This window comes from Actinoallomurus acaciae (assembly GCF_042429965.1).
Lineage (GTDB): Bacteria > Actinomycetota > Actinomycetes > Streptosporangiales > Streptosporangiaceae > Actinoallomurus > Actinoallomurus acaciae.
Genome location: NZ_JBHLZP010000012.1, coordinates 1 through 42,233, shown reverse-complemented (window position 1 = coordinate 42,233; position 42,233 = coordinate 1). Strand labels below are relative to the sequence as shown.

Here is a 42,233-nt window from a genome sequence, read left to right as displayed (position 1 = left end):
GCGCCGATCCGGCCTTCGGCCCACGCGACCGTGGCGGGCTCCCCGGCGACGCCGTCGGGACGCACGCCGTACGCGCGCCAGAGCTGGGTGATCGCGACGTGGTGGGCGAACCGGTAGGCGAGGCGCAGGTACGCCGGGGGCGCCGCGAGCAGGTCCGGCGTCTGCCCCGTCATGCGGGCCAGGTGCTCCGCGCATGCCGCGAGCCCGCGGCGGTAGGCGGGCGAGGCGCCGAACCTCGCGCGGGAGGCCTCCGGGGGCAGCTCGGTTCCGTACCAGAAGGTGACGTCCCGCCGGTCCTCGTCCTCGACGTGACCGCTTCGCGCCGACGCCGGGGGGTCATCGCCGGCGGCGACCTGTTCCAGCGCCCGCACCAGATCCGCCGGTGTGCCCCCCACGACCGCGAGGCGGTGTCCGAGGAAGGACCGGTGGAACGTCGCCGTACCGGCGATCTCCGCCAGTTCCTCCGGCGCCGAACCGAGGCGCTCGGCGAGACGTCCCGCGGCGGCGCGCAGCGCGGGGGCACTGTTCGCGGTCACCGGAAGGACGACGAAGGGCTCGCCGGGCTCTTCCTCGCGCGGAGGCGGAGCGGCGGCCTGTTCGACGAGAACGTGGGCGTTGCTGCCGGTGAACCCGAACGAGCTGACCCCCGCCCGGGACGGGGAGCCGGAGTCCGGCCAGGGACGATTGCCGGTCACCAGGGCGACGGGAAGCCGGGACCAGTCGATGCGCGCCGAGGGCCGGTCGACCACGTGGCGGGGGATCTCGCGCCGGTGCATCGCCAGGACGACCTTGAGCAGCCCGACCAGGCCGGATGCCGCCGAGAGGTGCCCCACATTGGGCTTCGCCGAGCCGATCAGCAGCGGCCGGTCGCCGTCTCTGCCAGGCCCGTACGCCCGCGCCAGCGCGCCCACCTCGATCGGGTCGCCGAGCGGCGTGCCCGTGCCGTGGGTCTCGACATAGTCGACGTCGGCCGGGCTCCACCCGGCGCCCTTCAGCGCCGTCTCGCACAGCGCGGTCTGGGCGGAGGCGCTCGGCACCGTGAAGCCGCCGCTGGCCCCGTCCTGGTTGACCGCGCTGGCACGGATGACGGCGTAGACGCGATCGTCGTCGCGCCGTGCGGCGGCCAGGCGCTTGAGCACGAGGACCACCGCGCCTTCGCCGTAGCCGTACCCGTCGGCGGCGTCGTCGAAGGTCTTGCAGCGCCCGTCGGCCGCCAGCGCGCCGCTCCCGGCCATCGCGGCCATCATCGTCGGCGCGACGATCGCGTGCGCACCCCCGACGACGGCGACGTCGCACTCGTCGGCGCGCAGCCCCTGGCAGGCGAGGTGCACCGCGGTCAGCGCCGATGAGCAGGCCGTGTCCACGACGACGCCGGGGCCGTTCAGGCCGAGAAAGTACGACAGCCTGCCCGCCGAGGCCGCGAAGGAGGTCCCGGTCCCGTAGTACAGGTCGATGGTCTCCAGGTCGGAGGCCAGGAGGTGCTGGTAGTCGGCCGCCTCGAGCCCGACGTAGACGCCCACCTGGCGTCCGTGGAGCGAACGCGGCCGGCATCCCGCGTCCTCGAGGGCGTCCCAGGCGACCTCGAGGAGCATCCGCTGCTGCGGGTCGACCGATCGCGCCTCGCGAGGCGCGATCCGGAAGAACTCGGCGTCGAAGCCGGTGATGTCGTCCAGGTAGCAGTGCCGCACGGGGACGTCCTCGGCCAGGTCGGTCCACACGGGGTCCTCGCGCCGCCGGTCCGGCGGCAGGTCGCCCAGCGCGTCCCGGCCCTCGGTCAGGAGTGTCCAGAACGCGTCGGGCGAGGGCGCGCCGGGCAGGCGGCATCCGATCCCGATCACCGCGATGGCGTCGTCGTCCTCGCTCGGCCGGGCCGGTTCCTCCGCCAGAGCGCGGGGCTCGTCGTCCGGCTCGCCGGAGGCGGTCTCGGCGTGCGCCGCCTCCGCGAGGAACTCCGCGAGTGCCGTGATCGTGGGGTGCTCGAAGATCACGGACGCGTCGAGCTCGACGGCGAACTCCTCCTGGAGCCGGCGCCGCAGCGAGACGGCGGTCAGCGAGTCGAGGCCCTGCTCGAACAACCCGCGTCCGCGCACCATCCGGAAGTCGCCGGGCAGGGCGAGCACGTCGCGTACGGCCGCCTCGATCCGCCCTGCCATGTCGGCGCCGGTTCGCCCGGCGGCCTCCCGGACGGCCGGAACGAGGCCTCGGTCCGGCTCGTCCCGGCTCTGCTCCTGAACCGCGGGGGAGGTGGAGACCACCGGCTCACCGGGCTCGTGCGAGCCGCGTCCCACGCCGGGCAGCCAGTACCTGCCGCCGCCCCAGGACGGGGCGGGAAGCGTGTGATGGCGGGACGGCCGGCCGGTGACCTTCGGCCAGTCGACCGTCACCCCGGCCACGTGGAGCTGGGCGACGGCCCGGTGCAGGGCGGTCGCCCCCGGCTGGTCGCGTCGCAGGGTGGCGATCGCGGTGCCGTCGCGGCCGCGGCCGCGCAGGGCATCGGTGAGGGGCGGGACGAGAACCGGATGGGGGCCGATCTCGATGAGCAGGTGGCCGCGCCCGGTCAGCAGCCGGTCGACGGCCGGCCACAGGCGTACGGGATCGGTGATGTTCCGCGCCCAGTACGCGGCGTCCGGCGTGTGCGTGTCGCCGTCCAGGTCGACGCTCGACGCGAACCGTACGCTCGCCGGAGCCGGGTCCAGCCCCTGGAGCGCCGCTTCGAGCAGCGGGCCGCAGTGCGCCACGACCGGGCTGTGCGTCGCCACGTCGATCGGCACCCGGCGGCACCGGAGGCCGCGCTCCTCCAAGACGCGCGCCGCGTCGGCGGCCTCCTGCGGGGGACCCGCGATGACGGTCGACCTCGGGCCGTTGAGACCGGAGACGATGACCGGAGTGCCGATCTCCCGCAGCACCGCGTCGACCACGTCCGGGGCGTCCTGGACCGCGTACATGCGGCCGGTTCCGTGAGTCTCGTGCAGCACCTCCGCGCGCCGCACCACGACGCGGACGGCCTGGGCCAGGGACAGGCAGCCCGCGGCATGGGCCGCGGCGACCTCGCCGAGGCTGTGGCCGACGACCGCGTGCGGAGTGATCCCCCGGGCGGCCAGCCACCGGGTGATCGCGACCTGCACCGCGAAGATCGCGGGCTGGAGACGGTCGGTCCTCTCCAGGCGGCGGTCGTCACGGGAGGAGCGAAGCTCGTCGAGGAGCGACCAGGACGCCTCGGCGCCGATCAGGGCGTGGCACTCGTCGAGCGCGTTCCTGACGTCGGCGTCGCGGTCGTACAGGTCGAGGGCCATGCCCGGCCACTGGCCCCCCTGCCCCGCGTAGACGAAGGCCGGTGGGGGCACCGCACCCGGATCGAGCACCGCTCCGGTGTAGGCGCCGTCGGCCGGGTTCGCCGGGTCGGTGAGGGCGGCCGTGAGCCCGGCCGGCCCGTCCGCGACCACGGCGAGGCGGAAGGCCTCCACCGTGCTCCGCGTGGCCGCCGACGCCACCAGTTCACCCAGCCGGTCTCCCGCCTCGTCCACCAGGCCGCGCATCCGGGCGGCCTGCTCGCCCAGCTTCTCCTCGCGCGCCGATGAGACGAGGAGGACGTGGGGCCCCTCCACCGGCGCCGGGGCGCGATCCGGTTCCGGCGCCTCCACCACCGCGTGGACCAGGGTCCCGCTGGCACCGAACGAGCTCACCCCGGCGCGCAGGGCGCGGCCGTCGGCGCGCAGCGAGGTCCCCTCGGCGGAGACGGTGACCCCGCGCCAGTCCACGCCGGGTGTGGGCGAGGAGAAGCCGGGCTGGGGAGGGACGTCGCCGGAACGGATCACGCAGATCGCCTTGAGCAGCCCCGCCACGCCTGCGGCGGCGTCGGTGTGCCCGAAGACCGCCTTGATGGACCCGACGGGGACGGGCGACCGGCGGTGCGCGCCGTAGACCGTTCCCAGCGTGTCCAGCTCGGTCTGGTCACCGAGCGGCGTACCGGTTCCGTGGGCCTCGACGTAGTCCACGTCCGCCGGAGCGACGCCGGCCCGCTCCAGGGCGGTCAGCAGCAGTTCCTCCTGAGCCAGGGCGTTGGGGGCGGTGATCCCGATGCTGGCTCCGTCGTGGGCGACGGCCGACCCCCGGATGACCGCGTACACGCGGTCGCCCTCGGCCACGGCGTCGCACAGGCGTTTCAGCGTGACGAAGCCGCAGCCCTCGCCCCGGACGAGGCCGTCGGCGGCCGCGTCGAACGGACGGCAGCGGCCGGTCCTCGAGACCGCGCCGATGCTGCTCATGAACACGCTGTAGTCCGGGCCGAGCAGCAGGCTCACGCCTCCGGCCACCGCCGTGGCGCACTCGCCCGCGCGAAGGGCCTGGCAGGCCAGGTGGACCGCCAGCAGCGAGGACGAGCAGGCCGAGTTCACGGTGGAGGCCGGCCCGCGCAGATCGAAGGCGTAGGAGACCCGCCCCGCCGCGAAACTGGGCTCGACCCCGCTCGCGTAGTGCGGGCCGATGCCCGCGATGCCGAGGGTGCGCGCGTGGATGAGCTGATAGTCGTTGGCGAGTGTTCCCACATAGACCGCGGTGCGGGAACCTCGCCAGGCGTCGCGTGGCCGCCCGGAGTCGCTCATCGCCTCCCAGGCGACCTCCATGAGCATCCGATGCTGGGGGTCGAGGAACTCCGCCTCACGCGGCGGGATGCCGAAGTAGCCGGAGTCGAAACGATCCACGTCCTGGAGGAACGCCCCCCTGTGGTTGGCCACGGTGCCCGGCCGGCCGCGGGCCGGGTCGTGCAGCTCGGGACCCCACCGGTCGGCCGGGACCGCGGCGATGCAGGTACGGCCGGCCGCGAGCAGTTCTCCGAGCGAGCGGAGGTCGTTCGCCCCGCCGGGAAAGCGGCACCCCACGCCGACAACAGCGATGGGCTCATCTGTCATGCCGTCACCTCAATCACGAGGGCCGGGGTGCCATACCCGACGTGAGTGCAAGGCGGTCGATCTTGCCGTTGGCCGTCCGGGGCAGCGTGTCCACGACCCGGATGTCATCGGGGATCAGGTAGGGAGGCAGCCGCTCGGCGCAGTGCCGGCGCAGCTCCAGGGCGTCCAGCCGGCGGCCCCCCGCACTGTCGGCCGGAGGGGAGGCCGGGACGGTGAAGGCGGTCAGCCGGGCGTCTATCCCGGCGCCGACGACCACCGCGCACGCCTCCGCGACGCGGGGGTGAGCGGTCAGCGCGGTCTCGACGTCACCGGGCTCGACCCGGTGCCCGCGCACCTTCACCATGTGATCGCGGCGGCCCACGTAGTCGAAGGAGCCGTCATCCAGGACGCGGACGATGTCCCCGGTCCGGTACGGCCCCCGCTGGGGTTCCCGCCCCCAGTAGCCGAGCATGACGGTCGGGCCGTCGACGATGAGCTCGCCCTCCTCTCCGGCACGCGCCGGCCGGCCGTCATCGCGGCACGCCCACACCCGGTTGCCGCACGCGGGCAGGCCGATGGGCACGGGCAGGTCCCGGGTCAGGTCGGCCGGGAGGGTCTCGTGGTAGGTGCAGACGTTCGTCTCGGTGGGGCCGTAGAGGTTGAGCAGGCGGGCATCGGTCCAGCCGGCCAGCTTGCGCACCTGGCCGACCGGGAACGGCTCGCCCGCGAACAGGATCGCGCGCAGGGCGGGCGGCGCGGGCCGGCCGAGCAGCTCGCCGTAGCGCATCATGAGGATGAGCGCGGACGGCACCGAGTACCAGACGGTGATCTGTTCCTCGTACAGGAACTCGGCGAGCTGCACCGGCGCGTACGCCAGCTCGGCCGGGATCAGGTGGACGGCCGCGCCGACGGAGAAGGCCGCGTAGAGGTCGAGAACCGACAGGTCGAAGGTGTGGGCGGCGTGGTTGGCGAACCGGTCGCCGGGCCGTGCGGCCAGCAGGGCCACCGCCCAGTCCACGAAGGCCCGGGCGCCACGATGGCTGACGCAGACGCCCTTCGGCGTGCCCGTCGACCCCGAGGTGTAGAGGATGTAGGCGAGATCGTCCGGATCCGTCGCCGCGAAGATCGGCTGGGCCGGGCCGTCCGCCGGCGCGCTCAGGTCCAGGCAGCGGGTCTCGGGGCCGAGCTCGGTCGTGATGAGCGGGAGCCTGGTGTCCGTGGTCAGGACGGCGCGAGCGTCGCAGTCGCGTGCCATGGCCGCCACCCGGCTCACCGGAGCGTTCCCGTCGGCGGGCACGTACGCGCCGCCGACGCAGAGCACGGCCTGCATGGCGGCCACCGAGGCGCACGACTTGTCCGACCAGATCAGCACCCGGTCGCCGGGGCCGACACCGGCCAGCCGCAGCCGGTGCGCGACGGCGTTCGCCCGTGCGCTGAGCCGCCCATAGGTGAGCTCACCGTCCGGCCCCGACACGGCGCGCCGGTCGGGCGTGACCGCCGCGGCGTCGGCGACGAGCTGATGCAGCCTCATAGCCCCATCTCCATGGCGGCCAGTTCGTACTGGATCTCCGTCGTGCCGGAGAAGAGGGTGCTCGGCACACAGTCGCGAAGCTGCTGTTCGGCGCCGCCCGAGAGATAGCCGGCGGCGCCGAAGATCTGGACCGAGTCCAGCGAGTTCGCCACCGACGCCTCCGACACGGCCGCCTTGGCGAGCCCGACCGTCATCTCGTCCGCGTGGCCCTCGTCGACCGCCCAGCACGCGCGGTAGAGCAGAAGCCGGGCCCCTTCCAGCCGCTGCCTCATGCGCACGATGCGATGGGAGATCGCCTGGAACCCGCCGATGCTCCGTCCGAACTGGCGGCGTTTCTTCGCTCTTTCCACGCAGAGTTCGAGCTGCCGGTCCATCAGTCCCACGTAGGCGCCGAAGAGACAGGCGCGCTCCCACATCATCGAGTGCTGGAAAATCGCGCTTCCCTGTCCATCCACCCCTAGCCGGTATTCATCCGGTACGCGGCAGCCCTGAAACCGCACCCAGCTCGCCTGGCAACCGTGCAGGCCCATCTTCTGGTACGTTGCGCCCGCCGTTATTCCCGGCAGATCGGCCGGGACGGCGAAGGCGGAAATGCCCAGATAACCGGCAGCGGGGTCCGAGACCCCATAGGTCACGATCACGTCGGCGACGGGGCCGTTGCTCACGAACGACTTCTCGCCGTCCAGGATGTAGGCGTCGCCCTCCTTGCGGGCGGTCATCGCCATGTGCGTGACGTCGGACCCGGCCTCCTCCTCGGTGATCGCGTTCGCCGCGATGGCCGAACCGGAGGCGAGCCGGCCGAGCAGCGGGGCGCGAACGGGCTCGGCGGCGAAATCCCGTATGGGCACGCAGCAGGCGAGCAGGTGCGCGGCGACACCGAACACCAGGCCCGTGTCGGGACAGGCACGGCCGAAGGCCTCAAGGCACAGGGCGGTGTCCAGCGCCCCCAGGTCCCGGCCGCCGTACTCCGCCGGAAGGCAGAGTCCGGTCAGCCCGATCTCGGCCGCGACGGCCCAGCGGGATCGGACGGAACCGGGGTCGGTGACACCGGAAAGTCCCTCACCCACCGCGGAGATTATCTTGGCGGAGCGTTCCTGCTGTTCCTTCGTTATTATGAAGTCCATTTATTTCCAGCTGAATTCGCAGATCAGACGCGGCCCAGTGGCTCCATACATTACTGGGTGCCGACCGGAAGTCCACCCCCTAAAAGGCCTGGTCGACCCTTGTCGAGAAGAATAGGGGATGTCGATCCGGATTGCTGGAGGTACGATACGTCAGCGCCCCGGCCCGGCAATATCGTCAACAAATCGGTTGCGTTGCCTTTGCGATGATCCGGAGTAATCATTTTATGAGCTATGCGGAGATCGGCAAATTGGCTCGGATGGCCAGTGAGGTGTTCGAACTCGAGTGGCCGCTTCCTCCCCGTGAGGCGGCGGGCGACATGCGTCACATCTGGAACGCCGCCGCGGAGCGCGGCTGGCTGAACTGCGCCGGCGACGACGCGCTCGAGACGGTGCTGGCGGTCGTCCGGGCGGCCGGCCGGGCCGCGTGCCCGCTGCCGGTCATGGACGGTTTCGCGGCGGGGCGGCCGCTGGAGCACCGGCCCGACCTGGTCGACGACATCGCCGACGGCACCATCCGCGTGGTGCTGACGACCGCGGGAGTCGGTCCGGGCGGGACCGTGCACGGCGCCGAGGCGGCCGGGGCGGCCACCCACGTACTGGCCGTCCCTCCCGCCGGCGGGGACCTGACCCTGCACCGGATCACCACGGCGAAGCCGGCCGAGGGGCTCGCGGTTCCGGCCTGGTCCGATCTTGTCGCCGGGCCCGCACTGGCGAGCATCGAGATCGGGCCCGAACAGGCGGACGAGGCCGTGGTCCTGCTCCGGCTCGGGCTCGCGGCACGCGCGCTCGCCGCGGCCGAACGGACCCACGAACTGGCGATCAGGCACGCCAGGAAACGCCGTCAGTTCGGGAAGGCCATCGGGTCCTTCGGCGCCGTGCAACAGCGCACCGCCCGTTGCCACATCGACGCCGTCGCGGCCGGGCAGCTGCTCGGCGAGGTGCCGTCCCGCCGCGGGCGGCGCGACTGGCGGCTCACGGCGGAGCTCGCCACCGCCTACATCGCCACGGTCGCCACCCGGATCCAGCTCGGCGCCCACCACACCCTGGCCGCCAGCGGGTATTTCGAGGAGAGCCCCGCCCCGTGGCTCTTCCGCCGGGTCCACGCGGACGTCGCGTCGCTGCACGGGATCTCCCGTGCCTGCGGAAGCGTCGCCGACGTACTGGTCGAGAGCGGCGCCGCCCTCCCCGACATCGCGATGGGGGAGACCGCCGACCGTTTCCGGGCGCGGCTCACCGCGTTCCTCGACGGCTTGGCATGCCCGCCGCGGTCCCGGCCCGGCGCGGACGATCCCGCGATCGTCGCCGCCGTGGCCGCGGAAGGGCTGTTCGCCATGACCTGGCCCGCCGGGGACGGCGGACGCGACGCGACGCCGGCCGAGCAGCTCGTGCTGCACGAGGAGGTCATCTACCGGCGGCTCCCCATCGCCCGGGTGATGGGAGCGGTCATCGCGGTCGGCACGCCACTGGCCGCGCACGGCAGCGCGGAGCAGAAGGCCAGGTTCCTGCCGCTGGTCGGGCAGGGAAGGCTGAAGGCGTGCGTCGGCTACAGCGAGCCCGAGGCCGGCTCCGACCTCGGCTCGCTGCGGACGACCGCGGTTCGTCTCGGCGATCGCTGGATCATCAACGGCCAGAAGCTCTGGATCACCGACGCGCACGATGCGGAGTTCGCCTGGCTGGCCGCGCGCACCGACCCGGAGGCGTCCCCGCCGCACGCGGGCATCACCGTCTTCATCGTGCCCATGGACAGCCCCGGGATCACCGTACGGGAGTACCGGGCCCTGTCCGGGGCGGTCGGCTGCGGCGTCTTCTACGACAACGTCCAGGTGCCCGACACGGCGCGGGTCGGGGCGGTCGACGGCGGCTGGGAGGTGATCGTGGAGGGCCTGGCCGGAGAGCGGGCGGCGATGGCGGGTCTGGCCGCTTCGCTGCACCGCCAGCTCGACGATCTGCTCGCGGTGCTGCGCGACCCGGCCACCGGGACGGCAGGTCCCCGTGGTTCGGCGACGCGCGCCGTGCTGGAGCGGCTCGCCGCCGACGTCCAGGCCGCGCGGCAACTCGTCGCCGCCCTCGGGACGGCCAAGGGCCACGAGGCCCGGATGCGCGCCGCGATGGCGGAGGTCATGGTCAGCGAGCTGTGCGAGGACTTCGGCGAGGCCGCGTTGCGGATCCTCGGCCCGGACGCCGCGCTTTCGGGCCCGGTCGAGCAGGCGCTGCGAGCGGCTCCCGGCCATGTCATCGGGGGCGGCACCAACGACATCCAGCGCGGCACGATCGCCCGTGGTCTGGGGCTCCCGTGGTGAGGTGACGGCCACCCCCGCTCCCGGCGGCCCGCCCGCAGGTCAGGTCTTGAGGAGGGCGCGGACCAGCGCCGCCACGAACCTCTCCCGGGCCTGATGCAGGAAGAAGTGGCCTCCGGGGAAGGCCTGGACCGTACAGCCCACGCTGGAGTGCGCGTGCCAGGCCCGCAGGCCGTCCGGTGACGCGGCCGGGTCCTGCTCGCCGCCGAACACCGAGATCGGCAGGTCGAGCGGCGGCTCGGGCCGGTACTCGTACGCCTCGACGAACGACAGGTCCGCGCGAAGCGTCCGGACGAACGGCGCGAAGGCCGCCGTCCCGCCCCGGGCCTCGCCGGGAGCTCCGTTGAGCGCGGCGACCAGCGCGGCGAGTTCCGCGTCGGTGGCGTCCCGGACCGAGGTCCCCTCGGGCAGGCCGAGGACCGACACGGACGGTGCCGCGAGATGCGGAGCGGGGCGGCTGGAGACGGCGAGCCGCGCCGGCTCGGGCAGCCCGCGGCGGCGGATCTCCCGGCAGGCCTCGAAGGCCACCAGGGCACCGCCGCTGTGCCCGAACCACCCGTACGGCACGTCCAGGAGCGGCGTCAGGTCATCCACCAGCTCCGGCACCAGATCCTCCAGACTGGAGAACGCCGGCTCGCGGAACCGCGCCTCCCGGCCGGGCAGGCGCAGGGAGACCAGTTCGACGTCGCCCGGAAGCAGCGGATCCCACGGCCGGTAGACCGCCGCCCCGGCGCCCGAGTGCGGCACGCAGAAAAGGCGCATCCGCGGCCTGGACGGCTTCCGCCACCGCACGGCCCAGCTCCCCGGCCCCGCGCCGGTCACCGCGGCCGTCACGCCGGTCGGACCTGGTCGCGCAGTGCCGTCGCCAGCATCTCCACGGTCGGATGGTCGAAGAGCACGCCGAGTCCCTCATCCCCGTTGTCGACGCCCAGCTCGTCACGGATCTGGGTGAGGATCCGCACGGCGTGCAGCGAATCGCCGCCCAGCTCGAAGAAGTCGTCCTGTATCCCGATGTCGGTGCGCTCCAGGGACGTGCACCAGATCTCGTGCAGGGTGCGCTCCAGCTCATCGCGCGGCTGGAGGCTCTCCCCGGTCCGTTCCGCGTCCCAGGGCGACGGCAGCGCCGAGGGGTCGACCTTGCCGTTCGCGCTCACCGGCACCTTGTCGATGAACAGGTAGTGGTGGGGCACCATGTACTCGGGAAGCAGCTCGGCCAGCCCGTCGCGCAGCTGATCCGGGTCCGGCCGCGGTCCGCCCGGTTCCGGCACCAGACAGGCGGAGAGCTGCCGGCGGCCGGTGGCCGGGTTGGCCGGTGCGGTGACGATCGCGTCACCGACGCCCGGCCGGCGGCGAAGGGCCTCGGCGATCTCTTCCAGCTCGACGCGGAATCCGTTGATCTTGACCTGGAAGTCCCGGCGCCCGAGGAACTCGATGTCGCCCCCGGGCAGGTAACGGCCGTGGTCGCCGGTCCGGTAGAGCCGTTCGCCCGTGTCAGGGTGCACGATGAACCGTTCGGCGGTCTGGCCGGCGTCGGCCCAGTAACCGAGGGCGACGCCTGCCCCGCCGATGTAGATCTCGCCGGTCACCCAGACCGGGCACGGGGTCAGGGCCTCGTCGTACACGTGGAGCGTCTGGCCGCTCAGCGGTTTCCCGTACGGTATGCGCACCCACTCCGGAGGCACCTCGCCGATCGGGTGGCACACCGACCAGATCGACGCCTCCGTCGCACCGCCCAGGCTGAACACCGCGGCGTCCGGGGCCAGGGCGCGGATGGCGTCGGGAAGCGACACCGGAATCCAGTCGCCGCTGAGCATCGCGACCCGTAGCCCGGCCGGCCGGTCCGCGCCGAGCCGGCGGCGTTCGTCCACCCACATCTGCATCAGCGCCGGGACGGAGTTCCAGACGGTCACCTCGTGCCGGCTCACCAGGTCGTCCCAGTGAGCCGGGTCGTGTTCGCGCGACGGGGCGGGCATGACGATGGCCGCACCGGCCGCGAGCGCCCCGAAGACGTCGTAGACGGACAGGTCGAAGCTGAGTTTGGAGAGCGCGAGCACGCGGTCACCGGGGCCGATCCCGAACCGGGCGTTGATGTCCACGATGGTGTTCACCGCGCTGCGGTGATCGATCATCACGCCCTTGGGGGTGCCGGTCGAGCCCGAGGTGAAGATGACGTACGCCAGGTCATCCGGGCGGGGGCCGGCGTCCAGGGGCCGTTCCGCCGCGTCGGCGATGTCGGCGTCGGCGAAGGTGAGGACCGTCGTGCCGGCCGGCCACGCCAGCGCGTCGCGCATCCGCGGCGAGGTGACGACGACCGAGGCCCGGCATCGTTCGAGCAGGCTCCATCGCCGCGCCTCGGGCCAGTCGGGGTCGATCGGCAGGTAGGCGGCGCCCGACCTCGCGACGCCGAGCACGGCGGCGACCTGGTCACAGCCCTTGTCCATGACGACGCCCACCAGCGATCCGGCGTGCACCTCGTCTCCGGTGAGCCTGCGCGCGAGCCCCTGGGCCCGTGCGACGAGCTCCGAGTACCGGAGCGTCCCGTCCTCGGCGATCACCGCGACCGCGTCGGGCTGTGAGCGGGCCGTCGCCTCGACCAGCTCGCAGAGCGTGCCCTCCGGCGGCGCGGTCTCGGTCGCGTTCGCGGCGTCCCGTTCCCGGGCCTGCCGGCTCGGCAGCGGGAGCGGCGTACGGGCCGCGTCCCAGCGGCCGTCGTCCTCGCCGAGCCCGCGCAGGAGCCCCTGATAGGAGGCGAACATGTCGTCGACCATCCCGGCCGGGAAGAGCGCGTCGACCACGTCCCAGTTCAAGATCAGCTCCCGGCGGTCCTCCAGCGCCTGATGGTCGATCCAGACCTGCGGGGTCTGGCTCACGCTGTGGGTGACCCGGCCGAAGAACCCGACGTCCCCGTCGGGGGTGTCCGCGGACTGCACCCCGAACAGGCTGGTGAAGATCACCGGGATCGCGGCACGCGGATTCCCGCCGAGCGTCCTGGCGCGGTCCCGCAGGACCCGGACACCGTTGTAGGACTGGTGTTCCATGTCCTTCAGAAGCTGCTCCTGGATCCGGACGGCGCGAACGGCGAACGGCTCGTCCCCGGCCGCGCGGACGGACAGGAGAAGGACGGCGGTGAAGTCGCCGATCACCCGGTCGATCTGCGGATGCATGGCCGGGCGGTCGAACAGCGTCAGGTTGAGCGTGAAATCGCGATTCCCCGACCAGCGCAGGAGCACGTCGGCGTAGGCGGTCATCACGACCGCCGACGGGGTGAGCCCGCGCTGCCGCGCCGATTTCTTGATCGCCTCCCAGCGGTCACCGTCCAGCCGGGCGTGATGCCGGGCGAACGTCGGGTGGCCGACGCGGTCCGGCTGGACCGCCAGCGGAAGCTCCGGCGCGGGCGGGATCTCGGGCAGACGGCCCTTCCAGTACTCCCGGGCCCGCCGGTACTCGTCACCGGATCGGCTCGCCTCCCGGGCCAGCACGAAGTCGCGGTAGGACAGGGCCAGCGGCTCGGGCGCCCAGTCGGGGTCCTCATAGCAGCGCCGCCACTCGCTGAAGAAGATGTTGAAGCTCAGCCCGTCCATGATCAGCATGTCCAGGCCCAGGTGCAGCCGCAGGCGTCCGTCGCCGAGCCGCGAAGCGCGGATGTCGAACAGCGGCCAGCGGTCCGCCGGCAGCACCTGCTGCTCCATCTCCGCCCTGATCAGCGCGATCCGCGCGTCTTCATCCTGCCCGCGCAGGTCGGCGACCGGGATCTCGTAGGGCGGCACGTCGGACAGCACGCGCTGCCGGCCGTCCGGCCCGATGACGGCGCGCAGCATGTCGTGCCGGTCGATGACCTTCCGCAGGCTCTCGCTCAGCCGCCCGGTGTCCAGGCCGGAGCTCTCCAGCTCCAGGTACAGGTAGGTGGAGACGCCGCCCAGTTCGATGGCCGGGCCGCGGCCCACCCAGTAGGCATGCTGGATGTCGGTCAGCGGAAACGCCTCGTGGCGTGCTCCCGGGTCCGGAGTGATCGCCGCCTCGCGCCTCGCGGTGCCGACGTGGCGCAGGAGGCTGATCAGTTCCTCACGACGCTCGGTCAGCTCCGAGCGCAGCCGTGGCGTGAGCGACCCCGCGGAGGCGACGACCTCGATACGGTCCCCGTCCAGCCGTAGCCTGACACCGCGGCTCCGCAGCTCGGCCAGCAGATCCTGCACCATCGGGACAACCTTCCTGATATTCGGTCAGATACTCAGGACCTCGACGTCGCCTTCGGCGCCGGTCTCGCCGGTCGCCAGGAGGTCGCGCACGGCCAGCTGCGCACAGACGAGGTCCGCGAGTTCCTCCGGGGTGCTCGTCCCCAGCAGCATGGTGAGCGGGATGTCGGCGGCGTACTCCCTGGCGAGCGCGTTGCGAAGCCGGACGGCCTGTAGCGAGCCCATGCCGATCCCGTTCAGCCGCGTGCCGGCCGCGACGTCCGCGGCGCCGAATGACTCCAGCAGCCCGAGGAGGTCGCGGAGCACGCTCTGCCGGGCCGCGCCGGGGTCGTCGGCGAGCAGCGCGGAGAGCTCACGCATCCGTGGCCACGAGGTGCCGCCGAGCGTCTGGGGAGTGGCGGGCTCCAGGCGGAGACCGTGCAGGAGAACCAGCGGCTCGCCGTTCTGCGACCGCAGTTCCAGATCGATCCGGTCGTCGGCGTGCCGGCGGGCGTGACACCAGACCTCGCCCCGCGGCCGCCCGTGGACGCTCAGCCGTTCGACCGAACCGGCCATCCAGAGCCCGTCGCCGTGCAGAACGGCCGCGGCGCGCAGGCACGCGTCCAAGGCGACGGGGTCCGCGACGTACGGCGAATCCGCCTCCGCGGCGACGAGGGCGAGGACCTCGTCCCCGCGCCGCCACAGCCGAGTGAGCGCGCGGACGTCGCCTCCGCAGTCCAGGCCCGCCCGGCTCAACCCCTCGTACAGGGCGCCGGCGTCCAGCTCTTCCATCCCCTCCGGCGTCACGACCCGTACGGCGGGCGGCGCACCGGGCTCGTCGGCGTCCGCGCTCGCCACCTCGGTCCACGACCCGTCCGACGGCGAGAAGCACCGCAGATCACGGACGCCCGTCACCGTCCGCACGTCCGCCGGAAGCTCGGGGAGCCGGTGGACGCGGAGGTTCCGCAGCGCCACGGCCGGGCCCGTCGTCTCGGACCACGCGGCGAACGCCCACTCGATCACGGCGCCCGCGGGCAGCACCGGCACGCCGAACAGCCGGTGCCCGTCCCCGTACCAGGGGTTCAGGCGGTGCTCATACCGGTGACCGGCCTCCGCCGGCAGATCGGCCGCCGACCCGAGCAGCGGGTGGACCACCGGCCGCGCGGCGTCCAGCCAGTGGCGCCGGCGCTGGAAGGGATACGTCGGCAGCGGTACCACCCTGGCCCGTACGCCGGCGAAGGCCGCCGTCCAGTCCACGGTGTGCCCGTGTTCGTAAGCGCGGGCGAGCGCCGTCAGGAACGCGACCGGCTCGGGCCGCCCTTCCTGGAGGACGCACGCGTCGACCGGGCCGTCCATGGCCGAGTCCGGGCCGAGGCCCAGCCGGAACATCCCGGAGCCCGGGAGATCGCCGGGCTGGGGAAGGGGCCCCGGACCGGCGACCTCCGCGCAGAATCGCGGCGCGGCGTCGCCGACGACGTGGTCGGGGATCACGCCGAACGACTCCAGGAGCCGGTACGCCGCGGTCTCGAACGCGAGCGGCGGCAGGTCGCCACGCTCGTCGCGCAGTCCGTCCAGGGCGGCGGCGAAAGCCGGGAAGGCGGAGCAGAGCTCCTCCCCGCCGGACACCGGCCGCGCCGGGAGCACGAACGCCATCTCCGCCCGCTTCGCCGGCGCGCGCACGCCCTGGTCGCGGGAGAGCTCGCTCAGCGCCGTGCGGAAGTCCTCGGGGCGCTCGCCGATGATCACGGCGCGGTAGCGCATCGGCGTGCGGCCGCGGGCCAGCGAGAGGCCGACGTCCGCCGGCTCGGCGCCACCGACCTCGGCGAGCCGGGTCGCCTGCGCGCGAAGCGCGGCCGGGTCCGCCGCCGAGATGGGCCATGGCACGACGCCCGGCGGCCGCGCGGCCTCGTCGGCCCCGCCGTCCTCATCGGGCGGCTCTTCGAGGATGACATGTGCGTTCGCGCCGGTGAAACCGAAGGCCGACACTCCCACCCGGCGCGGCGAGTCGCTCCGCGGCCAGTCGGCACCCTCGGTCAGCAGCCGGACCTGCCCGCCCGCCCAGTCGATCTCCGGCATGGGCTCGTCGGCGTGCAGGGTCCTCGGCAGGCGCTCATGCGTGAGCGCGAGTACCGACTTGATCACCGCGGCGACTCCGGCGGCGGCCTGGGTGTGGCCGATGTTCGACTTGACCGAGCCCAGCCACAGCGGGGCGTTCCGGCCCTGCCCGTACACCGAGGCCAGCGCCTCGGCCTCGATCTGGTCGCCGAGCGGGCTGCCGGTACCGTGCGCCTCCACCGCGTCGACCTGGTCCGGAGTCAGCTGGGCGTCCGCCAGCGCCAGGCCGATCACGCGTTCCTGCGCCGGGCCGCTGGGCGCCGTGAGGCCGCTGGTGACTCCGGCCTGACCCACCGCCGAGCCCCGTACGACGGCCAGCACGGGATGTCCCTCACGCCGGGCGTCCGAGAGCCTTTCGAGCAGCAGCATCCCGGCACCCTCGGCCAGGCCCATGCCGTCCGCCGCCGCCGAGAACGGCTTGCACCGGCCGTCGCCGGCGAGCTCCTGCCGGCGCTCGTAGTGGGCGAAGGCGGCAGGGGTCGCCATGAAGGTGACGCCGCCCGCCAGCGCCATCGCGCAGTCGCCCGTCCGCAGCGCGCGGCATGCCAGGTCCAGGGCGACGAGCGACGACGAGCAGGCCGTGTCGATCGTGACGGCGGGGCCTTCCAGGCCGAGGACGTAGGCGATCCGGCCCGATGCCGCGCTGCCCGCGGCTCCGGTGGCCAGGTAGTCCGCCTGCTCGTCACGGACGTCGGCGTTGAACCCGTAGTCCGAGCCCGTCATGCCCGCGTACACGCCGACTCTGCCGCCCCGTACGCGGGACACGTCGATCCCGGCGGCCTCGAAGGCCTCCCACGCGGTCTCGAGCAGCAGCCGATGCTGCGGGTCGAGGGCGGAGGCCTCCTGCGGGTCGAGGCCGAAGAACGCGGCGTCGAACCGGTCGCCATCGTGGAGAAAGCCCCCCGCTCGCCGTCGCCGGGGCCCGAGACCGTTCTCGGTGTCCCACCCGCGGTCGCGCGGGAACCCCGAGACGGCGTCGCCGTCCGAATCGACGAGACGCCACAATTTTTCGGGTGAATCGACCTGCCCGGGAAAGCGGCAACTCATGCCGACGATTACCACGGGGTCGTTGGTGGCCTTATTTTCCCCATGGCGATAGCGATATAGTTCGCTGGTCACTTTAAGGAGGTATTGGCGTAGCTTTTCTTCGTTCGCCATATGCTGTGTACCTCATGGCCATCCCGGCAATGGCAGCCGCATTACGGAGAATCGCAGGACATATGCAGGTTACGTTTACGGCCGAAGCAAGCTGACCCCTATCCGTCCCCTAAATTTCTTTTCTGCGGCCTACGGGTGCCGGTCGGTGTGCCGATCGGGAAGCTAGGGGTTGGTCATCTCCGATTCACGGTGCAACGATTCGGGCATGAGCGAGCCGAGCCGAGCCGGAAGAGCACAGAGCCTGGCGAACCGGCCGGCCCCGGACGGTAATGCATGGATTCGTTGTTTTCATCCTGCGCCGCATGCTCAGACGCGATTGCTCTGCTTCCCTCATGCCGGAGGTTCGGCGAGTTCCTTCTACTGGCTGTCCTCGGCGCTTCGCCCGGACGTGGAGGTGTGGGCGGTCCAGTACCCGGGACGCCAGGACCGGCTGCGGGAGCCGCTCGTCGACGACATCGGGCGGCTGGCCGACGGGCTGTTCGCAGCGCTGCTGGAGTACCTTCCCCCGGCTCCCGCGTTCTTCGGCCACAGCATGGGCGCGACCGTGGCCTTCGAGGTGGCCCTGAGAGCGGAACGGCGGCTGGGAACGCCGATTCCCCGGCTCATCGCCTCCGGGCGGAGGGCTCCCTCGCGGCGACGGGACGAGAACGTGCACAGGCGGAGCGACGAAGGACTGATCGCGGAGGTCCAAGAGCTCAGTGGCACTCATTCCGAACTCCTGAATGACGAGGAGGCGCGGCGCACGTACCTGCCGGTCATACGCAATGACTATCGCGCGATCGAGACTTATGCGCCGCCGAGAGAACAGACCCTGAGCTGTCCCATCACTGCATTCGTGGGCGCCGACGATCCCCGTGTCACCCTCGATGAGGCCGAGGCATGGGATCGGCACACCGATGCCGGCTTCCGGATGCGCGTCTTCCCTGGAGGGCATTTCTACCTGACCGAAAGACCGGCCGAGACCGTCACCAGCCTCCGGGAAGCCCTCGGATCGGCTACCTCACCTCTGCGGAGTGAAATATGAAGTTCGGAATTTCATGGATGCCCGACTGCGGTCCGGAGGTTCGCTCCGCCACCGCGTACTTCGACGACGTGATGCGCCTGTCGGTGCTGGCCGAGGAACTCGGTTTCGACTACATCAAGATGACCGAGCACTATCTGCACGCCGCCGGCGGCTACTGCCCGAGCCCGCTGGCCCTGCTCGCCGCCGTCGGTGCGAAGACCCAGCGGATCCGGCTCATGACCGGAGGCATCCAGGCGTCCTTCCATCACCCGATCCAACTCGCGGCCCAGACCGCGCAGGTCGACGCGATGACCCACGGGCGCCTCGACGTCGGACTCGCCCGGGCGTTCCTGCCGTACGAGTTCGAGGCCTTCGGCGTCGACATGCACAAGAGCCGCGATCGCTTCCGCGCCACGGTCGACACCGTCGTACGCCTGTGGACGGAGAAGGGTGTCACCGCGGACACGCCGTACTTCAGCTTCAAGGACGCGACCTCGTTCCCGGAGCCGTTCCAGCAGCCGCATCCGCCCGTGTGGATCTGCGCCCTCATGTCCGAGAGCAGCTTCCGCTGGGCCGGCGAACAGGGCTTCAACCTGCTGATGACGGCCTCTCCGCGGCCCGAGGTCATCGACATCGCCGCCAAGCACGTCAACATGTACCGGGAAGTCTTTGACAAGCACCACGGATCCTCCGGGCGGCAGCCGGAGGTCGCGCTCAGCCTTCCTCTGATGGCGGGGGAGACCGACGCCGAGGCGCTGGAGCTCGCCCGCCCGAAACTGCAGCGTTACCTCGAGGTGTGGGGCGACGCCGCCAAGTCCCTCGCCGAGGTCAGCTCCCCCGACTACGCGGGCTACCAGGGCGTGGTGAAGGGCTTCGACGCGGAGATCGACCAGGTCGCGAAGCAGACCGTCCTCGGCGGCCCGGAGACGATCGCCGCCCGCGTGGAGGACCTGCGCGACGGACTCGGGGTGGACACGATCCTGTGGATCGTGGACGGCGGCAGCCCCGACTACGCGGACATGGAACGCACCGTCCGGCTGTTCACCGACAAGGTCCTGCCGAAGCTGAGCGACTGAAGCGCGGTAACACCGACGAAGCTCCTTGCCGCTAAGCGGCAAGGAGCTTCGTCGCGGTTGCCCGCAACCGCGCCACCGGAGTGTCACCCCGCGTCACCCCGACACCGCTGGGGAAGCAGGACGACCTTGCCGTCCGGGCGGGCGTCGGCGAACCGGTCGAGCGGGAAGGTCGCGTCGACGGGTACCCGCAACCGCCCCTGCGCCGGCAGGGGTACCACCGACGCCCGTACGGTGGCGGCGAGCAGTGCCTTTTCGGCGTGTGAGCGCCCGCGGACGGTCGTGCCGATCACCTGGGCCCGCGCGAGCATGAGGTCGAGCATCCGCAGCGGCGCCGTGGTGCCGGCCTGGACCCCGACGAGGAGGACCTTCCCCCGGTCGCGGAGCAGGGCGACCCGCTGGAGGCAGTCCCCGCCGCCGACCAGTTCCACGATCACGTCGTACGGCGCGTGCGCGGCCTCCCGGCCGGGGGGCACGACGTCCGCCCGGGCGGCCGGGGCGAGTGCCTTCACCCGGGCGTGGAGTTCGGGTCGTCGTACGCTCGCGGTCACATGCGCCCCGGAGAGCGCGGCGACCTGCACCATGGCCGTGCCCACTCCGCCCGCCGCGCCGCTGACCAGCACCCGGTCACCGGCGTGCACCCCGGCCTGGGCGATGAGGGCGTCCCAGGCGGTACCGAACGCCTGCGGGAAACCGGCGGCCTCCTCCCGGGGAAGGCCCTCGGGCACCGGCAGCAGGAGATCGGCGGGTGCCGCGATCCGCTCGGCGTGGCCTCCGCCGCCGATCAGTGCCATCACCCGGTCCCCGCGCACAACCCCCGTGACACCGCTGCCGACCTGCTCGACCTCGCCCGCGACCTCCAGTCCGGGCACATCGGCCGGCCATCCCGGCGGCGCCGGATAGTCCCCCCGTGCCTGTTGCAGGTCGGCGGCGCCGAGTCCCGCCGCCGCACCCGGTCCCGCGACCGGCTCTGGACGTTCCTCCAGCCGGAAGGCCCCTCGGGGACCGATCACCACGGCTCGTACGATCGGCAGCGTGCGCCCGCGGTCCCGCATGCCCCCATCGGGGGCGGCGTGAACCGCGGTGGCCGCACCGGACGCGGGACGGCGCCCGCCGCCGGGCGGTGGGACGCCCGGCGGCGCGGCGGTCTTCCAGGGGTCAGAACATCGCGGCGACCGATGTGGACTTCAGGTTGCCGAGGTAGTCGTGCCACAGGTGCGTGGGGTCGGCCTCCACCGCCGCCACGTACTCCTTCATGGCCGTGAGCGCCTCGGGTTCGTCGGTGTCGTACACGTCGCCCTGAAGCATCCGGATGACGTCCGTGCGATAGGCGGGGTCGTGGATGAACGCGGTGAACAGCACGTTCAGCCGGTAGTACATGGAGATGAAGTCGTACCAGATCTGAACACCGCGTCGCAGCGTGCCGGCATAGTTCTCAAAGCTCGCCGCGCGGTAGTCACCGGTCGCGTGTGCCGCGATGATGTCCTTGGCGGCCAGGCGGGCGCTGTTCATCGCGACGCTGACCCCGCTGGAGAAGATCGGGTCCACGAACCTCGCGGCATCGCCGATCAGGACCAGGGAATCGCCGATGATCTGGCGCATTCCGTAGCTGTAGTCGCCTTCCACCTTGAACGGCCGCAGCTGCTTGGAGCTCCTCAGCGCGTCCCCGAGCTCGGAGCGGGTATCCACCGACTCCCAGAAGAACTTCTCCAGATCGTCCTTTGCCGCCTTGAAGCGCTGCTTCTGGGAGACCACTCCGACCGAAGTGATCGACTCGGTGATGGGGATCTGCCAGACCCAGGTGTCCTCGAGAGGAAGGTAGTGGACGAAGATGTAGTCCGCGTCCCCCGGCTTGGTCGCCAGCGCCTTCCTGTCCAGCCCGTCGAACCAGGTGTGCACCGCGTACTGGTTGAAGACCGGGTCGGGCACCTTCACCCTGAGCTGGTTGCCGACCATGGTCTGGCGTCCGCTCGCGTCGGCGACCATGCGCACCGCCACGTCTTTGCGGTCTCCGCCGGCCTTCGTCTGCAGGACGGGACGCGCCCGATCGCTGAAGTCGACCCGGTTGACCCGCGTGCCCTCGAACACCGTGGCACCGAGTTCACGGGCGTGGTCGAGCAGCATCCGGTCGAACCGGCCGCGATCGACATGCCAGGCGTAGTCGCGGTCCACCCCGGACTGCTCGCGCTCGTCGTAGGCGATCTGCGCGAACTCCAGCGTGTGGTTGTTGATCTCGAAATCGACGTTGGCCGCCCGGGTCTCGATCGAGGTCCAGGCCGCGCCGTACTTGCGCGGGAAACCCGCTTCCTCGATCTTGTCTATGATCCCGATGTCGTGCATGACCGGGATCACCGCGGGCACCAGGGACTCGCCCACGTGCTCACGCGGGAAGACCTCGCTCTCGAAGACGGCGACCGAGATGCCGGCCTTCGCGAGATAGCAGGCCAGGGACGCGCCCGCTGGACCACCGCCGATGATTCCTACCTCGAAGTTGTATTCGCCGGACATGCCGCCGTCCCTTCCTTGGCCGGGAGTTTCTTCACGCCTTGGTCTCGCCGAGCGAACCAACGAGGTCGGCGATGCGATTAATGTCCTGGAAGTTCTGGCGTATCATCTGCCCCGGCGGCACGCGGATGTCGAACTGATTGCGGATGTACCCGACCAGCCGCGCGGTGCCCACAGAATTGAGAATGCCCCATTCGAGGAGGGGCGTCTCGGCGGTGAGCTCGACCGACTCATCGTTGAGCATATGCTCCTGGATGTACTGGGTGAGGTCTTTCACCACGACCTCACGGTCGGTGACGCGCATGGTTCTCCTTCACGGATCTGTCCCGGACGCGAGACATGGGAGCCTCATATAGGCCTGTTGGCTGGCTAAGGTTCGGCCGATCACTACCCGGGTCTGCTTCCGTAAATTCGACCGTTCTTCCGAAGGAAGTCTGGTCTGAACCTAACCCGTAATGAACGACCCCCCAACCCCTAGTCGACCCGGATCGTCGCCGGGTCGATTCCGGTCAATTCTTTAGGGGCATTCACGGCCGGGCTGATCCGCCTGCGACGGGGGATCGCCGGCGCGGCCGCACGGGCGTCGCCTCGTCCGGAAAATAGTGGAGGTCTCCTCCAGTCGGTGGTAGCCTCCCTTTGAAAGCTACCCCGTCGAACGACGCCCGAGTCTCCTGGGAGGAGACCTCTATGTACGGTGCGGGTTTACGAAAATGGTGGGCTCTGGCCGCCGTCAACCTGTGCGTCCTGGTGGTGACCCTGGACGGCACCATCCTGTCGGTGGCCCTGCCCGAGCTGGCGAAGGCGCTTTCCGCGACAGAGTCGGACCTGCAGTGGTTCCTGTCCGGTTACCTGCTGACCCTCGCGGCCGGCGTGCTTCCGGCCGGCCTGGCCGGAGACCGGTGGGGCAGGAAGAAGGTGATGCTGGTGTCACTGGCGGCCTTCGGGGTCGGGTCAGTGGTGTGCGCCTACGCACCCTCACCTGGCGTCTTCCTGGCCGCGCGGCTGCTCCTGGGGTTCGCGGGCTCCGGCATCACGGTCATGGCGATGTCGGCGCTGACCGTTCTGTTCAACGACCGTGAGCGGGCCGCGGCGGTGGGCATCTACGAGATCGCCAACTTCCTGGCGCTGCCGGTCGGGCCGATCCTCGGCGGCTGGATGCTGACGCACCTGTGGTGGGGCTGGGTCTTCCTGATCAACGTCCCGGTCGTCGCCGTCGGGCTGATCGTCGGCATCATCCTGGTGCCGGAGTCGCGCGCCAGCCGGCGTCCCGACCTCGACCTCAACGGGACGATCTCGTCGGTCGTCGGGCTCGTGGTGCTGACCTACGGTCTGATCGAGGCGGGTGACCGCGGCTGGACCGCGCCCATCACGCTGACGGCGACGGTGGGCGGCCTCGCGATACTGGCCGGATTCTTCTTCTGGGAGCGCCGGCTCGGCAACCGCGGCGGTCAGCCGATGGTCGATGCCGCTCTGTTCAAGTCCAGGGCATTCTCCTGGGGAGCCATCCTGAGCGGGATGGCAGGCTTGTGCATCGCGGGACTGCTGTTCAGCATGCCGCAGTACTTCCAGGCGGTACAGGGCGCCGACGCCATGGGGTCGGGCCTGAAGATGCTTCCCTTCGTCGTCGGTCTCATCATCGGTGCCCTGCCCGCCAGCCCGCTCGCGAAGGCGATCGGCGCCAGGGCCACCATCGCGATCGGCTTCGTGCTGGCCGGCGTGGGCGCCGGGATCGGCGCCGTGACCAGCGCCGTCTCGGACACCACGTTCGTCGCGATCTGGATGGCGATCCTGTGCGCGGGCGTCGGGCTGGCCCTGACCGCGACGACGTCGGTCGCCCTGTCCGAGCTGTCCGTCGAGCGCAGCGGGATCGGCTCCGCGGTGGTCCAGACGTTCCAGAAGACCTGCGCTCCACTGGGCAGCGCCATCATGGGCAGCGTCCTCGCCGCGTCGTACCAGGCGCATCTCGGCCATGCCGGGCTCCCCGCGGACGTCGCTCCGGAGATCCGCCACAGCGTCTTCAACGGACTGGCCATCGCCGCCCGGCTCGGTTCGGTCTCGCTCGTGCGCAAGATCCGGGAAGCCTTCGCGTACGGCCTGGACATCTCGCTGCTGGCCACGGCCGGAATCGCGCTCGCCGGTCTCATCCTGACGCTGGTGTTCGTGTCCGGGACCAAGGCCGCCGGGCACGCCGGGGCGGCGGTGGCAGAAGGTTCTCATGCGGGCAGGGGCTAACGCGGACGGTTCGGGCCTCCGCGAGCGGAAGAAGGCGCGGACTCGCGCCGCCATCCAGTCCAATGCCCTGCGGCTGTTCCGCGAACAGGGCTACGACGCGACGACGATCGACCAGATCATCGAAGCCGCGGAGGTCTCCGAGAGCACCTTCTTCCGTTACTTTCCCGCCAAAGAAGACCTGGTGCTCCAGGACGACTACCCGGCGATCGTGGAGATGTATCGGGAGCAACCGGCGGACATGCCGCCGGTGCAGGCCATGCGCGCCGGCTTCGCGACCCTGTTCGGCGGCATGACGGCCGAACAGCGTGCCGAGCAGCAGGACCGGGTCGCGCTCTGCATCGGCGTCCCCGCGCTGCGAGCGGCGATGCTCGACCAGTTCTCACAGACCCTGCAGCTCTTCGCCAACGCCATCGCCGCTCGCGCCGGGCGCAGTTCCGACGACTTCAAGGTCCGCACCATCGCTGGCGCGGTGCTCGGGATCATGATGGCGGTCCTGGCCGAAATGGCGGAGAACCCCGAGGCCGACCTGGCCGCCCTGATCGACCGGGGTTTCGTGAATCTCGAATCCGGCCTGGAACTGTGAATGTGAACGAGCGGCCGGAGTCGCCGGGGTGCCGTACGACGCCCCGATTAGGGGGCACGCGCGGAAGTTAGGGGGCGGGAACCACCGCGTGCCGTGATTCGCTTGAGAATGGTGAACCGGACCAAAGACCAGGGCCTCAACCAAAACGAGGCCCGTTCTGGAGTGGAGCCTATGTCGGAAGTAAGCATAGAACTCGTAGGGTCACAGCCGGCTCCCGAGCAGATGCATGATCTGGACTTCCTGCTCGGTTCGATCTCGTGCGTCCTCAACACCGGTACGAAGATGACCGGGGAGATCCGGCCGGTCCTCGGAGGAAGCTATTACGAGTTCCAGCTGACCGTGAACCGCGAGAACGGTCAACAGGTCAATGGAAAGTTCGTCCTGGGCTGGAATGCCGCCGACGAGGTGTTCAGCAGCTACTACTACGACGACGCGGGTATGCAGGGTTCCTCCACCTCGCCCGGCTGGTTCGACGGCCGGCTGACCTTTGAGGGCCGGTACACGCTGGGGGAGGAGCACGCCGATCTCCGGACGGTCTTCAAACGGATCGATGAGGACCACTTCATCGTCGAGGAGCTGATCCTGCAGGACGGCGAGTGGAAGCTGCTCGACACCCAGGACACCCACCGGACGCCGCTGCAGTGAGCCCGGGCGCGGGCCCGGCGGAGCGCGATTCGCTTCGAACCCGTCCGTAGGAGGACCGCGATGCCGTTGGACCGCATACTCCGGCACCTGATCACGTGGCAGAGCGCCGACGGCCCTCCGGCCTCGGCGCGCGCGTTGTCCGTCGAGCAGGCCCGCGAACGGTACCTGGCGAACGCGATCCGTCCTCACCGGGAGGACGGCGGCCCCGGCACGGCCGTGACCGCCGTCGACCGGACGATCGGCAGTACGGACGGGTCGTCGTTCCGCGTCAGGGTGTACAGCCCGGACTCGGATGAGAACCGGGTGGTCACCTACCTGCACGGCGGCGGGTGGGTGCTGGGTGACGTCGACAGCCACGACCAGGTCTGTCGCGTCCTTGCGGCGTCGCTGGGCGCGGTGGTCGTCTCCGCCGACTATCGACGGGCGCCGGAGTTCCCCTACCCCGCCCCGCTGCGCGATGCGATCGCCGCGGCCCGCTGGACGGCCCGGTCCTTCCCGGGCCGCGACCATGTGATCGGCGGCGACAGCGCCGGCGCCAGCCTGGCGCTCGGCGTCGCGTTCGACGCACGCGACACCGGCGACATCGCGTTCGCCGCGCAGCTTCTGGTGTACCCGGCCGTGGACCCGAGCCTGATCATCGCCTCGGCCTGCGAGCACGCCGAGGGGTATCTGCTGAGCGTCGATGACATGGCCTGGAACTACGAGCAGTACGTCCCCGATCCGCGGCGGCGCGGCGAACCCGCCGTCGACCTGCTGAACGCGAACCTCAAGGACCTGCCGCCGACGGTGCTCGCCACGGCCGAGTTCGACCCGCTCCACGACGAGGGTGTGGAACTGGGGGAGCGGCTGTGCGCCTCAGGCGTATCCGTTCGCCATGTTCCCGGGCCGGGTCTCGTCCACGGCTACTTCCTGATGCAGGACATCGTGCCGGCGGCGGCCGCGTGCGCCCGGCAGGCCGTCCAGGAGCTGGACGCGGTTCTGCGGTCGGCGCGGAGCGAGCCCCGCTGAAGCCGCCGTCGGCGCTCGTGGCCGAAAAGCCTGGCATCCCCGAGCGCCGACGCTTCCACGCGAGCGATTTCGCCGCGCTACGTTCGGTCCCTGCGCGCCCCGGTGTCCGCTCGCCGGTCCGTCCCGTCCTGAGACGGGCGAGGCCGGTCGGGGGACGGTCCGGCGCGGAGCTCATGGGGAAGGGCGAATGTGATCGACTCGGTGGTGGTGCGGACGGACTCGACCCGGTCCCAGCCGCGTGCCGCGAGGAAGTCGAGGACCTCGTGGACGAGGGTCTCGGGGGCGGAGGCGCCGGAGGACAGACCGATGGTCTCGATGCCCTCGAGCCAGGCCTCGTCGATCCGCGCGGCGTCCTCGATCAGGTGAGCCCGGCGGGCGCCCGCGTCGCGCGCGACCTCGACCAGGCGGCGGGAGTTGGAGGAGTTGGCCGAGCCGACGATCAGGACGAGGTCGGCGTCGGCGGCGATGTGCTTGACGACCTCCTGCCGGTTCTGGGTGGCGTAGCAGATGTCCGCGCTCGGCGGCCCCTGGAGGTCGGGGAAGCGCGTGGCGAGCACGTCGACGGTCTCGGTGGTCTCGTCCACGGACAAGGTGGTCTGGGACAGCCACGCGAGCCTTCCCCCGTCGGGCACGGTGATCTGGGCGGCGTGCTCGGGCCCGTCGACCAGGGTGATGCGCCCGGGGGCGTGGCCCATGGTGCCGATGACCTCTTCGTGGCCCTCGTGCCCGATCAGGAGGATGTGGTAGTCCTCGGTCGCGTAGCGGTGCGCCTCCTTGTGGACCTTGGTGACCAGCGGGCAGGTGGCGTCGATGGTCCGTAGTCCGCGTGCCTGGGCCTCGGCGCGCACGGTCGGGGCGACGCCATGGGCGGAGTACATCAGGATCGCGCCCTCGGGAGCCTGCGCGGCCTCGTCGACGAACACCGCGCCCTTGGCCTCGAGGTCGCGTACGACGTGGGCGTTGTGGACGATCTCATGCCGTACGTAGACCGGCGCGCCGTAGAGTTCGAGCGCCTTCTCCACCGCGGCCACCGCCCGCTCGACCCCGGCGCAGAAGCCGCGGGGGGCGGCGAGCAGCACACGTTTCCCCTCGCCGCTCACGAGCGCCTCCAGGCGGCCGCGTGCGCGATGGTCCGGAGCGCGTGGTCGGCGGGGGCGGGCAGGGCGGCCGCCGTGAGTGCGTCCAGGGCCTCACGGTAGCGTTCCCCGATCATCCGCTCGACGCCCTCGGCGGCGCCGGTCGCGGTCATGATCTCCCGCGCGCGCTCGGCGTCGGTCTCCCCGATCGCCTGGTTGCCGAGGGTCGCGCGCAGGTCGGCCTCCTGGCGCTCGTCGGCGGCGGCCAGGGCGAGCGCGACCAGGACGGTGTACTTGCCCTCGCGCAGGTCGTCGAGGCGTGACTTGCCGGTCTCGCCCGGGTCGCCGAAGATCCCGAGGAGGTCGTCGCGCAGTTGGAACGCCTCGCCGAGCGGGATCGCGAAGGCGCTGAGGTCATCGAGCAGGCGCTTGTCGGCGCCGGCGAGCGTCGCGCCGAGCTGCAGGGGCCGCTCGACCGTGTATTTCGCGGTCTTGTACCTGATGACGGTGAGCGGCAGGTCGGTGCGCGCCTCCAGGCGTGCGCTGCCGGTGAGGTCCAGGTACTGCCCGTACATGACCTCCGTGCGCATCTCATCGATCAGCGAGAGCGCGGCGGCGAGGCGGTCCGGGTCCAGGCCGACGGCGTGCAGCAGTTCGTCGGACCAGGTCAGCGCGAGGTCGCCGATGAGGATCGCGGCACCGATGCCCAGCTGCTCCACTTCGGCGCGGGGGTGGGTGCGGGTGAACTCGGTGGCCATGCACCGGTGGACGGTGGGCTGGCCGCGGCGGGTGTCCGAGCGGTCCATGACGTCGTCGTGGATGAGGGCGAAGGCGTGGAACATCTCGAGTGCGGCTCCCGCCGACACCAGCCCGGCCGGCTCGGGCCCGCCTCCGGCGGCATGCCAGCCGCACGCGCACAGCAGCGGCCTGATCCGCTTGCCGCCGGCGGCGAAGAACGACCGGAGCTCCTCGACCGCGCGCGTGGGAAAGGCCTGTGACCGTGCGGCACGGCCCTTCCCGGCGAGGAACGCCTCGAGGCGCGCCTCCACCTGGACCCGGTACGAGTCGAGGTCGAGCTCCGTGGGTGAGGCGAGGGTCCCGGTCACGAGTTCTCCTCCGGGGTCGGTGCGTTGTCGGACTCGGTGATGCGCAGCGCTTCTTCGAGGAGCCGTTCGACGATCTGGTTCTCGGGGACGGTGGCCACGACCTGGCCGCGTACGAAGATCTGGCCTTTGCCGTTGCCGGAGGACACGCCGAGGTCCGCCTCGCGCGATTCGCCGGGACCGTTGACGACGCAGCCCATCACCGCCACGCGCAGCGGGTGGGGGAACCCGTCGAACGCCGCCTCGACCCTCTTGGCGAGGGTGTGGATGTCGACCTGAAGCCGCCCGCACCCGGGGCAGGAGACGATCTCGAGGCGGCGTGCGCGCAGCCCGAGCGAGGCGAGAATGTGGACGCCGGCCTTGACCTGCTCGACCGGTGGTTCGGACAGGGAGACGCGGATGGTGTCGCCGATCCCCTCCGCCAGGAGGATCCCCATCGCGGTGGCGGATTTGATCGACCCCTGGAAGGCGGGCCCGGCCTCGGTCACCCCGAGATGCAGGGGGTAGTCGCAGGCGCGGGCGAGGATCCGGTTGGCCTGGATCATCACGAGGGGGTCGTGGTGCTTGACGGCGATCTTCAGGTCGGTGAAGCCGTGCTCCTCGAACAGCGAGCACTCCCACAGCGCCGATTCGGCCAGGGCGTCGGGAGTGGGGCCGCCGTGCTTGGCCAGCAGCCGTGGGTCGAGGGAGCCGGCGTTGACCCCGATGCGGATCGGAACGCCCGCCGCGCCCGCCTCCTGGGAGATCCGCTGGACCTGGTCGTCGAAGCGCTTGATGTTCCCGGGGTTGACCCGTACGGCCGCGCATCCGGCGTCGATGGCGGCGAACACGTACCGGGGCTGGAAGTGGATGTCGGCGATCACCGGGATCGGGGAGCGCGCGACGATCCGGGGAAGCGCGTCGGCGTCGTCCTGGGAGGGCACCGCGATCCGTACGATGTCGCACCCGGCGGCGGTGACCGCGGCGATCTGCTGCAGAGTGGCGTCGACGTCGGCGGTGACGGTGGTGGTCATCGTCTGCACGCTGATCGGCGCGCCGCCGCCCACGGGCACACCTCCCACGTCGAGCCGCTTGCTGGTCCGGCGCGGGCGCAGCACCCCGCCTTGCGGGGGCAGGGCCGGGGTGGGCAAGTCGATGAGGGTCATCGCATCCTCTCGGCAGGTTGAGCGAGTGACGACGGAGTCGTACGGGAGAGCGCGTCGATCGAGGCGCGCACGATGCCGGCGGCATCGAGTCCGTGCGCCGCGAGCAGCTCGCCGCGTCCGCCGTGCTCGAGGAACTCCCGCGGCAGCCCGAGCACCCGCACCGGGGTCGACAGGCCGGCGTCGGAGCAGGCGAGGGCGAGCGCGGCGCCGAACCCTCCGGCGCGGCACCCGTCCTCGACCGTCACCACCAGGTCGTGGTCCCGGACGAGTTCGAGCACGGCCGAGGGAACCGGCAGGACCCAGCGGGGGTCGGCGACCGTCGCACCGATTCCTCGCGCTTCGAGCTGCCGCGCGGCTTCGACGGCGCTCGTGGCCAACGGGCCGCAGGCGAGCAACAGCACATCGCGCCGGCCCGTCTCGGAGCGGTGGAGGACATCGATCCCGTCGATGCCCTCAAGCCGGGGGGTCTGCGCTCCCGCCGTCCCCTTCGGGAACCGGATCACGCACGGTCCCGTCCCCGTGGCCGCCTCGCGCAGCAGTGCTCTGAGCTGCGCGGGGTCGCGCGGGGCGGCCACCCTCAGCCCGGGGATCTGGGCGAGGAATCCCAGGTCCCACATGCCGTGGTGACTCGCCCCGTCCGGCCCGGTGACCCCGGCGCGGTCGAGCACGATCGTCACCGGCAGACGATGCAGGGCGACGTCCATGAGCACCTGGTCCAGCGCCCGGTTCAAGAAGGTGGCGTAGAGCGCGATCACGGGCCGGCGCCCGGCCATCGCCATTCCGGCCGCGGTGCAGACCGCCTGCGCCTCGGCGATCCCGACGTCGAAGAACCGCCCGGGGAAACGCTCGGCGAAGGCGGCCAGACCCGTCGGCGCGCGCATCGCGGCACTCAGGCACACGATGTCGGCGAACTCCGCGCCCAGCTCGGCGATCTCCCGCCCGAACACCTCCGTCCAGGAAAGACCCGAAGGAGCGTGGGGCCGGCCGGTCACGGGATCGAGCACCCCGATCCCGTGCATCCGATCCGCCGGGTCCGTCTCCGCCGGCGCCCACCCGCGGCCCTTGTCGGTGACCGCGTGCACCACCGCGACCCGGCCGAGGTCGCGCGCCTGACGCAGCGCCGCCTCCACCGCCGCGATGTCGTGTCCGTCCACCGGGCCGAGGTAGGCGAGCCCCAGCTGCTCGAACACGTTCGGCCCGCCGGTCGTGGAACCGCGGCGGCCGGAGCGCAGTTCGGCCAGGTGCCGGGCGAGCCCGCCGATCGTCGGGTCGTAGGAGCGGGCGTTGTCGTTGAGGACGACCACCACCGGCAGCTCGGGACGCTCGGCCAGATTGTTCAGCCCCTCCCACGCGAGGCCCCCGGTCAGCGCCCCGTCCCCGGTCACCGCCACCACGCACTTCCCCGCGCGGCGCTCATCGAGCCCGAACCCGGCGGCCAGCCCGTGCGCGTAGGAGAGCGCCGTCGAGGCGTGGGAGTTCTCCACCCAGTCGTGCACGGACTCCGCCCGCGACGGGTAGCCGGACAGGCCCTGGCGCTGGCGCAGGCTCCCGAACTCCTTCGCCCGCCCGGTAAGGATCTTGTGGACGTACGCCTGGTGCCCGGTGTCGAACACGATCGCGTCCTGCGGGGAGTCGAACACCCGGTGCAGCGCGATCGACAGCTCCACCACGCCCAGGTTCACTCCCAGATGCCCCCCGGTCGCGCACACCCGCTCCACCAGCAGGGCCCGGATCTCGCCGGCGAGGCCGTGAAGTTCGCCGTCGTCCATCGCGAGCAGCGCCGCGCGGTCGACGACGGGTGCGGGCTCCGGCCCGTACGCCGCCTGGCGCAGCGTGCCGGCGTCCGGTCTCGCCGCCAGGGCATTGAGTGCGACCTGCTCAGCCACAGGCATCCTCCTGCCTTCATTAACGACGATTCGTCTGAGCCCTCGCCGATTAAAAATGCGGTTTTTACGTGTACTGCATTCATTTGTGCTGCCGGTGAGCCGAGCGGCAAGGCCCGTGTGCGGATGGATTTGTCGCGCTTCAGGGTCCATGTCGCGCCTCCCGTCCTCCCCGCCACCGGACTTCCACCCGCGCGAGGACATCGCGGCAGCGCGACACATTTTGAAAGCGCGACATGTTGGGTGTACCCGGCCTCTGTCGGGGGAGACCGCGATCTGCGGTAATCGGAGTCATGTCGGAGCGATATGTCATGGGTACGGCCCCGCGGAGCCTGCCACTAGCAGGTCACGCAATACCACTACTATTCCGGCCGCTTGAATTCCTGAGAACGCTCCCATCATCCGGTGACATCGTGATACTCCGGGCCGGTCCCAGCAAGGTCTACGTTCCGTGCCATCCCGACCTGTTCCGGCAGGTGCTCAAAGAGGCCTGGGTCTATGACAAAGGCGGTCTGACCTACGATCGTGGCCGCGAGTTCTTCGGCAACGGCCTGGCCAGTTCCCGCTGGAACGACCATCGAGAGCAGCGCCGGTTGATGCAGCCGTCGTTCGACCACAAGCACATCAGCCGCTACGTCGAACTCATGGCCCACGAAGTGGACGCCCTGACGAGTACCTGGCGATCAGGGGACGTCATCGACGTCGGCAAGACGATGGGGGCCCTCGCGCTCCGTGTCACGACGAGAGTCCTGTTCTCGGTGCCGGCCGATGACCAGTGGGTCGCGCAGGTCGAGCGATGGCTCCCGATCCTTCTGGACGGCGTCTACTGGCGTGTGCTCCTCCCGGCGCCCCTCGTGTCACTCGCTCCCACGAGGGTGAACCGGCTGTACCCCCGTGCGATCGCCGAGATGCGGAAGATCACCGAAGAGTTCATCAACGCGCGGCGGCGGGACGAGAACCAGGACGACAGTCTGTTGTCCACTCTGCTGAACGCGCGCAATGAGACGACCGGAGCTCCGCTTCAGACTCAGGAGATCTTCGATCAGGTCCTGACCCTTTTGATCGCCGGCATGGAGACCACGGCGAATTCGCTGGCGTTCATCTTCCATTTGCTCGGCAGGCATCCCGAGGCCGCCGCCAGGCTTCGGGACGAGGTCGACGGATCGCTCGCCAGTCGAGTGCCTCGCTTCGAGGACTTCGCCGGACTGGCGTTCACCAGGCAAGTGGTCATGGAGACCCTTCGCCTGTACCCGCCGGCATGGATGTTCAGTCGCGCCACCACCGAGGCCTGCGAGCTCGGCGGTCATGAGTTTCCCGAGGAAACGGCGTTTCTGCTCAGTCCATACATGCTGCACCACAATCCGGACCTGTTTCCCAGTCCCGATGCCTTCGACCCGGACCGCTGGCGTCCCGGCGGAATGAGCGAAGAGGCGCGTAAGGCGCATCTTCCCTTCAGCTTCGGCCCCAGAAAGTGCATCGGCGACCAGTTCGCGCTCACCGAGATGATGCTGGCCGTCGCGACGATCGTGGCCCGCTGGCACCTGAGCCCGCTCGACGATCGGCCGCTGCGGCCCGTCGCCCGGGGCACTCTGGGGCCGGGTCGCCTCCGGATGAGGCTGCAGGAACGCCGGCAGGAACCGGTACGGGCCGCGACGGCCGCGGATCACCGAGGCCGAGAGGCGGGCCGATCATGAGCGTGACCACCTTCACCGACGTGCGGCAGCCGGCTCAGGAGCTCATCGATGAGATGGCCGCCGACCCCGGCGGTCTCGTGACGCCGTCGATCTATGAGACCGCGCAGCTGGTCGCATCCGCACCGTGGCTGGACGGTCATCGAGGGCGCGTGGACTTCCTGCTGGCTCAACAGCATCAGGACGGGACCTGGGGTGGGCCGGAGCTCTACCGGCTGCTGCCCACGCTCAGCGCCGTCGACGCCCTGCTGTCGGTCGCGGAGGCCGATGGGACGCGGCGGGCCGGCCGGGCCGCCGCATCCGGGTTGGCCGCGCTGAACCAGCGGTTCTCCCGGGAGGCCGAGCTGCCGGACACCATCGCCGTGGAGTTCCTCGCGCCTCTGCTGATCGAACGGATCAACCGGCGACTGGCCCGGGCGGACGGCCGGTGGTCAGCCGGACCGGCCGGGATGCCCGGCCGGCTGGACCTCGTGGCCGATACGCGTCCCCTGAGTCAGATGCGCGAGTACCTCCGCGGTCACTCCGCCATCCCGGAGAAGACCTGGCACTCGCTGGAGGCCCTCGGTGCCCCGGCCGTCCGGTCGTCCACCGTCATTCCGGTGGGCGGGGCGGTGGGCAATTCCCCCGCGGCGACGGTCGCCTGGCTCGGCGACCCGCCCCACACGGATGCCGCACGGGCAAGCCTGGACTACCTGCGCCAAGCCCAGGCGCGGCACGGAGGACCGGTCGCGGGGAGCACCGTGATCACCTACTTCGAACAGGCCTGGGTGGTGTCGGCGCTGTCCGGCGCCGGCCTGCGCGTGGAGGTCCCCGCCCAGGTCACGGACTGCCTGCGGGCCTCTCTGCAGGAGACGGGCGCGCCGGCCGGCCCCGGGATCCCCGCCGACTCCGACGACACCGGCGCCGTCCTGCACGCCCTCGATCTCGCGGGTATGCCGGAGTCGGCCGACTGCCTGTGGGGATACGACACCGGCCGCTACTTCCAGTGCTTCCCGGGAGAACGGACCCCTTCCACCTCGACCAACGCGCATGTCCTCATCGCCCTGGCGGACCGTCTCGGGCAGGACGACCCGCGCTGTGGCCAGGCCGCGGAGCGCGTCGGACGCTGGCTCATCGAGCAGCAGCACGCCGACGGTCACTGGATGGACAAGTGGCACGCTTCTCCGTACTACGCGACCATCTGCTGCGCGGCGGCCCTGGCCCGCCTGGACGGGCCGTGGGCGTCCGCGGCCGTGGACGACGCCGTCCGCTGGGTGCTGGACACGCAGCGCGCCGACGGATCGTGGGGACGGTGGACGGGCACCGGCGAGGAGACCGCCTACGCCGTGCAGATCCTCAATCACGGCGCGCCCTCCGGCCCGGAGGCCGTCGAGGCCATCCTCCGCGGCAGGACATTCCTGACCGGCCAGATCGAGGACGACGCCGATGACCTGCCGCTGTGGCACGACAAGGACTTGTACGCGCCGCCCAGGGTCATCCGCGCCGAGATTCTCGCCGCCCTGGCCGTGACGCGTCACCTGGCCGCGGTTCACGATCGGGCGCTGTCGTGACGCAGACCCTCACCGAGCACCCGTATCCCTCCGCCGCGCAATGCGCACCGGTCGGTCTGCTGGCGCTGGAGATCCTGGGTGATCTGCGGGCCTGGGCCGCGGAACACCCGCAGCTCTTCCGGACCGTGCCCACGGAGGCCCTGGCGATCTCCGCCGCGGCGATCGGCCCGTGGCGCAGCGCGGCTGAGCTCCAGCTGACGGCCCGCATGTACATGTGGGCCACCGCCCTGGACGACCATTGCGAGGAGAACGTACAGAGCCTCGCCGAACTCGACGACCTGTTCGACCGCTGCAATGCGATCTTCCAGGGCGGCCGACGAGACGACAGCCACCCCCTGCTGACCGTGTTGTCCGGCTGGCAGTCCGAGCTGGCCCGCCATCCCCGCTACCCGCCGCTGGCCGGTCTGTGGGCCGACGGATGCGCCGAGACCCTGCGCGGTCAGCGGTACGACTGGACCGCCGGCCGAGCCCGAGACGGCGGGGACGGCCCGTCCGACCCCGAGGAGTACCTGAGCCACGCCGCCAGCGTCTCCGCATGGATGTGCCACTTCCCGAGCTGGGTCACCAGCGATCGTGGCGATCTGCTGGACAACCTGGCCGTCCTCGACGGCGCCCTGAGGGAGATCCAGGTCGCCATCCGCCTCGCCAACGACCTGGCCACCTTCTCGTGGGAACGAACCCGGCCCGGCGAGAACAACATTCTGATGTACGACACCTCGCCCCAGTGGGTGCGCGGCGAGCTCGCCCGGCGTTCCGCGACGGCACGACGGATGCTGGACCCGCCGGCCACCTCCGGCTTCCCGCCTGCCGCCGAACTCCTCCGCCTGCTCGACTGGTCGGTCACCTTCTACGGCCGCGCCGACCTCCGCGGATGGGGATCGGACGCAGGGCCTCGGCGTTCGCCGCGGACATCTGGCTGATCACGACTCAGCGGGTGGCGGGAGCCGGCTGGATCCGGCCGGCGATGCCCTGGATGAAGGTGTCCAGCCCGTACGCGAACCGTTGCGTCGGATCGGTGCTCGTCAGGGAGTCGATGGCCTCCGCGTACTGCGGCGACACGTCGGTTGCGAGGTGGGCCTTGCGGCTCTGCCATTCATCGCCGGACGACGGATGCACCTGGGTCTGTTCCTCGATGGTGTGGCCGAGCACGTAGTAGCCGAGGGCGAAGGCGAGCGCCCCGGCCTCGGCCGGGGCCAGGCCCGCTCCGCAGAAGATGGTCACCGCGAGGTCGCCGAGGGCGATGGTGGCACCGGTGGCGTGCGTGGAGGCCACCAGGCGTGCGCCGTCGCGATGCGCGAGCAGGGCCGTCCGGAACCGGGCGCCCAGGATGGAGACCTGGTCGTGCCAGGGGGCGTCGGGCAACGGGTCCCCGATGCCCTCGAGGATCTTCTCGGCCATCGCGTCGAGCAAGGCTGCCTTGTTCGGAAAATGCCGGTAGAGGGCGCCGCCCTGCACGTTGAGGGCAGCGCCGAGCTTGCGCATCGTCAGGCCGTCGAGCCCTTCGGCGTCAAGGAATTTCAAGGCACCTTCGACCACGTCTGCTTTTCGCAGCAGCATCCATCGCTCCAGCGTTGACAACCTTCTCACCGCATCATAGCGTGAACCACGTTCACTGTGAACGCCGTTTACCGTGAACGCCGTTTACAAGGAGGCTCCATGTCCGAGACCCGAGCCGCGCCGAGTGCCCCGGCGGTCCTTCGGCCGAATCTGCCGCTCGGCGTCGTGGTGGCGATGTCCTGCCTGGCGTTCTTCATGGTCGTGCTCGACACCACCATCGTCACCCTGGCCCTGCCGCAGATGCGGACCGGGCTGGGCCTGTCGGACAACCAGCAGCAGTGGGTCATCAGCGGCTACCTGATCACCCTCGGCGGCTTCCTGCTGCTGGCCGCCAGGGCCGGCGACCTCTTCGGCCACAAACGGATGTTCCTCTTCGGCGCGTTCGTCTTCACCGTCGCCAGCCTGGTCGGCGGCCTGGCCACCGGCCCGGCCATGCTGCTCGCGGCCCGGTTGGTCCAGGGTCTCGGCGCGGCCGCGCTGCAGCCCACCAGCCTGAGCCTCATCACCGCCAGCCACCCCGATGAGGGTCGGCGACGTCGTGCCCTCGCGCTCTGGAGCGCCATGGGCGGGGCGGCCGGCACGTTCGGAGTCATCATCGGCGGCGTTCTCACCACCGAGCTGAGCTGGCGGTGGGTGCTGTTCATCAATGTCCCCTTCGGCGCCGCGCTGTTCGTCGCCGCGCTCCTGACGCTGCTCCCGGCCCCCGCCAGTACCGAGCCGATCCGCCTCGACCTGCCCGGTGCCCTCAGCGCCACCCTCGGGATCGGGGCGCTCAGCTACGGCCTCTCGCAGGCGTCCTCCGACGGGTGGCGGTCGTGGAGCGTCGTGATCGCCCTTGCCGTCGCCGTGGTCCTCATCGCCGGGCTCGTGGTGGTCGAGGCCACCAGTTCCCGGCCCCTCATCCCGCCGGCCCTGTTCCGCCTGGGCGGCCTGCGGATCGGGAACCTGGTCATGCTTTTGATGGGGGTGACCATGAACGCGATGTTCTTCTTCGTCGCCCTGTACCTCCAGCAGGCCATCGGCTACAGCGCCCTGCGCGCCGGCATGGCCATGGTGCCCGTGACCGTCGTCCTCGTCATCGCCGGCATCGCCGCCCGCGGGCTCATCCCCGTACTCGGCCCCCGCCTCACGCTCGTCATCGGCGGGCTCATCACCGCCGGCGGCCTGGTCTGGCTGTCCAGAGTGCCCACCCACCCCCCGGTGTACGTGGTGCACTTCCTCGGCCCCACCCTGGTCATCGGGATCGGCCTGAGCCTCATGCTCCTCACCGTCACCCTCACCGGCACCACCGGCGTCGACCCCGCGAACGCCGGCGCCGCCGCCGGGCTGCTCAACACCTCCCGCCACATCGGCGGAGCCATCGGCCTCGCCGTACTCACCACCGTCGTCGCCACCGTGACCAGCCACGCCCTCCACCACTCCACCCGCCTCGGCGCCGTTGTCCACGGCTACCGCGTCGCGTTCCTCGTCTGCGCGGGCGTCATGCTCGTCGCCGCCCTGGCCTCCCTGGCCCTGCCCGCCGCGGCGCCCCAGACCGACGAGAAGGCCACCGAGAAGAGGGCCAAGGCGGATGCCACCTGATCCGAGGCACGGGACGCCGCATCCGTACTGACCAGCGGCGGGGTCGGCCCGGTAGGCGCCCTCGCCCCGTATCGCCGCGCAACGGCCGGCCTGCGAGCCGCTGCGCGGCGATACCGCGTCGCGGCACGGTCCACCGGGTGCGGCGCGCTCCCACTCGGGCCGCCGCGCCAAGTGATCCGAAGGCCCGGACACGGCGGGGATCCGCACCGCGGCCGTCCGCCCGCGGGGTCCACGGCTCGTTGGCGGGGATCGCCAAGGCGGTGCTGCGGGCCGTCCTGGACGGGGAGATGACCGAACATTTGGGCTGTGAGAAGGGCGAATGTCCGGCTTAGCCGGGCGGCGATCACCGTGACGGCCGCTCGTCTAAGGACGGTGCTGGCCGAGGTCGGTGCGGTTCCGCTGCGGGTCCCGTGGGATCGGGTGCCCAGGCACGGCCGCCGTGTCGGGGGCTTCGATGCGGCCATTGTCAGTCTTGATGCCAAAGGGGCTGACCGCCGGAGGGATCCGGGTGCATCTGGTGGAGATCGATGACGTGGAGGTCTCCCGTGATCTGATCTCGCGGGTGACCGGCCGGGTCGGGCGAGGAACTGGCGGCATGGCAGTCCCGCCCCCTCGACGCGGTTTACCCGGTTGTGCTGATCGACGCCCCGCACGTGAAGAACGGTCAGGTCACCAACCGCCCGATCTACATCGCCGTGGGCATCAAGTGTCACGGCGAACGCGACGTCCTCGGCCCGTGGGTGGGCACCGGCGGTGAAGGGGCGTGCTGGCCGAGTTGAAGAACCGCGGAATCAACGATGTGTGCATCGCCTGCTGCGACGGCCTCAAAGGGCTACCGGAGGCGATCAACCAGATCTGGCCCCAGGCCACCGCCGGCAATGCGTGGTGCACCTGGTGCGGGCCTCGCTGCGCTATACCGCCAAAGGTCACTGGAGCCAGATCACCGAACACCTGCGCGAGATACACCGCTCCCACCGTCGATGCCGCTGAGGGACGGTTCGCCGACTTCGAGGCGGCCTGGGGACAGAAGTATCCGGCGATCATCCGGCTATGGCGTTCGGCCTGGGAGCGGTTCACCCCGTTCTTGGCGTTCCCGCCGCAGATCCGAAAGGTCATCTACACCACCAACGCCATCGAGAGCCGACCAAGCCACACTCAAGGCGCTCCACCCGGTCATCCCCAGCCCGCACAAGAACCGGACCAACGGCGACCGCATCACCCTCCACTAGAAGAAGTGATCACCGGCCCGCCCACAAAGATCCGGACAGTCCCGACAGGCGGTCCGGGAAAAGGCTCAGGCCCTGCCACGTCCGGACGTGGCAGGGCCTGAGGCCGGAGGTCATGCGGACTCGTCGGCCTTCGTGACGAGGTAGTTGCCGAGCACCAGGTAGTCGATCTCGGTGCCCAGGAAGCAGTTCAGCGCGTCGGCCGGGGTGCAGACGATCGGCTCGCCGGCCACGTTGAAGGAGGTGTTGATCAGGCAGGGCACGTCGGTCAGCGCGGTGAACTTGCGCAGCAGCGCCGCCAGCAGCGGCGTGTCCTGATCGTTGATCGTCTGGATCCTGGACGTGCCGTCGACGTGGGTCGCGCCCGGGATGATGTCGTGGAACTCCGGCCGTACCGGGAAGACGAACGTCATGTACGGCGAACGGGTCTTGCGGCCCATTTCAAAGACCTTCGGCGCATCCGGTTCGAGCACGAGCGGCGCGAACGGCCGGAACGGCTCGCGGTGCTTGACCCTGGTGTTGATGACGTCCTTGATGTCCGGGAACTTCGGGTTCGCAAGGATGCTGCGGTGGCCCAGCGCTCGCGGACCATGCTCGATCCGGCCCTGGTGCCAGCCGATGATGACCTTCTCGGTGAGCAGCTTGGCCACCTGATCGACGATCTCGTCCTCGCTCAGCCGGGTCCAGTTCACCCGGTCGGCGAACTCCCGCAGGGTCCGCTCGGTCGTCTCGGCGTCGTACTCCGGCCCGAGGTACGGGGTGACCGGCTCCGGGGTCTTCACCTTGCCGACGTTGTCCGGGTGATTGGCCCAGGCGTACGCGGCGGCGCCGATGACGATTCCCGTGTCGCTGGCGGCGAAACTGACCTCCATGTCGGTGAACCGCGACCCCTCGAACAGCTGGGTGTTGTTGAGGCAGTTCAGCGCCACGCCGCCCTCGAACAGCAAGTGGTCCAGATCGGTCTTGGCCTCCAGCGCGCGGAGCTGGTGGTTCGTGACGACGCCCAGCATCTCCTGCGCAGCGGCGGCTATGCCGGCCTTGTACTCGACGGTGTCCTGCAGCGGACCGAAGTGCTGCTCGAGCAGGGGATCGACGTAGCGGGTGTTGTGCAGATCCGCGGGCGGCAGGTGGAGGGTGTAGCGCCCGTTGTCGTGCAGTTCGACGACGTGTTCCAGGAACGGGTTCGGCGAGGGCGGCTCGGCGAACCCGGCCAGCCCCATGACCTTGTACTCGTCCATGTTCGGTACGAAGCCAAGGAATCGCGTGATCGAGTTGAACAGGATCCCGATCGAGTCGTTTCCGGTGATGGTCGACTCTTCGAAAATGCGGATCTTGCCGTCGCGGAACTCTCCCATCATCGAGGAGAAGATCTCAGCGCGGCCGTCACTGATGAGGAACGCGGTGTCCTCCATGCCCGACACGTAGTAGCCGGTCGTCGCGTGGGCGAGGTGGTGGGGCACGAACACCACCTTGTCCGGGTCGGGGCTGAAGCCGGTGCGCGCGGCGAAGTCGGCGAGAACGGCCTCGTGGCTGAGGGCCCCGGTGAACAGCGCACCCATGCGCCGGAGGAAGTCGATCTTCTGAGCGGGCTCGCCGGGCATGGCCGCGACGCCGCCCAGCGTCATGTCGAAGACCTCGCCGGAGAAGTTCCAGGGGACCGCGATGAGGTCGATGTCGGAGAATTGAATTCCCGCGTGCTCCAAGACCCAATTCACCGAATTGAAGGGGAAGTCGGAGGTCTTCTTTATCCGGTTCAGCCGCTCTTCCTCGACCGCGGCGACCAGCTTGCCGTCCACCAGCAGGGATGCGCCCGCGTCGTGGCCGATGATGTAGTGCTTGTCGATGCCGACCAGGCCAAAATGCTCGGCGAAAATATCGGCAATGCGGGTGAAACCGTTGCATCCCAGGACGATCACCAGGCGTCTCCTTATCTATCGCGCTGCGGCATGCACTGTCCCCCGCTGCATTTCGATCCGCGTCGGATATCGCTTCGGAGCTGACCGTCGACGTAGCGAGATATTCGGGGGCTCTCACGGATTTATGGCACCGTTAAATGGCTGACGACCCTTCCTGGTCAGATTACTTGTATAGATCAGTCCGGACAATGTGAAGAATGCACTATCGTTGATGAATTTCTTACAAGTCCGCTGGTCCGCACCTGCCGGCCGGCAACGGACAGCGGCCCCAGACCGGCCAGCGCCTCGAGCACCTGTGGCATCAGGTCCGGGGGAGCCGACCGGGTCGGGACCACGCCGATCGCGTTCACGTCGCCCAGCCACCCGGCGGCGATGTCGCCCGCGGCCGCCAGCCGGCGGACGCTCCGGCAGCCCGCGGCGGCTTCGGCCTGCATGTGAGCGGCGTCCGGATCGTCGACGGCGCCGAGGACCAGGGTGAGGTCGCTCGCCGCGGCGACCAGGCGGACGGTCGCGGCCCGGTCGCCGGCGGCATGACAGAGCGCGTCGAAATGCTGCCCGCGCACCCGGGGGAAACGGGCCCGCAGGGCAGAGATCATCGCAGCCGCGTCCTCCACCGGGATCCCGGTCTGCACCACGAGCGAAAGCCTGTCCGGGTCGATCCCGGTCCGCCGAGGGTCGGGCACCTGCGCGGCATCCCGCATCGGCAGCACCGACTCCGGCGCCTGGGAGACCGACACCTTCTCCGCCGGGGAGCCGGGGGTCCCGGTGATCAGCACCACCGTGTCACCGCGGTCCGCGTAGGCCCGTACGTCGCGGTGCGCCAGGGCGGCCAGCGGACAGGTCGCGTCCACCACCGTGAGCCCGCGCGCGGCGGCCTCCGCCCGTACCGGCAGCGGCACCCCGTGCGCCGGGAACACCACGACCGACGTGTCCGGCACCGCGTCCAGATCGTCGATGATCGTGACACCGGCCGCGGTGAGCCTCGCGAGCCGGTCCACCGCGGCGACCGGCCGTCCGTACACGACCACCGGCGCGTCCGGCGGCGCGTCGCGGGCCGCCTGGAGGATGGTCTCGATGCCCGTACGGGCGCCCGCGCAGTCGGGATCGGCGTCCGCCACGAGCAGGCGGCGCGACCGCAGCACCTCGGCCCACCGGGCGATGAGGTCCGCGCAC

At 70.9% G+C, this 42,233-nt stretch carries 27 protein-coding genes and 1 pseudogene; 12 read left to right on the top strand and 16 right to left on the bottom strand.

Annotated elements, in window-relative coordinates; all coding sequences use genetic code 11:
• From ACFFNX_RS03505 to ACFFNX_RS03495, 3 genes are all read right to left on the bottom strand, one after another.
• Positions 1-4,907, bottom strand: a 4,907-nt coding sequence (locus tag ACFFNX_RS03505; RefSeq protein ID WP_378194959.1) for a beta-ketoacyl synthase N-terminal-like domain-containing protein, incomplete at its 3' end; no start/stop codon positions are given.
• A gap of 13 nt (positions 4,908-4,920) precedes the next feature.
• Complete coding sequence (locus tag ACFFNX_RS03500; RefSeq protein WP_378194956.1) at positions 4,921-6,417, bottom strand: amino acid adenylation domain-containing protein; 1,497 nt, start codon at positions 6,415-6,417, stop codon at positions 4,921-4,923.
• The gene (locus ACFFNX_RS03495) at positions 6,414-7,484 is read right to left on the bottom strand and encodes an acyl-CoA dehydrogenase family protein (RefSeq protein ID WP_378194953.1); all 1,071 of its coding nucleotides are present in this window, start codon (positions 7,482-7,484) and stop codon (positions 6,414-6,416) included. Before ACFFNX_RS03495 ends, ACFFNX_RS03500 begins: the two co-directional genes overlap by 4 nt.
• Positions 7,485-7,798: 314 nt before the next feature.
• Between ACFFNX_RS03495 and ACFFNX_RS03490 the strand changes: the two genes are divergently transcribed.
• Complete coding sequence (locus ACFFNX_RS03490; RefSeq protein ID WP_378194949.1) at positions 7,799-9,841, top strand: acyl-CoA dehydrogenase family protein; 2,043 nt, start codon at positions 7,799-7,801, stop codon at positions 9,839-9,841.
• A gap of 39 nt (positions 9,842-9,880) precedes the next feature.
• Here the strand turns inward: ACFFNX_RS03490 and ACFFNX_RS03485 are convergent, their stop codons facing one another.
• The 3 genes from ACFFNX_RS03485 to ACFFNX_RS03475 all read right to left on the bottom strand — a co-directional run bounded on the left by ACFFNX_RS03485 (position 9,881) and on the right by ACFFNX_RS03475 (position 17,172).
• Positions 9,881-10,600 carry a thioesterase II family protein gene (locus ACFFNX_RS03485; protein ID WP_378194946.1) on the bottom strand — a complete coding sequence of 240 codons (720 nt, stop codon included), beginning with the start codon at positions 10,598-10,600 and terminating at the stop codon, positions 9,881-9,883.
• A 68-nt stretch (positions 10,601-10,668) separates the two neighbouring features.
• Positions 10,669-14,034, bottom strand: coding sequence for a non-ribosomal peptide synthetase (locus tag ACFFNX_RS03480; protein WP_378194943.1), 3,366 nt, complete (start codon positions 14,032-14,034; stop codon positions 10,669-10,671).
• A gap of 24 nt (positions 14,035-14,058) precedes the next feature.
• The gene (locus ACFFNX_RS03475; protein ID WP_446678501.1) at positions 14,059-17,172 is read right to left on the bottom strand and encodes a type I polyketide synthase; all 3,114 of its coding nucleotides are present in this window, start codon (positions 17,170-17,172) and stop codon (positions 14,059-14,061) included.
• Positions 17,173-17,599: 427 nt separating this feature from the next.
• On the opposite strand from ACFFNX_RS03475, the gene ACFFNX_RS03470 reads away from it, so the two are divergent.
• Positions 17,600-18,307: a thioesterase II family protein gene (locus ACFFNX_RS03470; protein ID WP_378194936.1), complete on the top strand. Its 708-nt coding sequence runs from the start codon at positions 17,600-17,602 to the stop codon at positions 18,305-18,307.
• Entirely contained in the window at positions 18,304-19,362 is a 1,059-nt protein-coding gene (locus ACFFNX_RS03465; protein ID WP_378194933.1) for an LLM class flavin-dependent oxidoreductase, read from the top strand. The genes ACFFNX_RS03470 and ACFFNX_RS03465 overlap by 4 nt, the downstream gene beginning before the upstream one ends.
• An 83-nt stretch (positions 19,363-19,445) precedes the next feature.
• Here the strand turns inward: ACFFNX_RS03465 and ACFFNX_RS03460 are convergent, their stop codons facing one another.
• The 3 genes from ACFFNX_RS03460 to ACFFNX_RS03450 all read right to left on the bottom strand — a co-directional run bounded on the left by ACFFNX_RS03460 (position 19,446) and on the right by ACFFNX_RS03450 (position 22,168).
• Positions 19,446-20,414 carry a zinc-binding dehydrogenase gene (locus ACFFNX_RS03460; RefSeq protein WP_378194930.1) on the bottom strand — a complete coding sequence of 323 codons (969 nt, stop codon included), beginning with the start codon at positions 20,412-20,414 and terminating at the stop codon, positions 19,446-19,448.
• A gap of 103 nt (positions 20,415-20,517) precedes the next feature.
• Positions 20,518-21,867: an NAD(P)/FAD-dependent oxidoreductase gene (locus tag ACFFNX_RS03455; RefSeq protein ID WP_378194927.1), complete on the bottom strand. Its 1,350-nt coding sequence runs from the start codon at positions 21,865-21,867 to the stop codon at positions 20,518-20,520.
• Positions 21,868-21,898: 31 nt separating this feature from the next.
• Complete coding sequence (locus ACFFNX_RS03450; protein WP_378194924.1) at positions 21,899-22,168, bottom strand: phosphopantetheine-binding protein; 270 nt, start codon at positions 22,166-22,168, stop codon at positions 21,899-21,901.
• 383 nt (positions 22,169-22,551) lie between these two features.
• Here ACFFNX_RS03450 and ACFFNX_RS03445 point away from each other — a divergent pair, with 383 nt between their 5' ends.
• The 4 genes from ACFFNX_RS03445 (at position 22,552) to ACFFNX_RS03430 (ending at position 26,332) form a co-directional block, all read left to right on the top strand.
• Positions 22,552-24,096, top strand: coding sequence for a DHA2 family efflux MFS transporter permease subunit (locus ACFFNX_RS03445; RefSeq protein WP_378194921.1), 1,545 nt, complete (start codon positions 22,552-22,554; stop codon positions 24,094-24,096).
• Positions 24,080-24,679: an acyl-CoA-like ligand-binding transcription factor gene (locus tag ACFFNX_RS03440; RefSeq protein WP_378194918.1), complete on the top strand. Its 600-nt coding sequence runs from the start codon at positions 24,080-24,082 to the stop codon at positions 24,677-24,679. The genes ACFFNX_RS03445 and ACFFNX_RS03440 overlap by 17 nt, the downstream gene beginning before the upstream one ends.
• 222 nt (positions 24,680-24,901) lie before the next feature.
• Positions 24,902-25,324 carry a DUF1579 family protein gene (locus ACFFNX_RS03435; protein WP_378194915.1) on the top strand — a complete coding sequence of 141 codons (423 nt, stop codon included), beginning with the start codon at positions 24,902-24,904 and terminating at the stop codon, positions 25,322-25,324.
• A 60-nt stretch (positions 25,325-25,384) separates the two neighbouring features.
• Entirely contained in the window at positions 25,385-26,332 is a 948-nt protein-coding gene (locus tag ACFFNX_RS03430) for an alpha/beta hydrolase (RefSeq protein WP_378194912.1), read from the top strand.
• Between the two features lie 77 nt (positions 26,333-26,409).
• Here ACFFNX_RS03430 and ACFFNX_RS03425 read toward each other — a convergent pair whose 3' ends face one another.
• Genes ACFFNX_RS03425 through ACFFNX_RS03410 form a run of 4 tightly spaced genes read right to left on the bottom strand, consistent with a single transcriptional unit; the run spans position 26,410 to position 31,548 of the window.
• Complete coding sequence (locus tag ACFFNX_RS03425; protein ID WP_446678502.1) at positions 26,410-27,411, bottom strand: 4-hydroxy-3-methylbut-2-enyl diphosphate reductase; 1,002 nt, start codon at positions 27,409-27,411, stop codon at positions 26,410-26,412.
• Positions 27,412-27,428: 17 nt separating this feature from the next.
• The gene (locus ACFFNX_RS03420; protein ID WP_378194906.1) at positions 27,429-28,514 is read right to left on the bottom strand and encodes a polyprenyl synthetase family protein; all 1,086 of its coding nucleotides are present in this window, start codon (positions 28,512-28,514) and stop codon (positions 27,429-27,431) included.
• Positions 28,511-29,656: a flavodoxin-dependent (E)-4-hydroxy-3-methylbut-2-enyl-diphosphate synthase gene (gene ispG, locus ACFFNX_RS03415; protein WP_378194903.1), complete on the bottom strand. Its 1,146-nt coding sequence runs from the start codon at positions 29,654-29,656 to the stop codon at positions 28,511-28,513. The genes ACFFNX_RS03420 and ispG overlap by 4 nt, the downstream gene beginning before the upstream one ends.
• A complete protein-coding gene (locus ACFFNX_RS03410; protein WP_378194900.1) occupies positions 29,653-31,548 on the bottom strand; it encodes a 1-deoxy-D-xylulose-5-phosphate synthase in 1,896 nt (631 codons plus the stop codon). The genes ispG and ACFFNX_RS03410 overlap by 4 nt, the downstream gene beginning before the upstream one ends.
• A 284-nt stretch (positions 31,549-31,832) precedes the next feature.
• On the opposite strand from ACFFNX_RS03410, the gene ACFFNX_RS03405 reads away from it, so the two are divergent.
• From ACFFNX_RS03405 to ACFFNX_RS03395, 3 genes are read left to right on the top strand one after another with little or no spacing between them, the layout of a single operon-like run.
• Complete coding sequence (locus ACFFNX_RS03405; RefSeq protein WP_378194897.1) at positions 31,833-33,233, top strand: cytochrome P450; 1,401 nt, start codon at positions 31,833-31,835, stop codon at positions 33,231-33,233.
• On the top strand, positions 33,230-34,780 hold the full coding sequence (locus tag ACFFNX_RS03400) for a prenyltransferase/squalene oxidase repeat-containing protein (RefSeq protein WP_378194894.1): 1,551 nt from the start codon (positions 33,230-33,232) through the stop codon (positions 34,778-34,780). Before ACFFNX_RS03405 ends, ACFFNX_RS03400 begins: the two co-directional genes overlap by 4 nt.
• On the top strand, positions 34,777-35,700 hold the full coding sequence (locus tag ACFFNX_RS03395; protein ID WP_378194891.1) for an isoprenoid biosynthesis enzyme family protein: 924 nt from the start codon (positions 34,777-34,779) through the stop codon (positions 35,698-35,700). Before ACFFNX_RS03400 ends, ACFFNX_RS03395 begins: the two co-directional genes overlap by 4 nt.
• 7 nt (positions 35,701-35,707) lie before the next feature.
• On the opposite strand, the gene ACFFNX_RS03390 is transcribed toward ACFFNX_RS03395, so the two are convergent.
• Positions 35,708-36,301: a TetR/AcrR family transcriptional regulator C-terminal domain-containing protein gene (locus ACFFNX_RS03390; RefSeq protein ID WP_378194888.1), complete on the bottom strand. Its 594-nt coding sequence runs from the start codon at positions 36,299-36,301 to the stop codon at positions 35,708-35,710.
• A 135-nt stretch (positions 36,302-36,436) separates the two neighbouring features.
• On the opposite strand from ACFFNX_RS03390, the gene ACFFNX_RS03385 reads away from it, so the two are divergent.
• Positions 36,437-37,918 (top strand): MFS transporter, encoded by a 1,482-nt coding sequence (locus ACFFNX_RS03385; protein WP_378194881.1) that lies wholly within the window; start codon positions 36,437-36,439, stop codon positions 37,916-37,918.
• 632 nt (positions 37,919-38,550) lie between these two features.
• Positions 38,551-39,248: pseudogene (locus ACFFNX_RS03380) on the top strand (transposase).
• A 9-nt stretch (positions 39,249-39,257) separates the two neighbouring features.
• Here ACFFNX_RS03380 and ACFFNX_RS03375 read toward each other — a convergent pair.
• Positions 39,258-41,060, bottom strand: coding sequence for a carbamoyltransferase family protein (locus ACFFNX_RS03375; RefSeq protein ID WP_378194878.1), 1,803 nt, complete (start codon positions 41,058-41,060; stop codon positions 39,258-39,260).
• Between the two features lie 176 nt (positions 41,061-41,236).
• Positions 41,237-42,233 (bottom strand): hypothetical protein (locus ACFFNX_RS03370; RefSeq protein ID WP_378194875.1); only part of this gene is annotated, 997 nt, incomplete at its 5' end.

What these genes read in the sequence shown, in the direction of transcription:
- ACFFNX_RS03405 (WP_378194897.1), top strand. Translation starts at nt 31,833, where the DNA reads ATGTCGGAGCGATATGTCATGGGTACGGCCCCGCGGAGCCTGCCACTA.
- ACFFNX_RS03455 (WP_378194927.1), bottom strand. Translation starts at nt 21,867, where the DNA reads ATGTCCGGCGAATACAACTTCGAGGTAGGAATCATCGGCGGTGGTCCA.
- ACFFNX_RS03460 (WP_378194930.1), bottom strand. Translation starts at nt 20,414, where the DNA reads ATGCGGGACCGCGGGCGCACGCTGCCGATCGTACGAGCCGTGGTGATC.
- ACFFNX_RS03485 (WP_378194946.1), bottom strand. Translation starts at nt 10,600, where the DNA reads ATGCGCCTTTTCTGCGTGCCGCACTCGGGCGCCGGGGCGGCGGTCTAC.
- ACFFNX_RS03400 (WP_378194894.1), top strand. Translation starts at nt 33,230, where the DNA reads ATGAGCGTGACCACCTTCACCGACGTGCGGCAGCCGGCTCAGGAGCTC.
- ACFFNX_RS03490 (WP_378194949.1), top strand. Translation starts at nt 7,799, where the DNA reads ATGGCCAGTGAGGTGTTCGAACTCGAGTGGCCGCTTCCTCCCCGTGAG.
- ACFFNX_RS03445 (WP_378194921.1), top strand. Translation starts at nt 22,552, where the DNA reads ATGTACGGTGCGGGTTTACGAAAATGGTGGGCTCTGGCCGCCGTCAAC.
- ACFFNX_RS03430 (WP_378194912.1), top strand. Translation starts at nt 25,385, where the DNA reads ATGCCGTTGGACCGCATACTCCGGCACCTGATCACGTGGCAGAGCGCC.
- ispG (WP_378194903.1), bottom strand. Translation starts at nt 29,656, where the DNA reads ATGACCCTCATCGACTTGCCCACCCCGGCCCTGCCCCCGCAAGGCGGG.
- ACFFNX_RS03480 (WP_378194943.1), bottom strand. Translation starts at nt 14,034, where the DNA reads ATGGTGCAGGATCTGCTGGCCGAGCTGCGGAGCCGCGGTGTCAGGCTA.
- ACFFNX_RS03435 (WP_378194915.1), top strand. Translation starts at nt 24,902, where the DNA reads ATGCATGATCTGGACTTCCTGCTCGGTTCGATCTCGTGCGTCCTCAAC.
- ACFFNX_RS03450 (WP_378194924.1), bottom strand. Translation starts at nt 22,168, where the DNA reads ATGCGCGTCACCGACCGTGAGGTCGTGGTGAAAGACCTCACCCAGTAC.
- ACFFNX_RS03385 (WP_378194881.1), top strand. Translation starts at nt 36,437, where the DNA reads ATGTCCGAGACCCGAGCCGCGCCGAGTGCCCCGGCGGTCCTTCGGCCG.
- ACFFNX_RS03465 (WP_378194933.1), top strand. Translation starts at nt 18,304, where the DNA reads ATGAAGTTCGGAATTTCATGGATGCCCGACTGCGGTCCGGAGGTTCGC.
- ACFFNX_RS03475 (WP_446678501.1), bottom strand. Translation starts at nt 17,172, where the DNA reads ATGAGTTGCCGCTTTCCCGGGCAGGTCGATTCACCCGAAAAATTGTGG.
- ACFFNX_RS03500 (WP_378194956.1), bottom strand. Translation starts at nt 6,417, where the DNA reads ATGAGGCTGCATCAGCTCGTCGCCGACGCCGCGGCGGTCACGCCCGAC.
- ACFFNX_RS03410 (WP_378194900.1), bottom strand. Translation starts at nt 31,548, where the DNA reads ATGCCTGTGGCTGAGCAGGTCGCACTCAATGCCCTGGCGGCGAGACCG.
- ACFFNX_RS03440 (WP_378194918.1), top strand. Translation starts at nt 24,080, where the DNA reads ATGCGGGCAGGGGCTAACGCGGACGGTTCGGGCCTCCGCGAGCGGAAG.